52 protein-coding genes (2 of these 52 cut by a window edge) are annotated in these 57,671 nt (G+C 42.8%); 9 read left to right on the top strand and 43 right to left on the bottom strand.

The genetic code is table 11. The features are described 5' to 3' along the window. The 15 genes from dnaX to ACJV7B_RS03370 all read right to left on the bottom strand — a co-directional run. On the bottom strand, positions 1–529 hold the beginning of the coding sequence (gene dnaX, locus ACJV7B_RS03440) for a DNA polymerase III subunit gamma/tau (RefSeq protein ID WP_375169162.1). 1,859 nt of this gene lie to the left of the window's left edge; only the first 529 of its 2,388 coding nucleotides appear in the window; the start codon lies at positions 527–529; its stop codon lies off the left edge, out of view. Between the two features lie 100 nt (positions 530–629). Next, on the bottom strand, positions 630–1,031 hold the full coding sequence (locus ACJV7B_RS03435) for an Rv3654c family TadE-like protein (protein ID WP_375169163.1): 402 nt from the start codon (positions 1,029–1,031) through the stop codon (positions 630–632). Next, a complete protein-coding gene (locus ACJV7B_RS03430) occupies positions 1,028–1,423 on the bottom strand; it encodes a TadE family type IV pilus minor pilin (RefSeq protein ID WP_308582723.1) in 396 nt (131 codons plus the stop codon). The genes ACJV7B_RS03435 and ACJV7B_RS03430 overlap by 4 nt, the downstream gene beginning before the upstream one ends. Before the next feature lie 51 nt (positions 1,424–1,474). Further along, positions 1,475–1,750, bottom strand: coding sequence for a DUF4244 domain-containing protein (locus tag ACJV7B_RS03425; RefSeq protein ID WP_004126283.1), 276 nt, complete (start codon positions 1,748–1,750; stop codon positions 1,475–1,477). Between the two features lie 178 nt (positions 1,751–1,928). Then, on the bottom strand, positions 1,929–2,579 hold the full coding sequence (locus tag ACJV7B_RS03420; protein WP_308582709.1) for a type II secretion system F family protein: 651 nt from the start codon (positions 2,577–2,579) through the stop codon (positions 1,929–1,931). A gap of 2 nt (positions 2,580–2,581) precedes the next feature. After that, complete coding sequence (locus tag ACJV7B_RS03415) at positions 2,582–3,157, bottom strand: type II secretion system F family protein (RefSeq protein WP_375169164.1); 576 nt, start codon at positions 3,155–3,157, stop codon at positions 2,582–2,584. A gap of 24 nt (positions 3,158–3,181) precedes the next feature. Beyond that, the gene (locus ACJV7B_RS03410; protein WP_375169165.1) at positions 3,182–4,300 is read right to left on the bottom strand and encodes a CpaF family protein; all 1,119 of its coding nucleotides are present in this window, start codon (positions 4,298–4,300) and stop codon (positions 3,182–3,184) included. Further along, positions 4,287–5,435: a CpaE/TadZ family protein gene (locus ACJV7B_RS03405; protein WP_375169166.1), complete on the bottom strand. Its 1,149-nt coding sequence runs from the start codon at positions 5,433–5,435 to the stop codon at positions 4,287–4,289. The genes ACJV7B_RS03410 and ACJV7B_RS03405 overlap by 14 nt, the downstream gene beginning before the upstream one ends. A gap of 67 nt (positions 5,436–5,502) precedes the next feature. Continuing rightward, positions 5,503–6,870: a ClC family H(+)/Cl(-) exchange transporter gene (locus tag ACJV7B_RS03400; RefSeq protein ID WP_375169167.1), complete on the bottom strand. Its 1,368-nt coding sequence runs from the start codon at positions 6,868–6,870 to the stop codon at positions 5,503–5,505. Positions 6,871–6,902: 32 nt separating this feature from the next. Beyond that, positions 6,903–7,319, bottom strand: a complete 417-nt coding sequence (locus ACJV7B_RS03395; protein WP_375169580.1) for a fluoride efflux transporter FluC — start codon at positions 7,317–7,319, stop codon at positions 6,903–6,905. After that, positions 7,319–7,822: a fluoride efflux transporter FluC gene (locus ACJV7B_RS03390; RefSeq protein WP_004136481.1), complete on the bottom strand. Its 504-nt coding sequence runs from the start codon at positions 7,820–7,822 to the stop codon at positions 7,319–7,321. Before ACJV7B_RS03390 ends, ACJV7B_RS03395 begins: the two co-directional genes overlap by 1 nt. Before the next feature lie 96 nt (positions 7,823–7,918). Continuing rightward, complete coding sequence (locus ACJV7B_RS03385) at positions 7,919–9,220, bottom strand: adenylosuccinate synthase (RefSeq protein WP_004136482.1); 1,302 nt, start codon at positions 9,218–9,220, stop codon at positions 7,919–7,921. A gap of 119 nt (positions 9,221–9,339) precedes the next feature. Further along, on the bottom strand, positions 9,340–10,395 hold the full coding sequence (gene fbaA / locus ACJV7B_RS03380; protein WP_004136484.1) for a class II fructose-bisphosphate aldolase: 1,056 nt from the start codon (positions 10,393–10,395) through the stop codon (positions 9,340–9,342). 97 nt (positions 10,396–10,492) lie between these two features. Continuing rightward, positions 10,493–10,834 (bottom strand): chorismate mutase, encoded by a 342-nt coding sequence (locus ACJV7B_RS03375; protein ID WP_419388974.1) that lies wholly within the window; start codon positions 10,832–10,834, stop codon positions 10,493–10,495. 20 nt (positions 10,835–10,854) lie between these two features. Beyond that, the gene (locus ACJV7B_RS03370; RefSeq protein WP_004126304.1) at positions 10,855–11,316 is read right to left on the bottom strand and encodes an Lrp/AsnC family transcriptional regulator; all 462 of its coding nucleotides are present in this window, start codon (positions 11,314–11,316) and stop codon (positions 10,855–10,857) included. 223 nt (positions 11,317–11,539) lie between these two features. Here ACJV7B_RS03370 and ACJV7B_RS03365 point away from each other — a divergent pair, with 223 nt between their 5' ends. Then, positions 11,540–12,745: a pyridoxal phosphate-dependent aminotransferase gene (locus tag ACJV7B_RS03365; protein WP_004136489.1), complete on the top strand. Its 1,206-nt coding sequence runs from the start codon at positions 11,540–11,542 to the stop codon at positions 12,743–12,745. A gap of 133 nt (positions 12,746–12,878) precedes the next feature. On the opposite strand, the gene rho is transcribed toward ACJV7B_RS03365, so the two are convergent. The 7 genes from rho to gatC form a co-directional block, all read right to left on the bottom strand. Further along, on the bottom strand, positions 12,879–14,804 hold the full coding sequence (rho, locus tag ACJV7B_RS03360) for a transcription termination factor Rho (RefSeq protein WP_119521067.1): 1,926 nt from the start codon (positions 14,802–14,804) through the stop codon (positions 12,879–12,881). Positions 14,805–15,100: 296 nt separating this feature from the next. Beyond that, entirely contained in the window at positions 15,101–16,720 is a 1,620-nt protein-coding gene (locus tag ACJV7B_RS03355; RefSeq protein WP_004136495.1) for an NAD(P)/FAD-dependent oxidoreductase, read from the bottom strand. 90 nt (positions 16,721–16,810) lie between these two features. Beyond that, complete coding sequence (locus ACJV7B_RS03350) at positions 16,811–17,125, bottom strand: DUF2469 domain-containing protein (RefSeq protein WP_004105898.1); 315 nt, start codon at positions 17,123–17,125, stop codon at positions 16,811–16,813. Continuing rightward, positions 17,122–18,039: a GNAT family N-acetyltransferase gene (locus ACJV7B_RS03345; RefSeq protein ID WP_047923620.1), complete on the bottom strand. Its 918-nt coding sequence runs from the start codon at positions 18,037–18,039 to the stop codon at positions 17,122–17,124. The genes ACJV7B_RS03350 and ACJV7B_RS03345 overlap by 4 nt, the downstream gene beginning before the upstream one ends. Before the next feature lie 252 nt (positions 18,040–18,291). After that, the gene (gene gatB, locus ACJV7B_RS03340; RefSeq protein ID WP_419388973.1) at positions 18,292–19,791 is read right to left on the bottom strand and encodes an Asp-tRNA(Asn)/Glu-tRNA(Gln) amidotransferase subunit GatB; all 1,500 of its coding nucleotides are present in this window, start codon (positions 19,789–19,791) and stop codon (positions 18,292–18,294) included. Between the two features lie 33 nt (positions 19,792–19,824). Next, the gene (gatA, locus tag ACJV7B_RS03335; protein ID WP_419388972.1) at positions 19,825–21,366 is read right to left on the bottom strand and encodes an Asp-tRNA(Asn)/Glu-tRNA(Gln) amidotransferase subunit GatA; all 1,542 of its coding nucleotides are present in this window, start codon (positions 21,364–21,366) and stop codon (positions 19,825–19,827) included. A gap of 1 nt (position 21,367) precedes the next feature. Then, entirely contained in the window at positions 21,368–21,664 is a 297-nt protein-coding gene (gene gatC / locus ACJV7B_RS03330; RefSeq protein WP_004126322.1) for an Asp-tRNA(Asn)/Glu-tRNA(Gln) amidotransferase subunit GatC, read from the bottom strand. Positions 21,665–22,046: 382 nt separating this feature from the next. Here gatC and vly point away from each other — a divergent pair, with 382 nt between their 5' ends. Beyond that, on the top strand, positions 22,047–23,597 hold the full coding sequence (gene vly, locus ACJV7B_RS03325) for a cholesterol-dependent cytolysin vaginolysin (RefSeq protein ID WP_419388971.1): 1,551 nt from the start codon (positions 22,047–22,049) through the stop codon (positions 23,595–23,597). Between the two features lie 142 nt (positions 23,598–23,739). Here vly and ACJV7B_RS03320 read toward each other — a convergent pair whose 3' ends face one another. From ACJV7B_RS03320 to clpB, 10 genes are all read right to left on the bottom strand, one after another. Next, complete coding sequence (locus tag ACJV7B_RS03320) at positions 23,740–24,729, bottom strand: ABC transporter permease subunit (RefSeq protein ID WP_419388970.1); 990 nt, start codon at positions 24,727–24,729, stop codon at positions 23,740–23,742. Next, positions 24,726–25,730, bottom strand: a complete 1,005-nt coding sequence (locus ACJV7B_RS03315; protein ID WP_419388969.1) for an ATP-binding cassette domain-containing protein — start codon at positions 25,728–25,730, stop codon at positions 24,726–24,728. Before ACJV7B_RS03315 ends, ACJV7B_RS03320 begins: the two co-directional genes overlap by 4 nt. Before the next feature lie 133 nt (positions 25,731–25,863). Next, positions 25,864–26,670, bottom strand: a complete 807-nt coding sequence (locus ACJV7B_RS03310) for a TrmH family RNA methyltransferase (protein ID WP_415707242.1) — start codon at positions 26,668–26,670, stop codon at positions 25,864–25,866. Between the two features lie 56 nt (positions 26,671–26,726). Then, the gene (locus ACJV7B_RS03305) at positions 26,727–27,494 is read right to left on the bottom strand and encodes a type I phosphoribosyltransferase (protein WP_419388968.1); all 768 of its coding nucleotides are present in this window, start codon (positions 27,492–27,494) and stop codon (positions 26,727–26,729) included. 57 nt (positions 27,495–27,551) lie between these two features. Further along, the gene (locus tag ACJV7B_RS03300) at positions 27,552–28,892 is read right to left on the bottom strand and encodes a DNA recombination protein RmuC (protein WP_419388967.1); all 1,341 of its coding nucleotides are present in this window, start codon (positions 28,890–28,892) and stop codon (positions 27,552–27,554) included. A 54-nt stretch (positions 28,893–28,946) separates the two neighbouring features. Further along, a complete protein-coding gene (locus ACJV7B_RS03295) occupies positions 28,947–29,678 on the bottom strand; it encodes a hypothetical protein (protein WP_419388966.1) in 732 nt (243 codons plus the stop codon). Continuing rightward, positions 29,668–31,224: a hypothetical protein gene (locus ACJV7B_RS03290; RefSeq protein WP_419388965.1), complete on the bottom strand. Its 1,557-nt coding sequence runs from the start codon at positions 31,222–31,224 to the stop codon at positions 29,668–29,670. Before ACJV7B_RS03290 ends, ACJV7B_RS03295 begins: the two co-directional genes overlap by 11 nt. A gap of 71 nt (positions 31,225–31,295) precedes the next feature. Continuing rightward, positions 31,296–32,063, bottom strand: a complete 768-nt coding sequence (locus tag ACJV7B_RS03285) for an ABC transporter ATP-binding protein (RefSeq protein ID WP_419388964.1) — start codon at positions 32,061–32,063, stop codon at positions 31,296–31,298. Positions 32,064–32,089: 26 nt separating this feature from the next. Continuing rightward, complete coding sequence (locus ACJV7B_RS03280) at positions 32,090–32,278, bottom strand: hypothetical protein (protein WP_419389026.1); 189 nt, start codon at positions 32,276–32,278, stop codon at positions 32,090–32,092. Positions 32,279–32,546: 268 nt separating this feature from the next. Then, positions 32,547–35,141: an ATP-dependent chaperone ClpB gene (gene clpB / locus ACJV7B_RS03275; RefSeq protein WP_419388963.1), complete on the bottom strand. Its 2,595-nt coding sequence runs from the start codon at positions 35,139–35,141 to the stop codon at positions 32,547–32,549. A 315-nt stretch (positions 35,142–35,456) separates the two neighbouring features. On the opposite strand from clpB, the gene ACJV7B_RS03270 reads away from it, so the two are divergent. Beyond that, a complete protein-coding gene (locus ACJV7B_RS03270) occupies positions 35,457–36,272 on the top strand; it encodes a fumarylacetoacetate hydrolase family protein (protein WP_004136519.1) in 816 nt (271 codons plus the stop codon). Positions 36,273–36,310: 38 nt separating this feature from the next. Here the strand turns inward: ACJV7B_RS03270 and ACJV7B_RS03265 are convergent, their stop codons facing one another. The 3 genes from ACJV7B_RS03265 to ACJV7B_RS03255 all read right to left on the bottom strand — a co-directional run bounded on the left by ACJV7B_RS03265 (position 36,311) and on the right by ACJV7B_RS03255 (position 39,101). Continuing rightward, a complete protein-coding gene (locus ACJV7B_RS03265; RefSeq protein WP_415682563.1) occupies positions 36,311–37,111 on the bottom strand; it encodes a YggS family pyridoxal phosphate-dependent enzyme in 801 nt (266 codons plus the stop codon). Between the two features lie 35 nt (positions 37,112–37,146). After that, complete coding sequence (locus ACJV7B_RS03260) at positions 37,147–38,196, bottom strand: glutamyl-Q tRNA(Asp) synthetase (protein WP_419389022.1); 1,050 nt, start codon at positions 38,194–38,196, stop codon at positions 37,147–37,149. Positions 38,197–38,369: 173 nt separating this feature from the next. Beyond that, positions 38,370–39,101 carry an MIP/aquaporin family protein gene (locus ACJV7B_RS03255; RefSeq protein WP_047923629.1) on the bottom strand — a complete coding sequence of 244 codons (732 nt, stop codon included), beginning with the start codon at positions 39,099–39,101 and terminating at the stop codon, positions 38,370–38,372. Positions 39,102–39,711: 610 nt separating this feature from the next. On the opposite strand from ACJV7B_RS03255, the gene ACJV7B_RS03250 reads away from it, so the two are divergent. From ACJV7B_RS03250 to upp, 4 genes are all read left to right on the top strand, one after another. Then, positions 39,712–41,949, top strand: a complete 2,238-nt coding sequence (locus ACJV7B_RS03250) for an RNA degradosome polyphosphate kinase (RefSeq protein ID WP_004105851.1) — start codon at positions 39,712–39,714, stop codon at positions 41,947–41,949. A 375-nt stretch (positions 41,950–42,324) separates the two neighbouring features. Next, the gene (locus tag ACJV7B_RS03245) at positions 42,325–43,494 is read left to right on the top strand and encodes an NUDIX hydrolase (protein ID WP_419388962.1); all 1,170 of its coding nucleotides are present in this window, start codon (positions 42,325–42,327) and stop codon (positions 43,492–43,494) included. Positions 43,495–43,540: 46 nt separating this feature from the next. Then, on the top strand, positions 43,541–44,194 hold the full coding sequence (locus tag ACJV7B_RS03240) for a thymidine phosphorylase (RefSeq protein WP_308582416.1): 654 nt from the start codon (positions 43,541–43,543) through the stop codon (positions 44,192–44,194). Positions 44,195–44,496: 302 nt separating this feature from the next. After that, complete coding sequence (gene upp, locus ACJV7B_RS03235; protein WP_004136544.1) at positions 44,497–45,135, top strand: uracil phosphoribosyltransferase; 639 nt, start codon at positions 44,497–44,499, stop codon at positions 45,133–45,135. Between the two features lie 155 nt (positions 45,136–45,290). Here the strand turns inward: upp and ACJV7B_RS03230 are convergent, their stop codons facing one another. Beyond that, positions 45,291–45,710 carry a type II toxin-antitoxin system HicB family antitoxin gene (locus ACJV7B_RS03230; protein WP_004136546.1) on the bottom strand — a complete coding sequence of 140 codons (420 nt, stop codon included), beginning with the start codon at positions 45,708–45,710 and terminating at the stop codon, positions 45,291–45,293. A 463-nt stretch (positions 45,711–46,173) separates the two neighbouring features. Between ACJV7B_RS03230 and ACJV7B_RS03225 the strand changes: the two genes are divergently transcribed. Both ACJV7B_RS03225 and ACJV7B_RS03220 read left to right on the top strand, forming a co-directional pair. Next, the gene (locus ACJV7B_RS03225; RefSeq protein ID WP_419388961.1) at positions 46,174–47,019 is read left to right on the top strand and encodes a zinc ribbon domain-containing protein; all 846 of its coding nucleotides are present in this window, start codon (positions 46,174–46,176) and stop codon (positions 47,017–47,019) included. 48 nt (positions 47,020–47,067) lie between these two features. Then, positions 47,068–48,402, top strand: a complete 1,335-nt coding sequence (locus ACJV7B_RS03220) for an SPFH domain-containing protein (RefSeq protein WP_419388960.1) — start codon at positions 47,068–47,070, stop codon at positions 48,400–48,402. 143 nt (positions 48,403–48,545) lie between these two features. On the opposite strand, the gene ACJV7B_RS03215 is transcribed toward ACJV7B_RS03220, so the two are convergent. The 7 genes from ACJV7B_RS03215 to ftsY all read right to left on the bottom strand — a co-directional run. Next, positions 48,546–49,886, bottom strand: coding sequence for an ATP-binding protein (locus tag ACJV7B_RS03215; RefSeq protein WP_419388959.1), 1,341 nt, complete (start codon positions 49,884–49,886; stop codon positions 48,546–48,548). A gap of 284 nt (positions 49,887–50,170) precedes the next feature. After that, positions 50,171–50,965 (bottom strand): type 1 glutamine amidotransferase, encoded by a 795-nt coding sequence (locus ACJV7B_RS03210; protein ID WP_419388958.1) that lies wholly within the window; start codon positions 50,963–50,965, stop codon positions 50,171–50,173. Between the two features lie 5 nt (positions 50,966–50,970). Beyond that, positions 50,971–52,389: a MurT ligase domain-containing protein gene (locus ACJV7B_RS03205; RefSeq protein WP_419388957.1), complete on the bottom strand. Its 1,419-nt coding sequence runs from the start codon at positions 52,387–52,389 to the stop codon at positions 50,971–50,973. A 6-nt stretch (positions 52,390–52,395) separates the two neighbouring features. Beyond that, positions 52,396–53,868 carry a replicative DNA helicase gene (gene dnaB / locus ACJV7B_RS03200; protein WP_308582801.1) on the bottom strand — a complete coding sequence of 491 codons (1,473 nt, stop codon included), beginning with the start codon at positions 53,866–53,868 and terminating at the stop codon, positions 52,396–52,398. Positions 53,869–53,945: 77 nt separating this feature from the next. Beyond that, the gene (locus ACJV7B_RS03195) at positions 53,946–55,307 is read right to left on the bottom strand and encodes an MATE family efflux transporter (protein ID WP_419388956.1); all 1,362 of its coding nucleotides are present in this window, start codon (positions 55,305–55,307) and stop codon (positions 53,946–53,948) included. A 277-nt stretch (positions 55,308–55,584) separates the two neighbouring features. Further along, positions 55,585–57,366: an ammonium transporter gene (locus tag ACJV7B_RS03190; protein ID WP_419388955.1), complete on the bottom strand. Its 1,782-nt coding sequence runs from the start codon at positions 57,364–57,366 to the stop codon at positions 55,585–55,587. A gap of 93 nt (positions 57,367–57,459) precedes the next feature. After that, positions 57,460–57,671, bottom strand: the end of a protein-coding gene (gene ftsY / locus ACJV7B_RS03185; protein ID WP_004136562.1) for a signal recognition particle-docking protein FtsY. Its footprint extends 895 nt past the window's final position; 212 of the gene's 1,107 nt are visible here — the last part of the coding sequence; its start codon lies off the right edge, out of view — the gene reads right to left on this strand; its stop codon occupies positions 57,460–57,462.

The following is a 57,671-nucleotide window of genomic DNA, read 5'->3' as shown; positions in this document are numbered from 1 at the left end:
GGAATGGGTAGTGATGGGTGCGGGAACGAATAGTGCCAATTACTTTATCTGGTTCAGTGGTAGCAAAAATGAACATAACGTGCTCAGGAGGCTCTTCCACAATTTTCAACAATGCGTTGAAACCTTGTGGAGTTACCATATGAGCTTCATCGAGAATAAAGATTTTATAGCGGTCTCGAGCTGGAGCAAAACCCGCACGCTCTCGAAGCTCTCGAGCATCGTCAACACCGTTATGGCTTGCAGCATCTATTTCTACAACATCAATAGACCCAGGGCCACCAGTTGCCAAATCTTTACAGCTCTGACATTTACCACATGGGTGAGAAGTAGGACCTTCTTCGCAATTAATGCAACGTGCCAAAATGCGCGCAGAACTGGTCTTACCGCATCCGCGAGGACCAGAGAATAAATAAGCATGAGTGATTTTGCCTTGGTCTAATGCTCTAGACAAAGGTACGGTAACTTGATCCTGCCCAATAACACCATCAAATGTGTCCGGACGATATCTACGATACAGTGCAAGTGCCATGTTTTCTAACCTACCGCGACCTAAATGTTTCCCCGATATATCTTATTTCAGATTAGCAGCAGCCGCCACCCTCTTATAAACAAAAGAATATTAATTACTTTTATTTATCACAATTTTCCAATGCTGCTCGAGCCGAAGCTTCTACGCTTGGAGCTAAAGGAATATTCAAAGGAACTGTAACGCTTACAGTGACTTCATCTTTAGCCGACTTACAAGATTTCAATATTGCGTGACTTGACGTAACAGTTCTAGTAGAAAATTCACAAGGATTATTTTCCATGCGCTGTAAAGCGGAAGCCCCTGACAACGCAGCTGCAGTAGCAACTGCGTAAGCTTGATGCCTAGCACTAAGAACATGCCCCAAAATTGCAGCAACAGCAAGCATTGAGCAGACTGCGATTACCAGCATAATGCCTAGCGCTGTGCCAGAACCGCAATCTGCCTTACTGCTCTTCTTACGAGCGAAAGATACTAAACAATTAAAACAACAATGCGAACTCATTCCAAAACCTGACTTACGCGACTTTCCACCAAAGGAGGCAATATGTGAAGCGGATCTGGAATAAGAGGACATTTCACAACAATATTAGCCATATTCCCATTACGATTTATTTGCACAGATGCTCCTGAACCTGCAACTTTCTGCACGATACTTGCAGCAGCTTTATCGTCGTGATGAGTAACCATGTAGTAAGCAACCTGGGAAGCTGCATCATGACAATTCATATTGCATACTACTGCTCTACCAACTCCAAGAAGTACAACTACAAGCACTATTGCACACGGCAAAACAACTGCAAATTCAGCAGTTACAGCACCAAAATCACGCGTATTAATATTACGCAATAATTTTTTGCATAACACAAAACATTCATGCAAAATATTCTTCCGCATCATAAGCTCATTTCACTAAACATAAAGCATCAATAAATTAGCCAAAATCAATCAACCAATTTTCAACGCTTTTTTCACTAATTCTGTCAATGTTTTGCGTATTGCATCTGATTTCAAAATGGCAACTAATAATGCAGCAAAACCAGTCGCAGCAATAAGCACTACAGCATACTCGGCGGTTACAGCACCAGAATCTTGCTTTTGAAGATTGTTAATATACTGCTTACCTTTTTGATTAAGGCGCATTTCTACAACTGATAATTGGTCATTTACTTGAAGCATCGATACAGTGTATCTTGCAACAAGCTTTTGAATTATCCCAACCATTATTTGTACCTTTCCCTTCAATTTATCCGAAATTTTCGGATAAAAATATTTTTGCAGGTTGATTTGCAAAGTCCAAGAAAAAATCTTCATTGTGGATAAAAGCTAAAAAGCATTGAAATCTTTTGGAAACCGCTTAAGAAAATTCAAAAATAAGATTTTCTTAACAAAATTTAATCTACTATCGCATAAGAGAAGCAACCGTAGGAAGAATACCAATACATATAAAAGCTGGCAGAAAGCACAATCCAACTGGTAGCAATAATCGCACAGACAGCCTGGAAGTTTCCTGCCTAGCAACATTTTCCATAGTGATTTCGTAATGCTTAGAAAGCGCAAGTAGTACCGGAACAGGCGAAGAACCATTACACCAGGATTCGCGCAAAGAAGTCATTAACCAAGTTGCTAAAACTGACGATGAATCTATTTTTTCAAGTTTTTTGTGACGGTTTTTGCTTTTTGAAACAGATTGAATATTTTTAAGAACATGCGGAGGAGACCACGCTTCATGCCAGCTATCCCCAGAAATCAAAGCTCTGGATACATCACACATCCACAATCCGTGGCCGCCAGGCAAAACAGCACCGACTACGTTCAAAGCTCTAGGAATAGCAACGCCACTGCGCAAAGCAACAATAATCATATGCAATCCAAGCAGAGGATCAATATCTTTAGAATAAGCATTACGCCACTCATATTTAGTATCAAAATAGCCAATATTTAATCTTTTATAACCAATCAATGTTTTAGATCCAAAAGAAATATTGCAAAATTGCCAAGCCATAATAACGAATACAGGCACAATCAGCAAAAGACGACTGTTATACTCCATTTTTACTTCCTAATAACCGAACTTGCCATATTATGATTAGATATTCGCAACATTGACTTAACCCATGCCAAGCCAAGACTGTAAGAAATCGCGCCAACAATCAACAAAACCCACCCATATACGGTAGTTAGCAAAATAAGAATCGGATGACCGCCAAGCAATTCGCCTGCTAATAGAGACAAAAAAGGCAATGCGGTAAGTAATTTTATTGTGGCAGCTGGCATTGCAGATACGTCTGCTTGCAGATCTTCAGCTCTGCGGCGAGCATGATACGATGCCGAAGCAGCTTCTACACAAGTAGCCATTTCACAGCCTAACGTATTGCTTAATTCATAAGCCGCCATAAGATTTTCGCAAACAGATTGCATATGGTTTTCAATGCGCCTACGCTGGGCTGCAGATAGATTACGATTTTTAATAGAACATCTATTATTAAGCCACCTGTAAATCATCTTTGTGCTGACCTCATTAGAACAAATATTATTCTTAAAATCAGCATCATTTTGCAATATCATTTCAAACGTTGAGCCGGATCTCAATGCAGCAATTAAACCGGCAAGAGCTTCTTCAATATCCATATTCCCCCAATCAAAGAATGAAAGTTACGAAGCTATTTGATTAAAATTACGCTGATTAAAATTATTTTTACTAAAATTACGCGCGAAAATGTTACTAATATCTTCTGGAAGCCGCCAACACTTAGCAAACTTTTTCCACTCAGGTAAAACAAGAACACGGATACTACCATCACTAAAACATCGCTCCAAACGCAAAACTGCTTTGCCTTGTAAAGCTGAAGCGGCAGGCAAATATTGCAGAACACCAATTTCGCGAACCATACGTCTGCCATCCGAAGCACGCTCCACATGAATTACTACATCAAAAGCTCCTGCAGCCAAAGCGCATAATGCTGCAGGCTCTAATTTTGCAAGCAAGCCAAGAGCCATAAGCCGAGCAGGAACTTTTTCTACTTCATCCGCATGAATCGTAGTCATGCCGCCTTTATGGCCGGAAGTAAAAACGCGTAGCAAATCAGCAATTTCTTCCCCTCTGCACTCGCCTAAAACAATTCTGTCTGGGCGCATCCTCAAAGTTGCTTTTACTAATTGAGATAACCCAATTTCTCCAACCCCTTCCACATTAGCTTCGCGAACGCTTAGCGAAACATGATTTGCAGTCAGCTCACCTAATTCACGAGTTTCTTCCACAGAAATAATTCGATCACGCGCATCCGCCATAGCAAGAAGAGCTTTCATAAGCGTAGTTTTACCAGAACCAGTGCTGCCTGTAATCAATATGTTTGCCTTTAATTTCACAAGGAATCCAAGAATATACGCAATTTCTTTAGGAAACATTCCTTGGCCACTTAATGCTAATAAATCATACTTTTTTAAAGTTGGGAATCGCACCGACAAAGCTGCACCTTGTGCTACAACTGGTGCCAAAACCGCGTGAATACGAATACCAGAGTTAGTTGAAGCATCTGCAATAGGGCAAGCATCATCAAGCCTCTTGCCAAGCTGAGCACATAACCACACTGCATACTCTCTTAATAATTTAGGGCTATGCATTGGCACTCTAGGCTTACCCTCTCTTAAACCCTGACCACAATCTACCCACACGCGTCCATCTTCGCTCACAACCATATCTGTAACTCGTGAATCATTTGCAAATTCCTGCAAAATTCCGAAATCAATATCGCGAGAATTATTTACGACCATACTTTCCCCTTGAATATGAAAAATGACTAAATTTAGAGTGACGACGTTTGCTTGAACTTTCTTTTTTGCTAAAGATTGCCTCTGTAAAAAGCCAGTTTCCTAGTTTTTTCATAGCAGATTTCATACAAGAAGGGACTTCGCGAATACCGTATCCTCCTATAATGTCTGCATGAAGGTTTGAATCATACGGCAAAAACCCTAATATCTGCATTGAAAGATATTCAGAAGCTTCGTCAACACTTAAAACATATGATTTTTGTTTTAGACCTCTAGGGCACATCCCTATTGCGGCAAAGTCATCGCTGCTAATATCAACATTGCAAGTTGACTTAAGCACATGCGAATATGCGCGAAAACGAGCTAAATCAAGAACAGATAATTCAACAGAAGCAAGCGTTGCAGAAGCAGAAAGTTGGGGAATACTTTTGTAAATTTCAACTGAGGATTTCCCAGATCCAATATCTACAATAACCACATCGCACGCTTCAGCCAAAGCGCGAATTACAGCCTCAACAACCCACGGCTCTGGACGCTCGCTGCGCCAAGGAGAAAATGCTAAAACATCAACATCATCCCAATGAATAAGCTCATTTTTTAGCACATATCCATCGCAACGACCAAGAGGTGCTTCTACTTCTTGCAGGCGCCTACCTTCATCGGATTCTAACCCCAACAAAACATCCAAACCGCCATGCGTTAAATCAGCATCTACAATCGCAACACTGTAGCCTTGCTTGCTTACATAACGAGCCATAATAGACAATAACGTGCTCAAACCAATTCCATCAGTTGCCGCAGTTCCAACCAATATATTCGAAGGCAGCGCCTCAAGAAATTCGCTTTCAAGCGGCGCTTCTTCTGAATATTCACACAAAGACTGATTCAGATTTTGTAATGAAATATTGCGATTTTTGGGCGCAATAGTAGTTATTACAGTATGATCGTCTACAAGAGTAGATGAATTAACACAATCGCTACGAATTGCGCTTGGATTAGAATAGCTCGACGCTTGAGGCGGGTAAACGTAACGATTAACGTCTTTCGACGCACTAAATCTAGCTAAATTACTAGTACCGCTTGAATCAGTTTGCCTAGCGCTAACCAACTTGTTATTTAAATCAATATTTGTACTCATGCGCCTATTGAAACGCATACGCAAGTTGGTTTGCAATAAAATTAAATCAATGTGGTTAAAACATTAATCATTCGGCAATTAGCGCATTATTAAGAACAAGATCTCCATGAGATTGCATATACCGTTCAAGAAGTTCACCATAGACCGGCTTAGTTTTTAGAATATCCGAAACAAGCAACGCAATAAATGCGCAAGCTGCCACTGGAAGTGTATGGATCATAGTTCCAGACATTTCAACTGTTAGCAAAATCGAAGTAAGTGGAGCTTTTACAGAAGCAGATAGCGTTCCAGCCATCACACAAACTGCAAACACAGATACGAATTTTGCGTCAATACCAAATGCTGAAACGCTAGTGATACTGCGAGCTGCGACTCCGCCTGCGAGCGCACCAACAGCAAGTATTGGCATAAAAATGCCTCCAGGAGCACCGCAACCAAAACTTGTTGACGTAAAAAGCATTTTTGCAACAAAAAGCAAACAGAGCATCGCAATACTTATTTTTCCATATTCCGAAAGACGCACTAAGTTAGATCCGCCTCCAAGGACTTCTGGAAGGAATAAACCAACTGGTATTGCAATTAAGCAGGCTACTACAACCGGCATCCACTGAGGCAAATATCCATACAATGTTTGCAACCCAAGAAGAGAACGATTCATTAAAGAGCCCACAAATCCGGCAAAAATACCAAGTGGAATAAGCCAAATATGCAATCCCATTGGCAAATCTGGAATTTGGCCGAAATCAAGTACTGGGCGCAAACCGAAGCAGCTTTGTGAAACAAAATCAGCAAAAAGAGAAGCAACAGCAGCGCCCATTAAAACTGTAGACGACATTCCATGCTGTACTTCTTCTAAAGCAAACATAACTCCAGAAAGAGGAGCAGAAAATGCTGCAGAAAGACCAGCAGCAGCACCAGCAGTTACAATATAATGCTCCTCAATGTCGTCTCTCTTTCCTTTACGGAAGATTCGAGACAACATTTGAGCGCCGCACGCGCCGATTTGAATTGACGGACCTTCACGCCCAAGCGACAATCCAAATAAAGAACCTAGCAAACCGCCAACAAAACGCACCGGCAAAATAGTGTGCCATCGCATATTCAAACCGCGGCGAACGTAGCCAACAACTTGTGGAATACCACTTCCGGAAGCCATGCTTTCCTTAACGCTCATCCAACCAATAATCAGGCCTGCAATTATGGCAAAAATTAAGCATGGCACAATCCACCATGTGTTATGCAAAATTTGCAAGTACATCCAACGCGCAAAATCAGTACCATACTCAATGCCAAATCTGTAGAAAGCTACGAGAGAACCGGAAACTACGCCAACTAAAACGCCCGCTAATATTACTTTCCAGCGAAGCTGACAAAAAGTTTCTAATATTTGCTTTGACTGCTTACTTAAAAAGCTCACCACATTCTTAAAGCTCACAACTACTCGATTCTGCGCGCAAAACTTAACTTTTAAATACTAAAAATTTGGAATAACAAAATTTGCAAAGCAACATAACCAATAGAAGCAGACAAAAATGGCGCAATAAGCTCCGCACAAAGTAGAAAAATGCCATCTTTTATGCGCTTTCTTTGAATAAGATCCACACCTTCAAAAATCGCGGTAGAAAACGTGGAAAATCCACCCAAGAATCCCAAAATCATCAAATAAACAAAATTAGCGCCAAAAATTGTTACTGCAGCCATAAAAACATTAGAAACAACTCCTAAAGCAAACGAAGCTACACAATTGATAAACAGAGTTGCAACAGGAATTCTACTATCATGGCTTGCAGAAATTTTTTTAGTCATTGCGCATCTTAAAACAGCACCCAAACCGCCAAAGAAGCAAGGCAAAACAAATATAGTAAAAACGTACAATGGATTCATCACTTCACCGCCTTAGTATTATCTTCTTGAACAGTTTGCTCTTGCTTGCTATTAATGCGCTTTGCAATTCCAGTTCCAATCCAACTGCCAAAAAACGCCATAAAAACGCCAAATATTAAGGAAAGAACCATACCCAAAATAGCAAACGTCATGCGCGGAGTAACAAAAGACACTGCACTTTCAAATGCGAAAGTAGACATAGTTGACAATCCGCCGCAAAAGCCCGTTCCTAAAGCATATTTATAAAAAGTTTGCTTTTCTTTAGATAACGCTTTAACAGATATTGCAGTAACAAGAGCGAAAATAAAGCAAGCAATCATATTAGACAAAAAAGTGCCTAAAGTAAGCTGACCAAATATAGAAGATTGTAGATTTACCGGGTAAATTAGAGGCGCGTAGGAAGAAATTACCCCACGCACAAATGCTCCTAAAGTGCCACCAATAAAAACTAAAAGGTATAAGCGGCGGCTATTTTTACAATTTTTCTCGCTTGTTTTACTCATTTGCACTCTTTTACAAAACTCTTTGCATAAACCAAAACGACACTCTCAATTGAGAAGTGCCGTTTTGTTAAGTTAATCATCAGCCAATAAACAATTTCAGTCAGTCAGAGAGTGAACACTAATAATGTGATCTCGCTGCGGGCCAGTGCCAATGGCAGAAATACGGCAATTAGAAAGCTCTTCCAAACGCTTCACGTAATTCTGAGTATTCTGAGGCAAGTCTTCAAACTTGTGAATTTGAGAAATATCCTCGCTCCAACCAGGAACCATCTCATAAACTGGCTTTGCACAAGCGAATAGAGACTGGTCCACAGGCATTTCTTCCACGCGCTTGCAAGTTCCGTCTGCCAAAGTCACGTCGTAAGCTACACAAACTGGAATTTCCTTCAAGCCTGTTAAAACATCAAGCTTGGTAAGAACAATATCTGTTAAACCATTTACGCGAGTTGCGTAACGGCTTACTACAGAATCAAACCAACCGCAGCGACGAGGACGGCCTGTTGTAACACCATACTCATGACCCTGCTCACGCAGCCAATCGCCCTGCTCATCCAAAAGCTCAGTTGGGAATGGACCTTCGCCAACACGAGTGATATAAGCCTTAGCAACACCAATTACGCGAGTAATGCGAGTTGGACCAACGCCCGTACCTGTGCAAGCGCCGCCAGCAGTAGGATTCGAAGAAGTAACGAATGGGTAGGTGCCGTGGTCAACGTCAAGCATCGTTGCTTGTCCGCCTTCGAACAGAACGGTTTTGCCTTCATCCATTGCCTTATTCAAAACTAGCGAAGTGTCAGCAACATAAGGCTTCAAACGCTTACCCAGCTCAACAAGCTGGGCAGTTACAGCGTCAATATCAATAGGATGCTGATTATAAAGCTTCACAAGCATCTGATTCTTTTGATGCAAGCTCGCCTCAACTTTGTCACGCAAATGCTCAGCATTAAATAAATCGTGTACGCGAATTCCGACGCGATTAATTTTATCCGCATAAGTAGGTCCAATACCGCGACCGGTTGTACCAATTTTGTGCTTTCCAAGGAAACGCTCTGTAACCTTATCTATTACGCGATGGTACGGCGTAATAATGTGCGCAGCTTCGCTTACCAGCAAACGTGAGCAATCAACTCCACGAGATTCCAAAGCATCAATCTCTTCAAACAAAACTTCCGGATCAACAACAACGCCGTTGCCAATTACAGGGGTTACATTAGGGCTAATAATGCCGCTTGGAAGCAAATGCAGCGCGTAAGACTTATCTCCAACTACAACGGTATGGCCAGCATTGTTGCCACCATTAAAACGTGCGACAATATCAACTTTAGATCCAATTAAATCTGTTGCTTTACCTTTACCTTCGTCACCCCATTGAGCGCCAATAAGCACAATACCAGGCATGCCGCACCTCCATTTTTTGGGCTAACGTTGCCCAAATTTGCACAATCCTACCTGACAAGATTATCGCTACGCCCCTACCGATTAAGAGGTAAGAAAAATCTTTTAAGTATTAAAGCTAACTATTTCAATGCTTTACCAGCAGAACCAAGCTGCACACAAGCTTCTACCACGCGTTGAGCCATGGCTTTTTCAGCTTCACGACCCCAAGAACGAGGATCGTAAAGTTTCTTTTCTCCAACTTCGCCATCTATCTTAAGAACAGAATCGTAATTGCTAAACATGTGTCCTGCAATAGCGCGAGTAAAAGCATATTGCGTATCCGTATCAATATTCATTTTAACTACGCCGTAGCGCACAGCTTCTGCAATTTCTTGAGCAGTAGAGCCAGATCCTCCGTGGAATACCAGCAGGAAAGGCTTTTTAGATGCGCCAAATGTACGAGTATCGCAAGTATCTTTATATTCTTCGTACACAGTTTGTTGGATTTCTTGCAACAATTGCGGACGTAACTTTACAACGCCAGGCTTATATGCTCCGTGAACATTGCCAAAAGTAAACGCTGCCATATATCTGCCGCGCTCTCCCAAACCAAGCTTTTTTACAACGCGTAAAGCATCTTCAGGCGTAGAATATAGGCGCTCGTCAATATCGGCACGATGCCCATCTTCTTCTCCACCAACCGCACCAATTTCAATTTCAAGAATTGTACGAGCCTTTTGCGAAGCGTCAAGTAACTCTTCTGCAACATCTAAATTATGTTGCAAATTAACTGTTGAGCCATCCCACATATGCGATTGGAAAAGAGGCTCTGCCCCCTTTTTTACTTGCTCTGCTTCTTTAGCTAAAAGCGGTCGAATCCAGTCGTCAAGATAAGCCTCTGCACAGTGATCGGTATGAAGAGCAATAGTAATATTTGGATACTGAGATGCAACTTCATGCGCAAAAGCAGCAAACGCAAGAGAGCCAACAACGCGATTATTTACGCACTGCCCAGAAAAATAAGCCGAACCGCCAACAGAAACCTGAATAATGCCATCAGACTCAGCTTGCGCAAAACCTTGAAGAGCCGCATTAAGCGTTTGAGTACTTGTAACATTAATAGCAGGATACGCGTAGCCACCTCGACTTGCAGCATCAAGCATATGCGCGTAACGTTCAACGGTTGCAATAGTCATACTTGTATTATCCGCCTTTATAATTCACAAAGCTACACAAATACACAAAAGTGTTACAAAAGCTGTTCTAATAACTTACTAACTGAAACGCTTTAAGTTACGACTGCATCTTTTGATGACGCTTTTTAGCTTCTGTAACTACAAATTTGTGATATTGCAATGCGATTGATTCATCTAAGCCAGCAGCAGCAGAAAGATCTAGCAGACGCTGAACCTGCTCCTGCTCACGCTTAGAATCCAAAGGAGCAAATTTAGCTTTAGCTTTAAGCTCACCAATGCGATTAGTAGTCTTAAAACGTTCCGATAGAAGCGCAATAACCGCACCGTCAATATTATCAATCGATTTGCGCAGCGTTAAAATCTTATCCGCAGCATCTTCACAACTTTTATTTAATGAAGTATTGCTCGGATTAATTGTCGTTTCAGAAAAATCACACATAATATGATTTATACAAAACTTTAATCAAAATAAGTCTGCAAAACCATTGTGGTTTCCGTACTTACTGGCACAATGCGATGAATAGTATTGATTAGCTCTTCCAACTTACTTGGCGTTGCAACACGAACTACCAGCATAAAACTTGGGCTTCCTGTGACGGAATAGCACGCTTCAATACCAGGAATATCGCGCAACTTTGTAGGAATTGTTGCTTCCTTACCAAAATCAAGCGGAGTAACTGACACAAATGCACTAACTGGCAAGCCACGACGCTCGTAATCAATAAGCGCACGATAACCAGTAATAACACCCTTGCGCTCAAGCTTTTGAACACGCGACTGCACGGCAGAAACAGATAATCCTGAAGCCTTTGCTAAACGCGTTAACGTGGCACGACCATCATGCTCGAGAATATCTACAATAACTCCATCGGTTGAATCCATTGGCAAAGCGCCTTCAACTTTACGGGAACTTCCTGTCATATTTTCTCCATTCTCTAATCGACGCTGAACGAGAATTATAGTCGGATTTATGCTAGCGCCGGCAGGCAGCAATACCTATGTTACCTTATTTTTTACAGAAAAAGAACAAAATAATATAAAAAATTTTTTTATACCTTGCTTTATTCAGTTTTTTTGTGGAAAAATAATAAAAAATATAAACTAAATAATAATATTTATTGTCGAAAGAGTATAGGGAGATAATATGGCTGTTGTAGCAGAACACGCAATCTCAATACCTAGATCTGGTATTCGTGACGTATTTGACCGCGTAGAACAAATCCCTGATGCTATTTCACTATGCCTAGGAGAGCCTGGCGAAACCGCTTCCAATCATATTGTTAAAGCAGCTTGCGAATCTATTGAAGCCGGAAAAACAAAATATACCGACGTTTTAGGAATTCCAGAATTCCGCAAAGCTGCAGTTGATTACACAAAGAGAGTGAAAGGCTTAGTTTATGACGCCGATACTGAAATTCAAGCAGTTGACGGCGCTACAATTGGTTTATATTTAGCTATTAAAGCAGTAATTGATCCGGGCGACGAAGTAATTATTCCTTCCCCATACTTCACTTCTTATGATGCAGAAGTGTTAATGTGCGACGCAACTCCTGTAACAGTTGCCCTTAAACCTGAACATGGAATGCATGTTAATGCTGAAGAAATACGCAAAGCAATTACTCCACGAACTAAAGCTATTATTATCAACTCACCTTGCAACCCAACTGGCGCAGTAACTACAGCCGAAGAACTTGCAGAAGTAGCAGAATTATGTAAAGAATTTGATTTGTGGGTAATTTCTGACGAAGTGTATCATCCATTTGTATTCGCGAGTGACCCTGACACAGAACCTGCAGGAGATGCTGTAGCGCCATCTATTGCAGCAGTTGAAGGAATGAAAGATAGAACCATTATTGTAGAAAGTTTGTCTAAAACTTACGCAATGACCGGCTGGAGAATCGGCTATATTCTTGCACCAGCTAACGTTATTGAGCAAAGCAGTAAAATTGCGGAAATGATACACTCTTCCGTCAATTCGACTGCACAATACGGCGGAGTTGCTGCTCTTACCGGACCTCAAGATCATGTTCGTCAAATGCGTGAAGAATACCGTGAAAAACGAAATCTGGTACTTAACGCATTACAAGATTGCGACGCACTAAAACTTATTGAGCCACAAGGAGCTTTCTACGTTTTCGTCGACGTTCGCCCAACTGGATTAACTTCCAAAGAATTCAGCAGAAGACTTTTGGAAGAAGAAAAAGTTGCTGTTGTACCTGGAGAAGCTTTCGGAAAAGAAGGAAGCGGATTTGTGCGACTTTCTTATGCTGGAAAATCGGAAGAACTTAAGGAAGCTGTGGCTCGCATGCGAAAGTTTGCGCTTGAGCAGCAGGCTGCTAATAATGCGTAAAAACAATTAAAAGCAACAATTAAAAGCAATAAATAAAAGCGCACAATCCTAGGATAGATTCTTAAGATTGTGCGCAAAATCATTTATTCTGTTATTTTTCAGCTTACAAACTTAAAAATAACACTCAAATCACTTAAGCAGCAGTTGGCGCAGAAGTATTTGAAGAACCGTTTGCTTGCTGAACAATAGCAGCCAAAAAATCACGGTTTGAAGCAGTCTTCTTTAAGCGAGGAATCAAAGTCTGATACGCTTGCTCAGGCTCAAGACCGCCAAATAGGCGACGCAAACGGTAGATAATAGGAAGTTCGTTAGCCGGAGTAATCAATTCCTCACGACGAGTTCCAGAAGCATTAATATCTACAGCAGGGAACAGACGCTTATCTGCCAAGTCGCGGCTCAAACGCAATTCCATGTTGCCAGTGCCCTTGAACTCTTCGAAAATAACCTCATCCATCTTAGATCCAGTTTCAACCAGAGCGGAAGAAATAATCGTCAAAGAGCCGCCGTCTTCAATATTTCGAGCAGCACCAAAGAACTTCTTTGGTGGGTACAACGCCTGAGCATCAACACCACCAGAAAGAATACGTCCAGAAGCAGGAGCAGCGATGTTGTATGCACGAGCCAAACGAGTCATAGAATCAAGCAAAACAACAACATCCTGGCCGAGCTCAACTAAACGCTTAGCGCGCTCAATTGCAAGCTCTGCAACTGTAGTATGGTCGGAAGCAGGACGGTCAAACGTTGAAGAAATCACTTCACCCTGAACCGTACGCTCCATATCCGTAACTTCTTCTGGACGCTCATCTACAAGAACAACCATCAAATGCACTTCAGGATTGTTCGTAGTAATAGCGTTAGCAATATTTTGCAGCGTAATAGTCTTGCCAGCTTTTGGAGGAGACACAATCAAACCGCGCTGACCCTTACCGATTGGTGCAACCAAATCAATAACACGACCAAGCATGCGATTAGCAGTAGTTTCTTGGCGTAAGCGCTCATTAGGGTACAGCGGCGTAAGCTTAGCAAATTGCGGACGATTCTGAGCTTCTTCAACACTCATTCCATTAATGCTATTAACAGTTTGCAACGGAACAAACTTCTGACGCTGATTCCTGCGATCACCCTCGCGAGGTGCACGAATAGAGCCTTGCACAGCATCGCCCTTGCGCAAACCATACTTTTTAATTTGGCTCATTGAAACATACACGTCATTTGGTCCTGGAAGGTAGCCAGAAGTGCGTACAAATGCATAAGATTCGAGCACATCAACAATACCTGCGACTGGAACAAGATCTTCCTGAGGCTCTTCGCGGCGAGATTCTCGAGAATCGCGCTCTTCGCGGCTCTCACGATTATCACGGTCTAAACGAGAATTGCGCTCAGAGCGATCTTTACGATCTTGACGTTCCTGGCGATCCTGTCGATCTTGGCGATCATCATGATCAGAATAATCCTCTCGATCATCCTCATAATCTCTACCTCGACCACGCATGCGACGCTGGAAACGCTCCGACTTATTATCTTGCTCTTCTCGATCAAAATCACGAGAAGCTCCACGCTGTCGACGAGATTCGCCTTCAGAGCGAGATTCATCTCCTGGCAAAGTTGCCAAAATCTGATCTAAATCGCGCGAATCTACTCCTTCTGCACGACGATCACGATTGTTGTCTCGCTCATCATTTACACGACGACGCTGGAAAGAAGAATTACGATTGTTATCTCGTCGATAATTCTTAGATCCAAAATCTTCGTCGCGCCTGCGACGATCATTAGTTGCATTTGGCACTAAGTTTTCCAACGCTTCCAAGTCTTTATCGTCGCCCAACGAACGAACTTCTTCATTATCTGCACGAGTATCTGCAGACTTACTTGCACTCGTAGAATTGTAAGGCGTGCGAACACTTACACCGGCAGGCGCTTCTCCCCCATTGCGTGCCGCATTCAATGTAGCTAACAATTCAGGCTTACGCATGGTCGAAGTGCCACGCAAACCCATTTGCTTCGCAAGATCTTTCAATTCTGAGAGCTTCATTTTCTCAAGATTTTGGCTTGTTGCCACAATTTTACCTTTCCCTAACTCACACGGAGTATACTACCGGTAAGCCTTTGTATGGAAGATTACGGAAAATCCGTCACGAACTCATGATTACTACATAACAATGTACACAACCACGAACATTATGTATGCTACTACAGCTCTACGACGCTGCAAACCGCGACGCGCCAGCAAGTCTAATTATTTTTAAATTATAAACTGAATATTCTAATAAAAAAGCGCCAATAATAATGGATTATGCCACTACTATTGACGCTACTTTTAGCTTAATTTTTACTTAAGTTATTTATAAATACTTACTACTTCTTTTCGTGATAAGACTTTTCAGTATTTACAGACCACACATTTGCTTTAGATTCTGCGCCAGTGTGAATATTTTCTACAGCTTCGATTGCGGTAGCCATGGAATGATCCTGGTTATTATAACGATGCTGTCCGTTTCGACCAACGCAATACAAGTTGCCGAAGCTATCCAAGTACTTAATCAACTCAGGCATTTGTGCATAAGTGTCAAAGTAAGCTGGGTAAGCCTTTGGAACACGCTCACGATGGGAATCAAGAACATCTTCTTCGCCATTAATAACCTGCATGCGAGTTAATTCGTCGATAGCCATCTTACGAGCGTCTTCATCACTCATATTCCAGAAGTCGTCGCCTTCTTCGCAGAAGTACTCAAGACCAATCCAAACAGTGTTGTCAACATCTTTAACAAGATAAGGACTCCAGTTGTTGAAGATTTGCAGACGACCAACCTTGTAACCAGGATCCTGCACATAAATCCAGCAATCAGGAACAATAGGAGGATTACCAAGCGTTGGAATAGTAGTAGTATTACGCAGACGAACACGCTTAACAAGCAAACCTACAGTCACAAAATCGCGATAAGGCAAACCTTTGGCAACACGTTGCATTTCTGCTGGAACTTCAGCTTTTTCGTCACCATTTGTACCTTGCTCAAGAGCTGCAACCAAATCTTTAATAGGCATAGAGGAAACAAACTCGTCAGCATGCAATTCAGAACGTTCACCGTTGGCATCTTCAATAACAACGCTTGAAATCTTGCCATCAGACTGCTTAATAGCAACCACCTTTGCATCTGTGCGCACAGTAGCACCATTTTCACGGCAGCGGCGTTCAACAGTTTCCCACAATTGACCAGGGCCAAGCTTTGGATACCAGAATTCCTCAATTAATGAGGTTTCTACTTCCTTCTTCTTACCATTTTTCTTAGGGAAAAGCTTAGAAAAAGCATTCTTCAAAACTTCAACAATGCTCAAACCCTTAACGCGCTGAGCACCCCAATCTGCAGAAATCTGGCTTGGATGCCTACCCCAAAGCTTCTCGGTATAACCCTCAAAGAACATTGAATAAAGCTTCTTACCAAAGCGATTAATGTAGAAGTTTTCAAGATTAGTTTCTGGCAACTTGTGAATCATCGACCACAAGTAGCTAAAACCAACCTTCATCGTCAAAATAAAGCCCATAGAGCGCAAGGTGGCTGCGGAAAGAGAAATCGGATAATCGAAGAAATGATGATTCCAGAAAATGCGCGAAACGCGATGGCGCTTCAACATAACTTCGTCTTCAACTTCAGGATCAGGTCCACCTGGTTCCAAGTCATGGTGACGACCAAGCTTCTTATCATCGTATGAAGGCGCACCCTGCAACGGCAACATTTCACGCCACCACTGCATAATGCGATCATCCTTCGAGAAGAAACGGTGACCGCCAATATCCATACGATTACCGTTGTACTTTACAGTACGCGAAATACCACCAAATTCACGCGTTGCTTCGAGCAGCGTTACGTCATAGCGACTAGAACCGCCATCTTTAACGAGCTCCCAGGCTGCCGTCAACCCTGCCGGACCGCCGCCAATAATCACAACAGATTTCTTTGGGGATTGTGTATCCGTCACTTGTCCTCCATACCTTAATACATCAATTTTTACAAAAACACATTTTGTGCTAGGTAAAATTTCTATATATCTTTATTGAGCATACGCTTATCACGCGATAGATTCCGGAATATCAATGTCTGTTTTCTGCACTTCTTCAACATTAACATCCTTAAAAGTCACTATTCGCACATTTTTAACAAAACGCGAAGGCCTATAAACATCCCAAACCCACGCATCTGTAAGTTGAACGTCGAAATAAACGTCTTGGCCGGCCGAACGCACGTTGAAATCAACCTTATTTGCCAAATAGAATCGGCGTTCTGTTTCTACAACGTACGTAAAAAGCTTAATAACATCACGATATTCTTTATACAACGCAAGTTCAGCATCGGTTTCATAATTGTCGAGATCTTCGGCGCTCATTGCTTCCCTTCCGTATTGGTGTTACGTTTACGACCGCGACCTATAATGCGCCACCAAGCTCTTTTTGAAGAACTACCTTCGGTGTTATTTGCATTATAAGGCCATTCTTCATCAAGATTATCACGACGCACCGGTATAGCCATTGAGTGCTCGTGTGCACTCAATGCTTCCACTACTCCCGGATTTTCCTCTATAACATGCAGACCAAACGCATCAAGAGAACGAATTGCATCGTACTCATCTGCAATCGTATCCATAACAACAAAATCTTGATACTTTTGATTTTGCGCATCCCACAAAGCATCGCGCGCAGTACCGGTTTGTGCAAAACCAAGAGATTGATATACAGAAAGCGAGCGAGTATTTGTAGCAGGAACACCAACCCAAATACGATGTAATCCTAAACCTACTGGCTCTGAAGCAAAACCGTAAGTCATCACTCGAGGCATAGCATCGCGCGAATAGCCACGTCCGCGATAATCCTTGCCAAGTACAACTTGAATACGCGCAGAACGAGACCACCCATCTATGTCAATAAGAAAAATCATGCCAATAATCGCACCAGAAGTATTCTTAACATCATCTAAAACATCTGGAACTATAGCCCAAGCAATTGTAGGACGAGATTGTATATCCCCAGCAAAACGACATGATTCAGCAGCTTTTTCAACAGCAAAACCGTCATTAGACCACTGAACAGAACGCTCAACCCACGCATGAACCATAGATCGCTCAGATTGAGAATCTTTTCCGGTAATAACCGAAGCGTTATCATATGCGCAAAGCTCATCCATACGCTGTAAATCATCGCATGTTGCTGGGCGAAGATGCGCCATTTCTCCACGAATTGGAGGGATTACTATAGATTTTGGTAACTCGCGAGAGTTGTTCACACCATCATTGGTTTGTTGCATAGTCACCTACTTGTATTGTGCCTTTGAGTATTAAGCCCTTCGCATAATTCTCACGTCGCATAATATATGATAATCCAGAAGACGAAAAATGCGTCACGATATTTCTAAATAGCAAATTCTGCGCACCTGCTACACAAACAAATCTGATTTGATTATGCAGCAAGTACGCAGCACTTACTTTTTGATATTGATTACGCTTTTGCGCTTATACATTAGCGTTATCAAATATTAAATTTTTTAGCTTTTGGTTTTTCAGCCCTTGATTTTTGCCATAACGATCTTAGTAACAGCCTTAGCGTCTGCCTGACCTTTAGTTGCACGCATAACAGCACCAATAATCGCGCCCATCGGCTTCATATTGCCCGCCTTAAGCTTTTCAGCAACTTCAGGGTCGGCTGCAAGAGCAGCGTCAACAGCAGCTTCCAAAGCACCGTCGTCGTTCATAACCTTGAATCCGTGCTTCTTAACAACTTCATCAGGCTTACCCTCACCAGACAAAACGCAAGCAACAGTTTGCTTAGCGAGCTTATCGTTAAGATTGCCGTCTGCAATTAGCTTTTCAACTTCAGCAACATCTTGCGGAGTAATAGGCAATTCTTCCAACGTTACGCCACGAGCGTTTGCTTCGCGAGCAAGCTCACCAAGCCACCACTTCTTAGCGCCCGCTGCAGTTGCGCCAGCCTTAACGGTTTCTTCAACCAAATCAAGAGCATCTGCGTTCAAAATATCGCGCATTTCAAGATCACTAATACCCCATTCGCTTTGCAAACGGTTACGACGCTCACGAGGCATTTCCGGCATTTGCGCCTTCATTTGCTCAATATGCTCTTTAGTGATGTGAAGCATAACCAAATCAGGATCTGGGAAGTAGCGATAATCGTCAGCATCCGACTTTACGCGACCGCCAGCAGTGGTCTGAGTTGCCTCATCCCAGTGGCGTGTCTCCTGCAAAATCTCGCCGCCTTCGCTCAAAATAGCAGCCTGACGACGAATCTCATATTGCAACGTCTTTTCAATTCCGCGGAATGTGTTCACGTTCTTAGTTTCTGAACGCGTACCAAATGGATCGGTTGGCTTTGCACGAAGCGAAACGTTCACGTCAGCGCGCATATTTCCCTGCTCCATGCGAGCGTGGGAAATGTTAAGAGCGCGAACAATATCGCGAATAGCACGCATATAAGCACCAGCAATTTCTGGAGCGCGGCTGCCCGCACCTTCGATTGGCTTAGTTACAATCTCAATTAAAGGCACGCCTGCACGATTGTAATCAACCAACGAATGATTTGCGCCTTCAATACGACCGTCAGCACCACCAACGTGAGTATTCTTACCAGCGTCATCCTCAATGTGAGCACGTTCGATTGGCACGCGGAACACAGTGCCGTCTTCCAGCTCAACGTCCAAGTAACCGTTGCCATTAGTAGGCTTATCGTACTGGGAAATCTGATAATCACGAGGCATATCTGGGTAGAAGTAGTTCTTACGAGCGAACTGACTCCACTCAGCGATTTCGCAATGCAACGCCAAACCGAGCTTAATCGCGTAATCAACCGCAGTCTTGTTTACAACTGGCAAAGAGCCTGGCAAACCAAGGCTTACAGGAGTTAGCTGAGTGTTTGGCTCGCCACCAAAAGATACTTCTGCTGGGCAGAACAGCTTCGTACGAGTGCAAAGCTCAACGTGCGTTTCCAAACCGAATACTGGATCAAACTGCTCAACAGCATCGGCGTATTTCATAAGTTTTTCAGCCATGAGAATCCTTCTTACTTAAGCTTTACTTCACTTTTACTTAGCCAATGAATCGAGCCAGCCAGCTTTAAGCGACTTCCAGATTGGGCCGCCCCACTGCTCTTCGAGAGCAGCTTCCAAGGCTGCTGCAGGCTTGTACATCTTTTCATCATGGCATTGCGGAGCAATAATCTGAATACCAACAGGCAAGCCGTCGTCACTCAAGCCAGCTGGAAGGCTCAAAGCTGGAACGCCAGCCATGTTTGCAGGAATAGTAGCAATATCATTCATGTACATGGAAAGCGGATCGTTCATCTTCTCGCCGAACTTAAATGCCGTTGTAGGGCTTGTTGGGGAAACGAGAACATCTACCTTATTAAATGCTTCTTCAAAGTCACGAATAATAAGCGTACGAACCTTTTGAGCAGAACCGTACCACGCGTCATAGTAGCCGGCGGAAAGAGCATAAGTACCGAGAATAATACGGCGCTTTACTTCGTCGCCGAAACCAGCCTCACGAGTTGCAGCCATCATATTTGCAGCAGTCTGAGGCTTATCGGCAGGTGGCATTACGCGCAAACCGTAGCGCATTCCATCATAGCGAGCCAAGTTGGAGCTAACTTCTGAAGGCATAATAATGTAGTAAGCAGCTAGTGAGTAAGGGAAGTGAGGGCAGGAAACTTCCGTAACCTCTGCGCCCATATCCTTAAGCAATTGCACAGCTTCGTTAAAGCGAGCTTCAACGCCTGGCTGGAAACCATCACCGCTAAGCTCCTTAACAAGACCAACTTTTACGCCCTTCAAATCACGGCGAGCGCCTTCACGCGCAGCCTGAGCCATTGGAGGAACAGGAGCTGGAATCGAAGTTGAATCGCGCCTATCGTTGCCGCCAATAATCTCCTGCAAAAGCGCAGAGTCAAGAACGGTACGAGAAACAGGTCCAATCTGATCCAAGGAGCTTGCCATAGCGATTGCGCCAAAACGGCTGACTCCGCCGTAAGTTGGCTTTGCGCCGACTGTACCAGTTAAAGCGCCTGGCTGGCGAATAGAGCCACCAGTATCTGTACCCAAAGCAATAGGAGCTTCGAATGCAGCCACGGCCGCAGCAGAGCCACCGCCAGAGCCGCCAGGAACGCGCTCAGTATCCCAAGGGTTGCAAGTAGTTTGATAAGCAGAATGCTCGGTAGAAGAACCCTGAGCAAATTCATCTAGGTTAGTCTTGCCTAGAATTGGCATGCCAGCTGCTCTGAGCTTTTCAATAACAGTAGCATCGTAAGGTGGAACCCAGCCTTCAAGAATCTTAGAAGCCGCGGTAGTAGGAATGCCCTTAGTAACAATCATGTCCTTAATGGCAATTGGCACACCAGCCAACTCAGGCAATCCCTCAGTCTCACCATTAGCGTTCTTTTTATCAAAAGCATCTGCTTGCTCAAGCGCAATATCTGCAGAAACGTGCAAGAATGCCTTGATTTCTGGCTCAGCAGATTCGATTACTGCCAAGTGAGCTTCAACAAGCTCACGGCTAGAAACTTCTTTAGCTTTTACAGCCTTTGCCATATCGGCAGCAGAAAGCTTTACTAAATCTTGAGTATTCGACATATCACTCCTCCCCTAAAATGCGAGGTGCTACAAACATGCCAGACTCACTCTTAGGCGCACCAGAAAGCGCTTCTTCTTGAGTCAATGGTGTAGCAGGCACATCAGGGCGCAAATAAGCTTCCAGAGGCACTGGATTTGCAGTAGGTGGCACATCTTCGCCAGCAACTTCCTGCACCTTATTAATAGATTCTGCAATGACGTTTAATTCGCCTTGCAAGCGACTAATTTCCTCGTCGCTTAAAGCAATCTGGGACAAAACGCCCAAATGCTCAATTTCTTCTCGTGTGAATGTAGGCATAACCCCAACTATATGTGTGATGCGTGACCTTTCAAAGCTGAAAAAATCTATTATATCCACATACCGCACGTGCGCGTTTTCACAAAATTATTACGCATATAAAATTTCAAAATTTGCAGCAATTGCTATATCAACACGCCGCATAAGCAAAAACGACGTAACCAAAAATTGTTGATATTTCAACGATATTTAAACTCTTGTTTTCAAAATAAAAAAATTTTTTAAGCGATTATCACATAAATAAAAAGTGTGTAATAATCGTGTTTTGTGAGACGCTAAAAACTAATGCACTGAGGCACATTATGCATTGAAGCATATAAATTTCAGCATCTCATCAAAATAATCTAATAAAAAATAATCTAATAAAAATCGAAGGACACATATGAAGAACTCAAAGTTCTACCGTAATGCAGCAATGTTGTTGCTCGCGGGCGCAACTATTATTCCACAATGCTTAGCATCACCAGCAATGGCCACTCCTTCCGCTAAGGATTCTGAACCAGCCGCATCTTGCGCAGCCAAGAAGGACTCGTTGAATAATTATTTGTGGGATTTGCAATACGATAAAACAAACATTCTCGCCCGTCATGGCGAAACCATTGACAACAAATTCTCTAGCGATAGCTTCAACAAGAACGGTGAATTCGTTGTTGTTGAGCATCAGAAGAAGAACATCACCAATACAACTTCAAACTTGTCGGTTACTTCCGCCAACGATGATCGCGTATACCCAGGTGCTCTTTTCCGCGCTGATAAGAATTTGATGGACAATATGCCAAGTCTGATTTCCGCAAACCGCGCTCCAATCACGTTGAGCGTTGATTTACCAGGATTCCACGGCGGGGAAAGTGCTGTAACTGTTCAGCGCCCAACCAAGAGCTCTGTAACTTCCGCTGTGAACGGCTTAGTTTCCAAGTGGAATGCACAGTATGCTGCAAGCCATCATGTTGCAGCTCGCATGCAGTACGATTCTGCAAGCGCACAAAGCATGAACCAACTCAAAGCAAAGTTTGGTGCTGATTTCGCCAAGATTGGCGTTCCGCTGAAGATTGATTTCGACGCTGTGCACAAGGGCGAAAAGCAGACTCAAATTGTGAACTTCAAGCAGACCTACTACACCGTAAGTGTTGATGCTCCAGATAGCCCAGCTGACTTCTTCGCACCATGCACTACGCCAGAAAGCTTGAAGAATCGAGGAGTAGACAGCCAGCGTCCGCCAGTATATGTGTCCAACGTAGCCTACGGTCGTTCAATGTACGTAAAGTTCGACACCCGCAGCAAGAGCACCGATTTCCAGGCTGCTGTTGAAGCTGCAATCAAGGGTGTTGAAATCAAGCCAAATACCGAGTTCCACCGCATTTTGCAGAACACTTCTGTAACTGCTGTAATTCTCGGCGGCAGCGCAAACGGTGCAGCCAAGGTTATTACCGGCAACGTCGACACGTTGAAGGCTTTGATTCAAGAAGGCGCAAATTTGAGCACCTCCAGCCCAGCAGTTCCAATTGCTTACACCACTTCCTTCGTCAAGGATAACGAAGTAGCAACTTTGCAAACCAATAGCGATTACGTTGAAACCAAGGTTTCTTCCTACCGCGACGGCTACTTGACTTTGGATCACCGTGGAGCTTACGTAGCTCGCTACTACATCTACTGGGATGAGTACGGCACCGAAATTGACGGCACTCCTTACGTGCGTTCTCGCGCTTGGGAAGGCAATGGCAAGTATCGTACAGCTCACTTCAACACCACTATTCAGTTCAAGGGCAATGTGCGTAACCTCCGCATCAAGCTTGTTGAGAAGACCGGCTTGGCTTGGGAACCATGGCGTACAGTATATGACCGTTCCGATTTGCCACTGGTTCGCCAGCGCACAATCAAGAACTGGGGCACCACCTTGTGGCCACGAGTTGCTGAAACTGTGAAGAACGACTGATACTTATCACAATTTCAAAAAATAACTTAATAAAGATAATTTAATAAATAATAAATTAAATATAAGTGAATACAATTAAGGGCTTTATCTTGTAGTCGGTTACGAGATAAAGCCCTTGTTGTTTGCTAAATATTATTTGTAGTTAAATATCGCGATGTTTTTCAACAACGTGGCCAATTGCATACATGACTACGCCCCAAGCGAGAACCACCAAGCCTGATTGCCACCATGTAAAAACATATGCGTTTGGTGGAAGTTGCCGCCCAGAACTAGCGGAGACTCCTAAGAATTGGCTTGCAGCATTGCCTGGCAAAATCTGAATAAGTATTGAAGTCCACTTCGCAAAATTGCTTGCAAGCATAATAATGCTAACAATGGCCTGCAGAATCATCACGGCTCCAATAACGCACATAATTCCGCCAGCAGTTGACTTGCAAATCATGCCAAAACCGTAGGCCATTGCTGACACAACAACCATAATTGCAGGAGAGCCAAGGAACAGAGTAAGCGGCAATTTCCACACGTTGCTTCCCGATAATCCGGAAATGTTATCTCCCATAAAAGCTAATTCTGCAGCAGCTAAAGAAACTGCCATTGCAATAAGTTGGGCTACAAAAACATAGATTGCAACCGCAATAAACTTAGCCGTAAAGAACATACCCCTTTTAGGTACAGCCGTAAGAGAAGCCTGAATTGAAGTCGTAGAATGTTCCGCAGTTACAGCAAGCACTGCAAAAATCGCCAAAACAATCAAAGATATAGAAGCAAAGCTAACGACCAAGCGGAAAATGCTTTCTTGAGATGCAATAAGGTCACTTTTATCGCTCGGTCCAACAGTAATTGCAGCGCTTGATTTACTTTGATTTGCTCCATTCTTAATGTCAACTTTAGACATTGCTTTCTGCACAAGCGCGATTATAAAGCTGAAAATTACTGGCAAAACAATTGTTAATGCCATGCACCACCACGTAGACGCAAGTCCGCGCAGCTTAACAATTTCAGATTTAAGCGTGTGCATAAATGTTAAACGCAAGTGTTGCCCGTTCATACTGCGGCCAGTCTTGTATGCGTTGGATTGACGTGCGTTAGATTCAGCCAATTGCACTTGTTGGTTTGCTACTTGCTCACTCATTTTGCACTCCCCTGATTATTAAATTGAGCTACGCTTTGCTCAGCAGGATTTAAGTTTTCGGAAGGAATAGTCCTAGTCACGTACTGCTCTTGGCCGTGCGTAAGGGCCAAATATGCTTCCTCAAGCGAAGCGTGCTCCTGATTTAGCTGATATACCAGAATTTGATTATCTGCAATTTCGCGCGCAATCTGGTTGAGCTCGCATCCTGTTATTCTGAGGAGCTCGCCTTCTTGAACGTCTTGTGGAGTGCGATTACACGACAAAATCTTGCATTCAGGATGATTTTGAGCAAGCACAGACTTTAGTTTTTCGCCTTCTGGCGTTACAAGTCGCACAGCGTGCTGCGAATGAGCGTCAACAAAGTCTTTAACTGTTGTGCGCTCCAAAATTTCGCCATGCGCAATAATCACAAGGTTATCTGCAGTAAGCGCAACTTCGCTCATTAAGTGCGAACTAAGCAGAATTGCTCTGCCTTGACTTGCGTAATACTTGCATAATTCACGAACCCACTTAACGCCTTCTGGGTCTAATCCGTTAATTGGCTCATCCAAAATGAGATTGTGCGGATCTGCTAAAAGTGCTGCAGCAATCGAAAGACGCTGGCTCATGCCAAGCGAGAATGAACCTGCCTTGCGGGTTTTTACACTAGTTAAACCAGTAATATCAATCACTTCGTCAACGCGCTTTTTTGATATTCCGTGAGTTAAAGCCAATGAATACAAGTGATTGTAAGCGGAACGACCTCTGTGGGCAGACTTTGCGTCAAGAACTGCGCCAACTTCTGTCATTGGGGATGCGATTTTTGCGTAAGGTTTTCCGTCAATAAGAGAAGTACCACTATTGGCATGAATAAGATTTAACGCACAACGCATGGTAGTAGATTTACCAGCGCCATTAGGACCTAAAAAGCCCGTGACTTTACCGTCTTCGGCGACGAAAGAAACGTCGTTAAGCGCTGTTTTTGCGCCGAAACGCTTTGTAATATGTTGGAATTCTAACATAACTTAACAATATCACAAATAAAAAAAAATATAGATTAAATGTAAGCGTTTATAAGTACAGGCTATTGCGTTTTGATTAATATTTTTGTTGAAATTTTGCTGCTGAAATTTTAATTAAGATTTTAATTAAGATTCAGCAATTTGGTGCTGCATGTTGCGCAATCCACGCGTGCATGGAAACAGCTGCGGCTGCTCCTGCGTTTAGTGAGCGAACAGAGCCGAATTGCGAAATATAAACAACGTCATCCGCCATTTGTAACGCTTTTTTAGAAAGACCTGGACCTTCTGCACCGAAAAGCATAAGGCAACGTTTAGGGAACTTGTAGTTTTCCATAGCAACTGCGCCTGGAATAATATCGAGCGCTATAACGCGAGCGTTTTTAGCGTCTTGTTCCTTGATATTTGCGATTTTTTCGGCTTCTTTATTGCCTTCTGCCTGCGCTTTAAGCAAAAGTTGATGCGCTTCTTCTGCTTCTCGTGCTATATTTTCGCGCCAATTATTTACTAGAGTTTCAATAGTTGGGCAGCACTCAACGTATTGGTAAAGCTCAGTCATTAACGAGCCTTTACGATTCCATTTATGAGGCCCTACAATATACACTTTTTTCGCTGTAAACGCGTTTGCAGTGCGAACCATAGAGCCTATGTTGAAATCGTGAGTCCAATTTTCTACAGCTACTTCAAACTCGTGGCGTCCTTTAGAATCGAGATCCGCTTTTATAGCTTCTACTTTCCAGTATCGGTAGCGGTCTAGAACGTTACGCTGGTCACCTTCGTCTAGTAATTCAGTGCTAAACCGCGCATCATAATTTGGCGATTCTGGATTATCTGGACGAGGCTCACCTGGATGCTCTTCTTCCCACGGGCCAACTCCTATAGGTCGGAATTCTGGCTCATCGGAAGCTTTTGCAGCCAAAGTAATTGGATTCGGTTCGTGCATGTATAAGTTTTGCTCCGTTAATACTTTTGCTTAGTATTGGCATCTAGTCTTTGCAACTAGTCTTGGCAGCCGTCAGTTGCGCAATCACCTGTGCAACTTGACTTGCAATGGCCACCACAGCAGTTATCCTCGCAGCAAGACTCAGTGCAACCATCATGAGCACAATCACCAGTGCATTTAACCTCGCAATGACCGCCACAGCAATTGTCGTTGCAGCAATCGTCGTGATCTGCATCTGCACGTAATTCTTCTTCATCGAAAGCTTGAACAAATGCCATTTTAGTACTCTCCTCACTTATTGGATTTACTAATTGAAGATGCCTTGTGCCTTGTTCGTCGGCGTCAACACCACCAATTAATGCAACTATAGCAAGAATTTGCGCGCCTTGCTGATTAACAATGCCAAAATCAAGACTTAATTCATTTCCGTGTCGTAAAGTCACAAGCGAAGAAGTTTGAACATACGATTTTTCAGAAAGCCAAGAGTCAAGCAACAGCACTCGCTTGCCTTTAACTGACGGGCCTTTTGTTGCAGGAAAAACAAAATCCATAACAAAGCCGTCGAGTGCAATTCCTTTACGTTCTGCAGCATGAATAAGCGCAAAAACCATAGGCACTGCAGCAGCAGTTAACGCGCCAACAGCGTCAACATCGCGTTCTAACGAATACCCAGCTTTCTCAATTGCGTCAAAAAGAACATCTCCAACCAGCTCAGAGCCACGCTGAGCAAATGTAACAGAAAACAGTTCACTAAATGGTTTCGCAATCATATCTGCACAAAGCATGCGTTTAAGCTCAGCGCGTTCCTCTTGTAATTCTGCCATTTTTGCACTCCTTAGCGTTAGAGTTCTTCAATTTTTGATGCTTTAATGTTTTTATGCTTAACGATCTTCTACTGATACTTCCGGAGCGCTCAGCTCTTTAACATCAGCTTTATCGGAATCTATAAGATCTATTGAAGCAATAACTTTACTTTGATCTAACTTCTGAAGTTTACGCGCTGTTACCAACACTCTAGACTCAAGTGAGGAAGCAAACTTATTGTAAGCTGCAACTGTTCTTGCCAAAGATACGCCAAGTTTTGAAGCATTTTCCCCAAGAACCGCAAAGCGATCATATAATTCTCGAGATAAATCGAAAAGTTCTTTTGCATCATCTGTAAGACTTTGCTGCTGCCATGCGTACGCAACAGACTTAAGCACGGCCCACAAAGTAACTGGTGAAGTGAGTGCTACTTTTTGCGCAAAAGCATCATCCATAAGCGTTGGATCCGCTTCAAGAGCCGCCTGAAGCAATGCTTCGTTTGGAATAAATGCAACTACAAAATCTGGTGCTGTTTCAAAAGCCTGCCAATACGCTTTAGCCCCTAATACTCTAACATGCTCTCGCAAAGCCTTAGCATGCGCTTTTAGAAGCTCGCTCCTTCTAGCTAATTCTTCGTCACTTGCGTTATCTAGGATTTCGCAAGCGCGCTGATAATCCGCATACGGAACTTTTGCATCAACTGGAATTGTTTTGCCTCCTGGCAGATGCACAACCATATCCGGCCTCTGCTGTTCGCCATTTACTCCAGTTACAACAACCTGCGTATCAAAATCAACATGCTCAAGCAAGCCTGCAGATTCAACAATATTCTTTAGTTGAGCCTCGCCCCAAGCTCCGCGAACCTTGTTGTTTCGCAATGCTGCAGAAAGCGAACTTGTTTCGCGGTCAAGTCTTGTTTGCTGCTCGCTTAAGCCTTTAAGCTGAGTGCTCAGCACACCCATTTCTTGTTTGCGTCCTTCTTCAATCTGCGAAACTTTATTCTTCAATGCTTCGAGATTGTCTTTTACTGGAGCAAGCGCTTCTAAGACTTTACCTTGCTCTTTCAAAGTTTTTTCACGATTTAACCGTTCGCGTTCTTCTCGCTCTGCGCGCAATTGTTCTTCGCGATTCACTCGCAATTGTTCTGCTTGCTGCGCTTTAGCAAGTTCCGCTTCAACAAACTTTAATCGTTCAGCAAGCTGCTCTGCTTGCGTGCGATACCGTATAGCTTGATTGCCATTTTCTTGAGCTTGAGCGCGCGCTTGTTCATACTGCGAGCGCAATTCGTTAAATTCGCGCTGGTTTACGCCATTAGCGCCTTGCGTTCCAGAGTTGCGCTTAACAATAGCCAGCACAACAATGGCGGTTATTACGACAGCAACCACCATTAAAACAAGCATCACAATATTATCGAACATACGTTCTATTAAACACTATTGAGTTGACTTTTGAAATATAATTAGACGCGTCTTTTAAGCGCGTTCAAAATAAAGCAATCCACGTCCACACGTGCCGCTCCATAGGCAAACTGCAATTACAGTAAGAACAACAATGACGTATAACAATATGGGTTGTCCAGGAATTACAGGCAAAGTTCCAGAAGGATACCATCGTAAAATCAATCCAATTTTACTTTGCAAACCTTGTGTGGCAATGTTCATCACCGCTAAAAAGACACCAAATGCAAGGCCGTAAAACCTTCCAAAACATGCTAATCCAATCATTATGAGCACAATATCAATCCAAGCATTACCTAAAATCATCTGCAATGTACTCAATAACTGCAAGTCAATTATACGAACAATTAACACTGAAGCGCCGAATGAAACAAACAAACACAATAAAGCAGCACTCAATGCATATATTCGCAGCCTTTTCATCACGAAACGTTCCCACGATACCATAATCGGAGCAAGGCAAACGAATGCCGTGGTAATAAACCCAACTACAATAACTTCATACAGAGGAACAACAAAATTAACAACACTACTACCAGATTGACATTGGAACGTTATACCTTCTACCGCATTATGCACATTAGCAGAATCTGGCAAACAAATATAACCAACATAAACTGGCAACTGCGTTACAAATGATCTGAATATAACAAGCATTAAAGAAGGAAGTACTACGGACAATAAAATTGCAACGATTGCAACAATATAATGCCTACCTTCAAGCCAAGCGCGAAAATTATTTTTCATGCTTATCACCAAGTTCCGATAAGACTTGTTGTGGAGTTATGCGGCATTGATTAAGTTCTTTAACATGATTTTTTACAAATTGTTTCAGCTTAGCATCATCAGCATTATTAATACTCATGGCCACTTTATCGTTTGCTTCACCTGGAATAAATCCATATGACCCATACACATCATTACTTATACGAGAAGGAAGTTGTGCAAGCAAAAATGCTGTAACAGAAGCGTTTGAATCAAGATTCTTTTTTACATATACTTCTTTCATAGCACTTGATGCACATTTTGCAGGCACAAATCTTTGTAACACTTCTTGAGCGATACCAGTCATATCACCATATTTCTCAGAACGCCTAACAAATGTATCTGTTTGTTGTTGAATAACAGTAGCTTTAAGATTACGTAACTTTATTAAACCACTATTAGTAAGATTCCAAGATTTTTCAGTATTTGTTGGAGTAAACGCATTTCCAAGCACAAGCACAATTCCTTTGCCTTGCGAATCTCTCTGATTCTTAGGAAACCAAGAAGCAACAGTTTTCAAATGTTTAACAGCACGAAGTTTACGAATATAAGCTTCTTCAGGATGTACACAAACAGAAAAAGCAGTATCTTTAAACGTCGTACACTGAGGCACAAAAGGTCCAGAGCGAATCCAAGGTTTTGGACCCCACATAGCTATACAACAAGCACATACTATTGGCATAATTAAAGAAAGACTTATTGCTTTTATGCGCCAATAAGATCCCTTTTGCCAAAAATATCTAATATGCGCGCAACAAAGAATGCATGAAACAATAACAACACACACAAAGAATATGCGCAAAGTCACCAACCATGGGTTCATTCGCAAACCAGGCTCAGCACCAATACCAGCGTCCGACACTGGAAGTATTGCGTATAAACTACTACCCCAATATCTAGGAAAAATATCTCCCTGAGGAATAACGCCATTACGCATTATAATGACGCCATAAATACAGCACCAAATTATTGCAAAAGATAATAAAGCTGAGAATACAATTGCCCAACGATTGCCAATAATTACTCCTAAAGTAAAACCAATTGCAAAAAATGCACTTGGCGTCACGCCTCCACATAATAGTGGAAAATACGGGAAATTTGTAATATTTACATCACTCTGAATTACTGTTGGCAATATACTTACACAATATAACAAACTGCACAGTATAGCGCCTTTTAGTATAGGAATAGCGTAACGACTGGCTGATTTTCCTGCACACCACGCAGGATTAACCAAACATCTGGGCGAGCAAGCTTTACATGAACACCATGCGCCAAAAATGCAAGCAACAATATCAGACAAACAATGCATCCATGTGACATCAATTCTTAACCAAAGCGCATAATTATTATTATGCGCTAAAAAATTTGCCACACCCAAAAAAATAGGATATGCAATCAAAAATAAGCTAAAAACACAACTGCTTATTAGAGATAATGGGGACATAATATGTGAAACAATTGTGCACTTCTTATGATTTTTTGTAAAAAATCTGAATTCAGTTAAAAAGTTAGAATATTGACGCATATTTAATCACATCCCTACTTGCTACCACATTAACAAAATAAGAAACTATACATATCTAGTTACTGCTATTACTAATTTTTATGAAATTTAGATAGCAAATGTCTATACCCTGATTCCCATGGAGTTACCATAAGATCTTCACGATTAGCATATTGAAGAAGATTATCCATTTTCCCATCAAGCAATATAATTCCTTCATTAAGAACTATAACCCGATCCGCAATTACTGCTAAATCTTCTACTAAATGTGTACTGACGATAACAGTATGTTTTTGCGAATAAGACTTAAGAAAATTACGAATATCAATACGCTGCTCAGGATCTAAACCAACAGTAGGCTCATCAAGTATTAGTACTGCAGGCTGACTAGCAATCACACAAGCAATACCAGCACGCTGACGCTGACCTCCTGATATTTTAGCAACGATGCGATGTGCTTGTTTTTCCAAGCCAACCTGTTTGAGAGCATTCCAAGCAGCTTGATACGCAGCGCTCCACGATAAACCTCGCGCCCATGCGGCATATTGAACATTTTTTAACACACTCGATGCATTCATAAGTTCAAATGATTGCGGCAAATAACCAATATTTGACCGAGCTTTAGCCCTTTCCGCACGACAAGTTACATCAAAGCCATGAACAAAAAGTTTTCCACTAGAGGGAGCATAAATCGTCGCCATAACGTTAAGCAAAGTAGTTTTCCCAGCACCATTTGGCCCCAAAAGACCACATATGCCAAAAGATAAATCTATAGAAAGATTATGCAAAATTTGTTTTTTCCCATACGAAAAATTCACATTAACAAGTTGCACATCTGAGCCCGTATATGATTCTTGCATATCTCACCACTTAATAACTAGACTACTTACCTACAACTTCGTATATTTTCTCTGTCTATTCCAACTACAGAACCACTCATCTGAGCATAAGCTGAAATTGGCATATCATAAGCAATAGTAGCAAGCGCAACTATTGCAAATCCTTTCTTTGCGAACATATTCGTATCTCCATTTTCAATCTGCTTCATAACGTATTCAGCCCTGAATACGTACACTTATTCTATAAGAATTCAATATAAAAAAAAATAGATTTTTATAAAAAACAATTAAAATTTTAAAAGATACGCATATCCTATAATGCCAATTATCAGCAATAACTCGAAAAATTAAGGGGGAAATCCACCTTTTTATTACAAGTTAATTCTACAAATATTTTTTATTCAGATACAAAAATAGCGTGCCGTCTACTGGAAAATAATCCAATAAACAGCACGCTTTGTTTTATTTGACTACATTATTTGACTACATTAAATAATGCATAGATTACGCAATCTTGAGAGTTACATGGTCGCTAGTATTCTCACAATCCGCAACTACGTGAGCGCCATCATGCACCTTGCCAGAAAGCAGCAATCGCGCAAGCTGATCGCCAATTTCCGTTTGAACCAATCTACGCAACGGACGAGCACCGTAAACTGGATCATAGCCATGCTCCGCAAGCCAAGCGCGAGCAGAATCACTCACATCCAAGCTAATGCGGCGGTCGCTCAAGCGTGCAGCCACTTGACGAACTTGAATATCCACAATTCCACCAAGCTCTTCGCGGCTCAACGGATGGAACATAACAAGCTCATCCAAACGGTTAATGAACTCTGGCTTAAACTCAGCGTGAACAGCGTTCATAACAGCCTTGCGTTTAGCAGCATCATCCAAGCCCTCTTGCACAAGGAATTGCGAACCCAAGTTTGATGTCATAATCAAAATCGTATTCGTAAAATCAACCGTTCTACCCTGACCGTCAGTCAAACGACCATCATCCAAAACCTGCAACAAAACGTCGAATACTTCTGGATGCGCCTTCTCAACTTCGTCAAAAAGCACTACAGAATACGGACGTCTACGCACAGCTTCAGTAAGCTGGCCGCCTTCCTCGTAGCCAATGTAACCAGGAGCAGCACCGATTAGACGCGAAACGGAAGCCTTTTCCATGTACTCGCTCATATCAATGCGAACCATTGCACGCTCGTCGTCAAACAAAAAGTCGGCAAGAGCCTTAGCAAGCTCCGTCTTACCAACGCCAGTAGGACCCAAGAATAGGAACGAACCGGTCGGGCGATTCGGGTCTGCAATTCCAGCACGACTTCTGCGCACAGCATCCGCTATAGCCTGGATTGCTTCGCTTTGGCCAACAACGCGCTTAGAAAGCTCCTTTTCCATGTTGAGCAGCTTCTCATTTTCGCCTTGCATCAAGCGACCAACAGGAATGCCCGTCCATTCGCTAACAACTCCTGCAATAGAATCAGCATCAACCTGATCCGGAACCATCGGCTCTTTCGCTTCACTCTTAGCGTTAGAGGCCTCAGACTCCGCTTCTTCCAAAGCTTTTTGAATGCTTGGAATTTCGCCATACAAAATACGGCTTGCTTGTTCCAAGTTGCCTTCACGCGTGAATTTGTCGGCTTCTACGCGCTTAGCGTCGAGTTGCGCTCGCAAATCACCAACCTTGTTATGGCCAGCCTTTTCCGCATCCCAACGCGCTTTCAATCCAGTAAGCTTTTCGCGCGAGTTTGCTAATTCTTCCTGCAACTTTTCTAAGCGTTCGCGTGCAGCAGCATCTTCCGCCTTCTTTAATTGCATTTCTTCCATTTCAAGACGCGTAACTTTGCGCTGCAATTCGTCGATCTCTTCTGGCTGTGAATCAAGCTCCATGCGCAAGTGAGCTGCCGCTTCATCAACCAAATCAATCGCCTTATCTGGAAGCTGTCTGCCAGTAATATAGCGGTTTGAAAGCGTTGCTGCGGCTACGATTGCATCGTCACTAATAGTCACCTTGTGGTGTGCTTCGTAACGTTGCTTAAGTCCGCGCAAAATCGTCACAGTATCTTCAACAGACGGCTCGCCAACAAACACTTGCTGGAATCTGCGTTCAAGCGCAGAATCCTTTTCAATATGCTCACGATACTCGTTAAGCGTAGTTGCGCCAACCAAGCGCAGCTCACCGCGCGCAAGCATTGGCTTAAGCATATTGCCAGCATCCATTGAACCTTCTGCAGATCCTGCTCCAACAACAGTGTGAATCTCATCAATAAACGTAATAATTTGACCGTCCGATTGCTGAATTTCCTTCAACACTGCCTTTAAGCGTTCCTCAAACTCGCCGCGATACTTCGAACCTGCAACCATCGAAGCCAAATCGAGACTGATAAGACGCTTGTTTTGCAAAGTCGTAGGCACATCTCCTGCAACGATTCGCTGAGCCAATCCTTCTACAACTGCCGTTTTACCAACGCCCGGCTCTCCAATTAGCACAGGATTGTTCTTCGTGCGGCGAGAAAGAATCTGAATCACTCGGCGAATTTCCTGGTCTCGTCCAATTACTGGGTCGAGCTTTCCTTCGCGAGCGCGCGCAGTCATATCAACAGAATACTTTTCGAGCGCTTTGTAGTTGCCTTCAGCATCCGGACTCGTCACTTTCGCACCTCCGCGCACAGTTGGCACAGCTTTTCGCAACGCATCTGCAGAAACGTTGTGCTTTTTGAAAATATCCGCAACAGCATTCGGCGCGCTTGCAACTATGCCAATAAGCATGTGCTCTGTAGAAACGTATTCGTCTCCCATTGCGCGCATTTCTTTTTCTGCCTGGCTTAGCGCAGCCAAAAGCTGACGACTTGCATCTGGCTTAGTCGTAGTTGAGCCAGTAGATGAAGGCAATGCCACTAATGCATTACGAATTTCAGCACCGATTTGTTGCGCATCCGCCCCCGCCTGAGCAATAAGCGCGCGAACGACGCCTTGCTCTTGGCGAAGTAAAGCATCCGCCAAATGCAGAGTGTCAACTTGCGCGTTGCCAGCAGCCGCTGCACTTTGCACAGCGTCGCTTAATGCGTCTTGCGCTAGGGTTGTAAACTTTTGTTCCATATCTACCTCACTTCCACGAAAGCTGTAGAAACCATTCCAGTTAAGTCAAATCACTGCAACTTTTATTGCAATTTCAAGCTTTTTGACGATACTTTCGAGTTCTAACGAGCTTTCAGTTTCATGTATCTGATACGTATAACAGATTTTCCTATAACTTTATTCCTAAAACTTGAGTGTACTAGACTCAAGTTTTGTTTTCAAGAACTTTCAATCGCAAATAATTTACGCAAATAATTTAATTAAGCAGCAAGCAAAGTTTAGTTAAGTATCGAGCAATGCTTAATTAAGTAGCAAATATGTCGTAATCTTAAAAGCATGAGAATTGCACGTTTTTCGTATAATGAAGTTCCGCAATACGCTTTCGTTCAAAAAGACGAAACCGACGGTAAAGATTATTTAGTAGCGCTTGAAGGGCATCCTTTAAGCCCGCAAGGAGTTAAGCCAACTGGTAAACGTTACGCGTTGGATGCGGATGGCGTGCGCTTGCTTGTGCCTGTAATTCCTTCAAAAGTTTACGGATTGGCAAAAAATTACGATACGCGTTCTGATGACGAGCGCGCTACTTCTCCTGCGGCTTCTTCGCATACTGCTGCAGATATGGTTATTTTTACAAAGCCGAGCACTTCTGTAATTGGTCCGGACGATCCGATTGTGATTCCTGCTTGCTCAAACGACATGAATTTTGAGCCAGAAGTGGCAGTTGTTATGGGCAAAATCGCCAAAAATGTGACTGCAGCTACCGCAATGAACTACGTTTTTGGCTTTACTTGCGTAAATGACGTAACTTTACGAGATTGCGCAGGAAGCGACCCAATGTGGACGCGCGCAAAAGGTTTCGACACTTCTTGCCCACTTGGACCTTGGATTACAACCGAGCTAAATTGGCGCGATGCACATATTTCATTTACACTTAATGGTGAAAATGTGCCAGAAGCCGACGGCACTACAGCTCGACTTATTCACAGTATTCCTGAGCAAATTGCTGCGATTTCAAGCTTCTCAACGCTTCTTCCAGGAGATGTGATTTTGACAGGAACTCCATACCCAGCTGGAACTTTACGCGCTGGTGACGAAGCGATTGTGCACGTAGATGGTATTGGCTCGCTGCGCAATGTGATTGTGCATGCGTAACTAAAATCATCAATTTGACTTAAAACTTTGACTTAAAACTACACAAATGCTCGTGGACCAAAGATTGCCGAACCGATCCTAACCATTGTTGAGCCTTCGGCAATCGCCCACGAAAAATCGCCGGACATTCCCATCGAAAGCTCTAATTTTGCAGAGTTTCCATCATAATCTTGCGCGAGTTGTTCACTCACACAATCTCTAATTTCTCGCAATTTTGCGAAACCACTTCTCACTATTTTTTCATCATCCACGCGCGCTCCAAGCGTCATAAATCCGCGCAAATTAAGCGCCGGAAGACTAGATATAGCGAGCGCTTCGTCAATCGCACGTTCCGGCACACATCCGGATTTTGTAGCTTCTCCAGAAACGTTCACTTCCAACATAACGTCTGTGCAAAGTCCCAAATTTTGCGCGCGAGCAGATATTTTTTGCGCAAGTTCAATGCCGTCAACCGACTGAATACCATTTGCAAGCGGCAAAACTTTGTTTATTTTATTGCTTTGCAACTGGCCTATTAAGTAGAGCGGAATTTCGCCGTTTACACCAACGCTTAAACCTTCTCGAGCAGCTTGCGCGCGTAAAATTTCTGCTTTTGCAACAATTTCTTGCGGGCGATTTTCCCCAATTACGCGCACTCCAGCTTTAAGAGCTGCCATAATTTCGCCAACATCTCGCGTTTTAGTTGCGGCAAGTAGCGTAACCGACTCAGCTTTGCGACCATAATGCGATTCGGCTTGAGCAATGGCGTCTTGCACGCTGTGCACGCCGTCGGCAATTTGACGCGCACGAACACAATCGACCTCAGTATTCGCTAAATCTTTTTGCGTCATATATGCCATTTATTGCCCCAATCTATCAAACCTAACTACATAGTTTAGTCAAGGAAGGGCACGGATTTGTCAGCTAAGTTTGCGCGAACAGAATCCCACGGCGTGTCAAGGCTTTTAAATAACGCGAGAGCATCTGCAGAACTCATATCTACAGGCTGATTTTGACCAGGATTTTTGTATCCCAAAAGATACATGCAGTAGCCGATTATACGCTCTGCGCTCCAGCCAGCTTCTCGAAGCGCACCAACGTCTAGCGAGTGCTTACTTTTTGCGAGCCGCTCGCCTTGAGCGTTATCAATTAGCGGCAAGTGCGCAAATTGCGGACGCACGTAATGCGTACCGTGAGCCGCAAAAAATCCCGATTTTTCAAGCAGCTCACCAATCCAAATCTGCAACGCTGCCGAACGAAGCAAATCACGTCCGCGCACAATATCATTCACTCCCGAAAGCACGTCGTCAACAACAACCGCAAGCTGGTACGAAAAAACGCCATCCGCGCGGCGAATCACCATATCCCCCAAATCGCGATTAATGTTAAACGATTGCGCACCAAAAATCACGTCTTCAAAATCAATATTTGCTTGCCTCGAATCAGCAGGCGGCACCGCAAGTCTTAAAGAATGTTGCTGATTATTTTGCAAACGCTTTTCGATTTGTGCCAGGCCTTCTGCAGTTTTGCGAAGATTTCTGCACGTACCCGGGTAGCGTATAAAACCATCGCCTTCTTGCGGAGCTGCAATCGCGCGAATATCGGAACGCGAGCAAAAACAAGGGTAGATTAGCGAATTTCCGTCGTCGTCTTGCAAAGATTCTAGCGCCTCGAGAGCTTCTTGGTAGATTGCAGTTCGCTCATGCTGATAAGTTGGCTCTCCTACCCAATCAAGGCCGGCCCACTTCAAATCTTCGATAACTCGCGCGCTAGCATCTTTCGGCATTCGCGCAATATCAAGATCTTCCAAGCGCAACAGCATTTGGCCGCCCTGCGATTTTGCAGAAAGCCAAGCCGCAAGCATAGCAACCATGTTTCCAATATGCATGCGTCCGGATGGAGTCGGCGCAAAACGACCAATTGCAATAGTTGACTTCGAAAACATGATTTCGTCTTTCCTGATATCTTTCCTAATACCCTTCTTAATAAGCACAAGTTTGCAAAGCATAAACTTGCAAAATAAAAAGCGCGTAACACATTCATACTAGCATTACGCGCTTCTTACAATCGCAATAAACCGCAATCAATCGCAATTAATTACAGCTAAATGCAACTACTTTACGCAAATAACGACTTATACATAACCACACCCAAGATTGCGCCGGCAATAGGGGCTACGACTGGAATCCACGCTTCACCCCAGCGAGAAGATCCCTTGTGCGGAATTGGCAAAATTGCGTGAAGCAAACGTGGCATAAGATCACGCGCAGGATTCAAAGCGGGACCAGTTGGGCCGCCCATAGAAGTCACCAAGCCCCAAACAACGAAGCCGACAACGATTGAAGCGCCAGCCAAATTCTTCTCACCCCATGGAGAAGTAAGGCAGCAAAGAGCTGCCAAAACAAGCACAAGCGTGCCGAAGAATTCGTTAAGGAAGTAGTTAATTTTGTTGTTATACGCATCCGTAGTGCAGAAAGTGCCAAGAATAGCTTCTGACTCCTCAGTTTCGTTGTAGTGCGGCAAATACGTTACGTACACAATAAGCTGACCAACCAATGCACCCAAAAGCTGTGCAACAATATAAGGAGCTACATCCTTCCATGGGAACATGCCGTTTACAGCTTGCGCAATTGTCATAGCAGGATTGATATGAGCGCCGGAAATTCCACCAAACATGAGAACTGGGAACATCACACCAAAACCGTAACCCATGGCAATATTTAACCAACCGGCATGGTGTCCTTTAGTATTTTTTAATTCAACGTTTGCTACAGCACCGTTTCCGAAAATCATAAGAATAGCAGTGCCAATAAATTCTGCAGCCAACGTTGCCATAAACGAATGTTGCATGGTCCTTCGATCCTTCTTACCTGTTTCAAACTCCACACACGTAATCACGCGTAAATAAATTCACAACTCGCAATTGCGATTAGCACAGCATGGAACACAATACATTCTCATTTTCAAAGAAGCTAAGAAAATGAATTCCAACAATTATTCTTTGATAGTTTCCCTTATGCGTGCGACAGTCTGCACGAGCAGTAAAATCGCCCTCACATCAAAAGAGGCCCGCCACTTTGGCGAGCCTCTCATTTACAAAAACAATATTTGCGGTTTCATCTTCACAACATCCTCGTTGCAACGGTTAAAGTCTTAAATATCCCGTCCAACGTCCACGGATTCTATATCCATACACTTTTGTGGGTTACCGCTATCTCTTTTTTGTTTTTGTAATTATTATTATCATCGTTTTTTGCCTGATAGTAAAGCTCAAAATAGCATTTGTTCACATATTGTCAATACTGTTCAATTGCACTGAAAAAATCGTAACTATTGCACACTTTTGTGAACTTGCAAAGGTTATCATGTGCGTTTACGTTCGAATTAAGCAAATGCCGGCGTGTCGAATCACCCGACACTCATTCGCACACTTCCCTTACAGCGCATACAATTACAGAGTATGGTACAGATTTTTGACGCTCCCTCAAAGGCGATACTGCGCGGTCAAATTGCCGAACACATCGCCGAAGATGAAAAGGCAGAAAAGCGTGAAGCTCGTGAGGGTGAGCTACCGTTGCCAAAAGATCGTTTCTTCGACCGCGAATTAAGCTGGTTGAAGTTCAATCGTCGCGTGCTTGAGTTGGCACAAAATACCGATTTGCCGCTACTTGAACGCGCTAATTTTGCTGCTATTTTTGCGTCAAATCTCGACGAATTCTTTATGGTTCGAGTTGCAGGCTTAAAGCGCCGCATCGATTCTGGAATAGCAGTAACTGCAGCATCCGGCTTAAGCCCTCGCCAGCAGTTGCGCGCTATTAGTGAGGTCACTCACCGCCGCCAAGATGAGCACGCTCACTATGTTATTGAGCATATTCTTCCTGAGCTTGCAAAACAGCGCATTGTTTTGCTCAGCTGGGATAAACTTACAGAATCAGAAAAAGCTCGTTTGTCTGATTACTACAAAAAGCAAGTTTTCCCTGTTCTTACGCCTCTTGCAGTGGATCCTGCTCACCCATTCCCGTACATTTCCGGCAAGTCTATTAACTTGGCTGTTATCGTCGAAAATCCAAATTCTGGAAAATCGCATTTTGCGCGCGTAAAAATTCCAGATAATTTGAATCGCCTTGTACCAGTTGACGATTTAACAGACGAAGAAGGTCGCGAAGAGCGTTACGGCTTCATTACTATGGAAAAGCTGATTGCAGCACACTTGGAATCGCTTTTCCCAGGCATGATTATTAAGGAAGCTCGTTCCTTCCGCGTTACGCGTAACGAGGACATTGACGTTGAGGAAGATGACGCAGAAAACTTGCTCAACGCTATGGAGAAGGAACTCCTTCGTCGTCGTTTTGGACCGCCTATTCGTTTGGAAATTTCTAACGAGGCCAGCCCATTCCTTTCTCAGCTTCTTGCAAATCAGCTTCGCGTAAGTCCTGAGGAAGTTTATCGTTTACCTTCGCCGCTTGACATGACGGTATTGTTTGAATTGCAGGCGCTTGATCGCCCAGATTTGAAGTACCGTCCATTCATTCCTACTACGAACCGTCAGATTGCGGAAGTTGAAACTAGCCACGCGCAAGATATTTTCGCCTCGATTCGCGAGCATGACATTTTGTTGCATCATCCTTACGATTCGTTCTCTACTTCTGTGCAAGCGTTCCTCGCGCAAGCTGCTGCGGATCCAAAAGTGCTTGCAATTAAGCAAACTTTGTATCGCACGTCTAGCAATTCGCCAATTATTGACGCTCTTGTTGATGCGGCTCACGCTGGCAAGCAGGTGCTTGCGCTGGTTGAGATTAAGGCACGATTTGACGAGGATGCAAATATTGCTTGGGCTCGTAAGCTTGAGCGAGCAGGTGTTCACGTTGTGTACGGCATTGTTGGTTTGAAAACTCACTGCAAGCTTTCGCTCGTGGTTCGCCAAGAAGCAGAAGGGTTGCGCCGCTACTGCCACGTTGGTACAGGTAATTACAATCCTAAGACTGCTCGCCTTTACACAGATTTGGGATTGCTTACTTGCGATCCTGTAGTCGGCCAGGATTTGACTCGCTTGTTTAACCAGCTTTCTGGTTACGCACCAAAGTCTAGTTTCCACCGCCTTCTTGTTGCCCCTCGAACAGTTCGCACTGGTATTATTGCGCGAATTCAGCGTGAGGAAGCCGCAGCTCTTGCTGGAAAGGAAGCTTGGATTAAGATTAAGGTCAATTCTGTGGTTGACGAGAAGACTATTGACGCTTTGTATCGTGCTTCGCAAGCTGGAGTAAAGATTGATATTGTTGAGCGTGGAATTTGCTCGCTTAAGCCTGGAATTGAAGGTTTGAGCGAGAATATTCGCGTTCGCTCTATTCTTGGCCGATTCCTTGAACACAGCCGTATTTACGCGTTCGCTAATTCTTGCGGCCCGCAGATTGGTGACGGCCCTGCAAGCGGCCCAGAAGTTTGGATTGGCTCGGCTGATTTAATGCACCGCAATCTTGACCGCCGCGTTGAGACGCTGGTTCGTATCAGCGCGCCTGATCAGGTTGAAGCTTTGATTCAGTATATTGATTTGCAAATGGCTGATTCTACTGTTTCGTGGTGGATGGATGGAGACGGCACGTATACCTTGCATTCTCGCGATAAGGAAGGTCGTCCACTCGTAGACAGCCAGGCTTACTTAATTCACACCCACACGCGTAAGCCTCGCGGTGCGAACTAATCGCAAGCAACTAAAAAACGATAAGCAAGAGCCAGATTCAGTAACATGTTTCTGGCTCTTGTTGTTTCTGGCTCTTGTTGTGTTTGTTACTCCTTCTAAACCGCCTAAATCTCAAGCGTTCCAGTAGCCAAAAATCTTCTACAGCACCATTTGCCAGTTTTAGGATGTTTTTTGAGTAATTATTTGCCAGTTTTGGCATGTTTTTTGAGCAATTATTTGCCAGTTTTAGGAGGTTTAAGGATCATAAAACAATAACAGCGCTTTTGCTACGCACTTTTACATCAGTCATGACTGTGTACAAAATATAAAACATTAAATATATAAAACATAAAGCACAACTAAAATTCGCGAAAGAAAAACGCTAAAATAGTGAATATGAGTGCAGTAACGACGCAATACGTTGAAGCAGCTGGCGGAATAATCTATCGCAAGCGCAATAGTACAAACAGCTCAAACGAAGGCGAAGAGGCAAAAATAGGCGGCAATGCAATAAAACCTAGCGACGCAATTAAGCCAAGCGACGACGACTTCGAGCTTTGCCTTGTTTACCGTCCTAAATATGACGATTGGAGCTGGCCAAAAGGAAAGAATGAGCCGAAGGAATCACATCGCCACACAGCCGTGCGCGAAGTTGGAGAAGAAACAGGATATTCAGTCACATTAGGCCCACATATTGCCAAAATAGAGTATCCTCTTGAGCGCGAAGGTAAAAAGCAAACTTCTAAAAGCGGTAACACATCACGTAATTCTCAGCCGGAAGTAATAAAGAGAATCCACTACTGGATGATGCGCTTAATCGACAAGCCAACTGCAGCGAAGCGTCTTCCTGCTTTCGGACCAATTAAGCCAGCTAAGCCTACTGAAATTGGCAATGTTTTATGGCTTACTCCTTCTCAAGCGCGCAAAAAGCTTACTCACGATAGCGACCGCGAAGTGCTGGATGCTTTCTTAGAGAAGCTCCACGCAGGTCAAGGAGAATATAGCACGTTGCTTCTGGTGCGTCATGGTAAAGCTGAGTCTCGAAAAACTTGGCAAGGAAGTGAAGCGACTCGACCAATCACACCTCTTGGTGCTGCCGCTTCATACGCTTTAGGCCGCGAACTTGCCTGTTACGCGCCGAATAAAATCATATCGTCACCTTGGAAACGTTGCGTAGAAACGGTTGCGGCTTTTTCGCACGATTCTTCACTTCCTATAGAACAGGTTGCGGAACTTACTGAAGATCATCACGAAAATCAGCCAAAATCTACGTTATCTGTGCTGATAAACGAAATACAAAATCTTGAGAGTAACGCGCGAAACTCAAGCGCAGCTAGCAACGCAATCGCTACCAACAACGCAACAGTCATGTGCCTGCACCGCCCAGTTATTGGCACTTTCTTCGATTATTTGCGCGAAATAACAAAGCCTCGAGCACACAAGCGCATACTCAGCCAAAAATCTCCATACATGCCTACGGGAAGCGCAATAGTTTTGCACATAATTAGTACCCCTAAGGGCGCTCGCATTATTGATATTGAAAAGGTTCTTCCAAGTGTCTACTAGTTTAAATTCGCAATCGAGTTCTATTCATTCAAGCAGATCTGCTTTTATGCCAAGCCCTACAGGAGCCGCCCGCCCAAGCCGACCTGCACAAATGGATCCTGCAATGCTAGCGCAGATTGAAGGAGGCACGGATCCGCAGGTTGTGAACGAAATTAGCCACACTTCAGCCGCCGTCCTACTTAACCGCGTTCATAAAACGCAGTCGCCGGAAATCGTTGAGCGCGTGCTGAATTTGGTTGAAAATGAAGGCATTGAGGTTATTGCAGATTTGTGGAGTCACGCGGAGGCTGAGTCTCTTCCTGGGATGTTGTGGCGACTGTATTTATTGCGTATGTCGCTACGAAAGCAGCGTGAAGCTTACGCTGAGTACTGGAGTCTTGGAGAGCCTGAGGCAACGAGCGCATCAGCTATTACAGGAATTGACGAAGCTCCTACCGGAGAAGATATTGCGCGACTTGCAGATTCTATTCTTTCCGGCGCTTTTACAGGCGATTTTGCCGTAGCGCTTTACCGCGCTTCAGCTTTTACTTCGATTATTGCGCACGGAATGCGAGTTTACGCAAAAAAGTTAGAAGAGCAAGCAAATACAGTACACACGCAGAAAATTGCAAAGGTTTTGCACATATCCGCAAATATGCACGTGCTTTCATTATCTTTTGCTCACGGAGCGAAATTGTGGCGAGCAGGAAAGTTGGAATAAATTATTTTCGATTAGATTATGCGGCGCGTGAAAACAGAAAACAAGGTATACTCAAAATGATGCTGGCTTGTGCTTAAGCCCCGGGCTCCATTTTTTGCCGCTGCGAGCGGCGTTTGCGCCGACAGGCGCTTTCGCAAGTCAGTATCGTTTCTGTTTTGAATTTTGAATTTTAGATTTTAGATTTTAATTTTGTTAGATAAGTTTAAATAAAATATATTTTTACTCACATTTGTTTATATTTCGCGCAAAAATAACGGCACGCCGATAGCTTAACATGCCGCGCTTGCACTAATCTAGAAGGTATGGATCTTCATGTTTTACATCATCCGCTGGTGGACCATAAGCTCACCGTTTTGCGAGATAAGAATACACCTTCTAACATTTTCCGCGAGTTAGTTTCCGAATTGGTAACTCTCGAAGCATACGAAGCAACACGCAATTTGGAAGTTAGCGATCGCGAGATTGAAACTCCTATTTGCAAGATGACTGGCAAGCATTTGAACCGTCCACGCCCAATGGTTGTGCCGGTTTTGCGCGCTGGCCTTGGCATGCTCGATGGCATGACTCGCCTTCTTCCAACCGCTGAGGTTGGATTCCTTGGCATGAAGCGCGACGAGCAGACGCTCGATATTGTGACTTATGCTAACCGTTTGCCAGAGGATTTAACTGGCCGTCAGTGCTTCCTTCTTGACCCAATGCTTGCCACTGGTGGCACTCTTATTGCCGCTACGCACTATTTGGCTGAGCGCGGCGCTAAGGATGTTACTGCTATTAACATTTTGGCAGCTCCAGAAGGCTTAGAGCGCTTGGAGAAGGAGCTTGATCCTTCTATTGACTTTAAGGTTGTTGTTTGCGCTGTTGACGAGCATTTGAACGACAAAGCTTATATTGTTCCAGGCCTTGGAGACGCTGGCGATCGCTTGTACGGCTTGATTGACTAATAGTCACCAGCTAAATCAAACGAAAACTAGAATCAAAAACTACAAAAAGCCTGCTGATTTGCAACACTTTGCGATTTTCAGCAGGCTTTTGCTTTTGTATTAATTGATTGCTGCAATATTGCATCACAAATCAGATAATATAACTACTAATACAACTAAGCTTTATTCACAGCTCCTTTAGCATATAAAGCTTCTAAAGCATCTCGCAAAGTACCACTGTAGCTGATGCCAGCTTTTTGTGCCCAAGTGTCAAGCCAAGCTGGAACAGTAACATTTTTACGAACTGACTGAGAACCATATTTTGCAGCATAAGAATCCATATCAAGCGCAACCATAGATAACTTTGAATTAGGATTTTCTACAACAATATCACTAATATCGCTAGCTTTTGGCGCAGTCTTACCACTTTCGAGTTCTGTAAGAACCCATCCACTTGCTGCATCTTCTGCCATAATCAAGGCATCTGCAAGATTACTACCGCCAGTTACACACCCTGGCAAATCAGGAACTTCTGCAACAAAACCTCCGCTATTATCTTCGTATGGAGTAAGAATAACAGGATACGCTAGTTTCATCATTTCACCTTTGTTTCACTAATTCCCGCCTGGCGCCAGATTGACTTAACAACAGATGGGTTAATGCGTAGATTATACACACTATGCGCATAAAATAAAATAAAATAAAATAATCAATCAAACTTCTACTAAATCGCGTATACGCCTATGTTAATTTACCGCGGACGAGTTATGGCCGCTTCACGAACATTATCAAAACACTCGCGCAATTAGAATGTTTCATAATACGTTTTTAAAAAAACTAACATTATTTGTTATACTCTTCTTAACCTATTTATAAATTTAACGAAGGGGAATAAATTATGGCAAAAAAATTAAGTCTTGCTGTACTAAACTGCACCACTAAATCTTAACTAAGAAGATAAGCGCAAATTTAGAAGATGCGGTTTATTTAGTCAAATTAAAGCAAAAATAAAAAATCTATTAATTTTGAGATGATGATAGAAGCTAGAAGGTGAAAAATATGAAAAAAGATTTTTGTTTTCACTGTGGAATGAAATTAGATGACGATTCCAAGTTTTGTAAAAATTGTGGTCAGAAGGTCAATGATGATACTCAGGTTTCTGAACAGCTAGCCAACCAATCCTTTATAGAGAATTCTACAGAACGCAAAACTATTTATGATGGCAGCGTTCATAAATGCTCAAACTGTGGAGAGATAATAGGTTCATTTGTTACCGTATGCCCGACTTGTGGAAAAGAAATTAGGGGAATTCACTCCGTATCTTCCACTCAGGAGTTGGTAACAAAATTAGAAAATATATCTGCCAAGAAAATGCCAATTACAGAAGAAAAAAGATCTGTTATGAAAATGGTATTTGGCAAAGATTTTAAAAATGAAGACGCGCTCAAAGAAGCTCTTGACGATTTTGAAGACCAAAAAGATGAAGAAAAAGCATCTCTTATAATTAATTTTACTGTTCCAAATTCCAAAGAAGATATTATGGAATTTATGATATTAGCAGCATCTAACATCAACGCTAAAAAGGGAACTGATGATGTAATTACGAAGGCGTGGATTGCAAAATTAGATCAAGTCTATCAGAAAGCAAAAATTATCATGTATGATAATCCTAGCTTTGTTGAACTAAAAAATATGTACGAAAATAAAAAGAAGGAAATAAAACGCGCAAAGCTAAAACTTTATTCGATTCTTACAGGGCTTTTTATAGGACCTTTTTCATTGCTATTATTCATGGCTGGAATCGAATGGAATTATATTGCAACTATTACAATCACAGTCATTATCGTAATAATTGCTCTTCTGGTTATATTTCTGTTAAACAAACGCTATAACTTGTTTAGATAGGTTGTAAAAATGTTTTTATTTGATAAAACAAAAAGAGGCGTAGGAATTATGGACGAAATACGCTGCGATGAGCCTTCTTACCTAATATGGAAATGGCGTCCTTCTGGCTCAGAGCTTGGGGAAAATAATAGAGAGAATGCTATTCGTTTTGGATCATCTTTAAGAGTCAAAGATGGCGAAGTGGCAGTTTTTGTATATAACCAAAAAAATGGCATAATGCAGGATTTTATTGTTGGTCCTTTTGATCAAACAATTAAAACCGATAACCTCCCTGTTCTTGCAAGCATCGTCGGACTTGCATACAAAGGCGGAACTCCTTTCCAAGCAGAGGTTTATTTTATTAATCTTGCTCAAATTATTCAAGTAAAATTCGCTGTGCCGTTCTTTGATGTATACGATCCAAGGTTTGTAGATTTCGGTGTACCTGTTGCAGTTCGAGGAACAATTAGCTTTAGCATCAAAAATTACCGAGAATTTATTAAATTGCACAGGCTTAATAACTTTAACCTTGAAGATTTTAGTCACCAAATTTGCGATGCAGTTAATCGCTATATAAAAAATATTGTGACTAACGCGCCTACAAATTATAGGATTCCCGTAATTCAGCTTGAAACAAGAACGCAACAAATAAACGACGCAGTAGAGCATGACATAAAAGAACGACTAGAAACAACATTTGGCGTTATGTTATCTGCTGTTGATGTTGGCGCTATTGAAATAGATAAAACAAGCGACGGATACAAGCAGCTTATGCGAGTAACCAAGAATATAGTAAGCGCAACCGCTGAAGCAGAAGCTGCGGCTCATATTAAAAATATTTCAGATAAACAACAAATTGAAATAAAAAACTATGAAGAAACTTTGCGAGTCCAACGCGAAGAAGGCCAGTATGCTCAGCATAAGGCAACACAATCTACAAATATCGGCGCGTTCCAGATTGAGAAGCAAGCAGAAGTAGGTGTTGCTGGAGCAAACGCTTTAGGACAAATGGGCGAAAATGGTGCTGGAAATATAAATCTTGGAGATGGCGGTTTAAGCGGTTTTAATCCTGCAGCAATGATGGCAAGCATGGCTGTTGGAGGCGTAGTTGGAAATAATATTGCTGGAGCTGTGAATAACATAATAGGCGGCATAAACCAGCCAATACAATCTAACGTAGCTCCACCACCAATTCCTACTTCATCTTATTACATTGCTGTCAACGGTAAGCCAACTGGACCTTTTAATATTCCAACATTGATGCAAATGGCAACTTATGGACAATTCACTGCTAATGATTTGGTGTGGAAGAATGGCATGGAAGAATGGCAAAAAGCTGCAATTGTTGATGAATTAAAATCATTATTTAACCATATCCCACCAATACCAAATCAAGGTGAATAGATAAGGAAAATCCAGTTAAAAATTCTAAAACTACAAAAAGCCTGCTGATTTGCAACACTTTGCAATCTTCAGCAGGCTTTTGTGTTTATCAATCAATTAAAAAAACTTGTTTGTTGTCAGGTTAAAAGGTAACTCACACGTTATTACAGGTTGTTTTCTTTCAGCGCAAGTTCTATAAGCTTATCCGTATAATCAGCCATAAATAACGGAATATTCAACATATCATCATCTAGTTTTAGATTATTCAGCGAGAATCGTATACGTAATTTCGTTTGATTAGGGAATAATTCTTTAAACTTTTTCAAACTTCTACTATTAATATTTGCTTCAGATTTAACCTCAACAGGGAAAATATCATTTTCTCGTTGAATAAGAAAGTCCACTTCATACGGCGGATTTGTTTGAGACCAGTATCTAGGCGTCACTTCAAATTGAGTAAGTAGCGCTTGCAAAACATAATTTTCTGTTAAAGCACCTTTAAACTCAGTAAACAGCCTATTGCCTTCCGAAAACGCGGTCGGAGCAAGTTTTGCTAATCGCCTTAACAAACCAACATCTGCCAAATAAATCTTAAAAGCAGATACATCATCATAAGCAGCAATAGGTAAACTCGGTGCAGTACTTCTATAAATTTTATACACCAATTGTGCCGATACTAGCCATTGCAAAGCATCTTCATATTCTCTTGCTCGCGCACCATTTTTAACAACTTTATACAAGAATTTTTTGTTTTCACGCGCAAGTTGAGACGGAATAGAATTCCAAATCATTGATATTTTAGGAAACTCACTAACATTAGGATGCTTTGCAAAATCTCGTTCATAAGCTGTTATAATCTCAAACAATGTATCTTGCATTGCGTTCACATCTCGCGCTTTAGCCCACATTAAAACTGACTCAGGCATGCCTCCTGTAACATAATACATTTTTAATTTCTCGTATAGAGGATTAAAAAATGCGTCTGGAATCGGCTCTATTTTATCGATTTGTTCAATAAACTTCGCTAGATTTTCATCTCCATTAGCAAGTAAAAACTCTGTGAAAGTCATTGGGTTTATTTGCATAAAATTAACTTTTCCAACTGGGAATGAAGATGGTTTGGCAAGCGTTATTCCAAGCAATGATCCAGCGCAGGCAACATGATATTGCGGAGCGTTTTCACAAAAATATTTCATCGAGTTTATTACTTCTGGACAGTCCTGAACCTCGTCAAATATAATAAGCGTGTTTTCTGGTTCGATTTTTTGACCACTTGCAAGCATTAGGTTTTGTAAAATTCGCTCCACATTTTTAGTGGTTTCAAAGAATTGCTTATATTCTTTGTTTTCGTCGAAGTTAAAATAAGCAATATTTTTGTAGTAAAGCTTACCAAATTCTTTTAGTATCCAAGTTTTACCAACTTGACGCACGCCTTTTAATATCAACGGTTTACGGTACGGCGAGTTCTTCCATGCTAAAAGTTTGCTCATAATCAGCCTTTTCATGATTACTCACCTTTCATCTTGCGTTACGCTATTAGATATTGCAGCCGTATTAACGCTTGGCTGTTTCTACGCTTAGTTTCATTGCTGTTCTGTTATATTTTGCGTTATCTTTTATCGTATATCACATTATTATATATGTTTTGGTGCATTTAATCACATAATTATACATATTTTAGTGTTTTTTATCACATAATTCTACGCATTGAGTAACACTCAGCATAAAATAAAATAAAATAAAATAATCAATCAAACTTCTACTAAATCCTGTATACACCTATGCTCATTTACCGCGGACGAGTTATTGCTACCTCGCGAGCGCGGTCTGCCAATTCGTCTAGTTTCGCAAGCTCCGCGCGTTGAGAATCAGTCTGCTTTGGCGCAAATTCACCGTAACGATTTTGTGCAGCCGTAAGAATTAAAAAGTCAGCCAGACGCGGATTTTTCGGCAAAACTGAGCCGTGCATATACGTTCCAATAACATTGTATTTGCGCGCTCCTTCCGTGTGATCTTTGCCATTATTACCGCAATTTTCACTATCAACCGAGCCAAGTGGCAGCGTTCCATCTTGCAAGCTTGTGCGCCCGGAATGGTTCTCGTAGCCCACAATATCGCCAAAATCGGCGCTATGCTCTACTAGATTTCCAATCATGCGCACATCTTGACCAACGGTATGCTCGCCAAGTATTCCAATTCCTTTAAGCTTTTGACCCTCAACGGTTTCAAAATACTCTCCAAAAAGCTGGTAAAGTCCGCAAATCATAAGCATTGGAACGCCATTTTCTGCAAGCTCACGAATCGCGTCTGCGCGCGCAAATAAATCTTCAGTAACTCTACTTTGCCCATGATCTTGACCGCCGCCGCCAAGAATCATATCCACACGCTCTGGCCAATCTTCGCCAACGTTGTACTCGTGAAGCACGGGCTTGTAACCGTACAATTCCGCTCGGCGCATAATCGTAAGCACATTGCCATAGTCGCCGTAAATATTCATGTCTTTTGGATATAGCGACACAATATCTAGCACGCGATTTTCCTCACAAGTAGCATTTGCTTTACTAATATCACTGGAACCATTCATGACTATTACTTTCCGACTCCAACGTCTTTAACTTCCGCAAGTTGCGCTAAAGCCGCGCGCACGCGAAGCATGGCAGTATACGTGCAGTATATGCGTTTAGCGGTTTTAGCATTGCCACTAAAATCGCCGTTCACGAAAGATTTAACGTCTTCTTCCAAATCCGTATTCACATTGCGAGATGAGACCTTATCATATTGCAGGCGCAAAGCCATATCCCACGCTCGAGTTCCAGAAACGCATGCAACTCCCGCGCTTCTAAAGCTTGCAAAATCAACGTCCCACAGCCAGCTCATGTCTCTACCGTCAGCGTATTCGTCGCAAATTGCAATCATGGTATCGTGATTTTGCGGATGATCCGAAGCAATCGCAAGCCTAAAACCAATAGGATTCTTCACTAAAACAAGTTCAACAGGAGCGCCATTAACTTCAATTACTTCGCCTCTACCAAAAGCAGGAGTTACGTGCGAAATCGCTTCCATAAGCGCATCGTCGTCGAATTTTTGCAGCGCAGAATTTTGTTTTGCAGCATCCGCTAAGATAGCGCGAACTACTGTTGCTGCAGCAGCAGCGTTGAAAATATTGTAAGCGCCGTCAAGTTTTACAGATGTGGTTTTGCGCTTGCCATCAAGTATAAACTCAGCCTCGTGGTCTCCAACTTTTGAAAGCACAACGTCTGCTTTAGGAAGATTGCTATTTTTCCCCACTGCAACATCTTCGCAATTTTCGCTTTTTTCAGTGCTATTGTGCAAATCATCATCAGTTGGAAACATGCTTTTTACAGCATCATCTAAACCAAAATATTGCACGCAAGCGCCGGAAGGAACAAAGCTTGCGAGCGCACAAATACGTGGATCCTCACGGTTTAGCACTACTGTTCCTTCGGTTGTGGCAGCTACGTTGCTTAATAGTTTTGCGGTTGTGTCAATTTCGCCGAATCGGTCGAGCTGATCTCGCATAACGTTTAGCAATAAAGAGTAACGAGGCTTGATTTGATTTACGAAATGCACTGCATACGCTTCGTCAAGCTCTAAAACTGCAATATCTGCGTCAAGCTTTGTGCCAAAAGCCGGCATTGTTTTTGCAAGAGCTGCAACTACTCCTCTAGTAAAGTTTGAACCGGTTGGATTAGTAAATACGTTAAGCCCCGCCTCGCGCAGCATAGAAGTTACCATACGCGTTGTGGTAGTTTTGCCATTGGTCCCAGAAACGAGCACTATTCCGTATGGCAATGTGGAAAGAGTACGCGCTAAAAAGCCTGAATCGAGGCTCTCAATAACTTTACCAGGCAATGCGCTTCCACCATGATGAAGCAGCCTAGAAAGTGCGCAAACAAGTTTCCCAACAGCAGGCATGGCAAAGCTGTACCAATGCTTATGCAAATCTTTGTGAAACTTTTTACGCGATTCATGGTCGCCGCTTGACATACTAAATCACACTCCCGCCTGCTGGTAATCTTGCGGCATATCCATGAACTTGGAAGTTGCACCCAAGAAGGCAAGATTAAACGTATCAGTAGGACCATTACGATGCTTTGCCATAATAATATCGGCTTCGCCCGGGCGATCTTCCTTATTGTAAAAATCAGGTCTATGTACAAGGAACACAACGTCAGCATCCTGCTCAATAGAACCAGATTCACGCAAATCTGAAAGCTGCGGCTTTTTGTCGTTTCGCATTTCCGGTCCACGATTAAGCTGGCTCAAAGCCACAACTGGCACTTCAAGCTCTTTAGCGAGAAGTTTCAGCGCACGCGAGAATTCCGAAACTTCCTGCTGACGACTTTCTACACGCTTGCCGGAACTCATAAGCTGAAGGTAATCAATAACTACAAGTTTCAAATCATTCGTCTGCTTGAGCCTTCGGCATTTTGCACGAATTTCCATCAAACTCATATTTGGACTGTCGTCAATAAAAAGCGGAGCATCCTGCATTTTTGTCCAGAAATTATTGAGAGTATTCCAACGATCTGGAGTAATATCTTCTGCTCTTCGCATGGCGGCGAGTGGAATATTAGTTTCTGCAGCAATAATGCGCTGAGCCAATTCCACTTTGCTCATTTCTAGAGAGAATACAATAGATGTCATATTGTGGTGCAGTGCCGCCGAACGAGCAAAATCAATGCCAAGCGTTGACTTACCCATGGCTGGACGACCAGCAACAACAATCATTTGACCAGGCTGCAAACCCTGCGTAACTTCGTCAATATCTCTAAATCCAGTCGGCACACCTTGTTCAAGTTCGTGATTTTGCATTTTATCTAACTGATCAAGAGTATTTTGCAAAACTGGACCAATGGCAACGTAATCTTGACGCACTTTGCCTGCACTCATCTCATACACTTCTGATTGCGCAAGATTTACAATATCTTCTGCCTGAGCCCCGGATGCAGAATAGCCCATTTGCGCAATTTTTGTTCCAGCAGTAATAACGTTACGAAGAACAGCATTTTGATGCACAATATCTGCGTAGTACATTGCGTTTGCGGCCGTTGGCACAGAAGCTACTAGGCTGTGCAAATAGTCAGCTCCGCCAACTTTATCGAGATTTCCATCCTTCATTAATTCGTTAGCTACAAGCACAACATCAACAGGCTGAGAGCCTGCAAAAAGCGTAAGAATAGCATCGTAAATAGTTTGATGCTGAGGCTGATAAAAATCTGCTGTTTCTAGCACTTGCGATACTTCACCGATAGCATCTTTGCTCATAAGCATTCCGCCAAGCACTGCCATTTCGGCGTCAACATCGTGCGGAGGCACACGATCAAACAGTGTAGTACCGCTTGTTCCTTCAGCGTTACGAGTAGCTCCAGAACCATATATCGGTGCGCCAACATTGCCGCCACGATTGCTTCCTGCGCGGCCAGTATTGCCATTAGTAGACTGCCACATATCATTATCTGCCATAAAAACGAGTATAAACGCGCGCACGTATTTAAGAACAAAAACTTCAAAATATTTGCGCAAGTAATATTACAAAATATTTATAGTTTTAGTGCAGCATTCATCCACAAATCGTTTCTAATGCGCAAACTATTTCCCAGCGCACGACCGCCAATATACACTGAATTTAGCACAATCCACAATGTGATTGTTCTTATTACATCGTTCGCGTTAAAAGCAACGTCAAAACAGCTTGTACAAATAAGTACGCCTAAATACACAACTGCCGTAGCTGAGCATGATTTTGCTAAGTAAGAATGATCACCAGCTCCGATCAATACTCCATCTAGCGCCCACATCCATCCAGCAAGAGGCAAGAACAAGCCAAGAATTGTCATGCCTACAGAAATTAAAATCTGAATATCTGCGCGCGGACTAAACAGTGGCGAACAGCTCCACCCCACTAAAATCATGAATAAACCGACTCCTAAGCTGCTTACAGCACCAACTTGAGCACAAATGCGTGTAATAATTCCAGCACGCTTACGTAGGCCCGCTCCCAGCACTGAGGCAACAATAGTTTGTGCCGCAATACCAATAGCATCGAGAATATTCATAACAAAATTCCAGCAAGAATTAGCAACTTGATACGCAGCAAGCGTATTTGTACCAAGACGAGTTGCAGCAACAACCGTAGCAACCATGCACACGCGCAATGCAAGTGTTCGCACGAATAGTGGCATGCCAGTTCCTGCAGAATGTAAAATATGTTGAAAATTAGGTTTAAGACGAGCACCACTTTGCATAGCCCAAATAACAGCTGGAATACTGAGCACAAGCCCCATATACCATTGAGCAATCATTGTTGCAATTCCAGAGCCGGCAATTCCCATGTTTAATCCAAAAACTGCAATCACATCGAGAACAGTATTGAGCACAGCGCCACTAGCAGCAGCAAATAAGGTTATACGGACTTTTCTAAGCCCTCGAAATATTCCGTTTGCAGCATACACAAGAAGCATTGCTGGAAGGCCTGGCATAACCATTTGAGTGTACACAATAGCATCTTGCAACGTAGATCCGCGCGCGCCTATTGCATAACATAGCGGCTCAGCGGCGAAAATAAGAAATGCTGTAAGAATTACACCAAGAAATAATGCAAGCCACAAGCCGTCCATTCCAACACTAAAACCTTCTCGACGTTTCCCCGCGCCTAAAAGACGAGCAACTTGAGAAGTTGTGTTGTATGCCAAAAATAAGCAAAGACCTGAAATGGTAAGAAGTACTGTTGAGCCAATAGAAAGTCCAGCCAACGCGTTTTTGCCAATATGACCAATAATAGCAGTGTCAATAAGTACGAACGCAGGTTCAGATATAAGCTGTCCAAAAGTTGGTACAGCAAGTATCCAAATATTGCGAAGTACCTCTTTTTTATTCTGATTATCCAACTCTTGATTCGTCATAATGCTTCATTTCACTGCTATCTAGCAAATCGCAGCAAATGCAATATTGTGCAAATACTACATAAAAATATTCGCGATTGAGCTAACACAAATATGAGTAAAATACAAGTAAAAATATGATTCCGCAAAGTTATTCGCAATATATCCACATTGTTATCCCCAACATGTGGATAATTTTGCAAGATGTCCACTTAGACACGCCTTAAATGTGGATAACTTATCTTTTTATCCACATTTAATAATTCGTGCGTGTCTTACGGAATCTATTTTTCCAGCTCTACTTACCGTTATCTTCGCGAGATTTACTAGATTTTTTATTGTTTTTATTAGATTCTTGCTCTTCTTCTAATGTTTTTTCGTCTAAATTAACTTCAGACTGACTCTTTTCAGATTCGCCATTAGTTTCAGAATCTGATTCCTTACCAGCTTCCAAAACTGTTTGCTTATCGGCACTAGTCGATTCAGACTCCAGAGAATTGTCATCAACTGCAATATCAACCGAAGTAAGAACGGCCATCTGAGTTTTACTTGATGCATCGTCAGACACTGCAACAACAGCACCTTCATGACTTTGAGCAATTGCAGAGAAATCATAAGCGCGTTCGCCTTGATCGGCTAAATCAACGCCCTTACGTTCCTTAGCTTCAGAAATACGCCATCCAAAAAGCTTTTCGAGAGCAAAAGCAACAATAGCTGTTACAGCACCAGAGTAAAGCACTACAATTCCGATTAAGCAAAGTTGCGCAACAAGCTGATGCCAATCTCCAACAGAAAGCAAACCAGAACCATCTGCAAAAAGTCCAACGGAAATTACACCAATAAGAGCTGCAACACCATTTACACTTACAACATGCAAAGCTCCATCATAACGTGCGAAAGTGCGAGAATGAGTCACAAGTGAAGTAATAACGCCAGAAAGCACACCCAAAACCAAAGCCCACAGCGGAGCAATAACGTCTGCTGCAGCTGCGCTAGCAGATAAACCTGCCATAACGCCGGACGCAGCACCCAATGCAGAGAAACATCCAGAACGCAAACGTTCGGTCACACCCCAAGCCAACATTGATGCAGATGCGGTTATTGTGGAGCTTACCCAAGCATAACCAGCAACACCTGGAACACCGGCGGAAGAGCCAATCATTAAGCCAAGCCATCCGAACCAAATCAAGAAAATTCCAAGCATAACAAATGGGACATTATGCGGATGACGAACAGAACCATTTTCAACAGATGACTGAGAAGAAGTTTCAGCAACTTCAGCCACAGTAGCTACTGAAGAAACAACAGATTCGGTAGAAGAATTATCCTGAGCCTTTGCAACATCAGCCCACAATGCTCGAGATAAACGACTCTTTGCATTACGAGAATTAGTTTTAGCAGATGCCGAGCCAGCTCCTGTTCCGGCATGAGCAACATTTTTAATATGCAATACCAAACGCTTCAATGGGAAATGAGCATGTCCGCCAATAATCATAACAATTGCAAAAGCTGAAACTGCAGCAGCAATATGTAGTAAAGATCCGCCTGCAAAATCATGCACTTGAATGCCCAAAGCTTGCGAGATAGCTCCATTAGGAGACAGCAATCCGCCGCCACAAACCATATGAGCGAGCGGAGCAAATACTAAAGTAACCCAAACAGCCACGAAAATAAGCCAAATAGCATAGCGCACACGCCCAGCCAATGCTCCTGTAATTAAAGCAACTGCAACAACTGCGCAAGCTAAACGGAATGCGGCAGGAATGCCGCCAGCTAATCCGGAATTAGCATCCATAGATGTAAATACACCATGGTCTGCAACCATAGAATCGCGGAATAGTAAACCGCTAAATGGGTCGCCAACAACTCCGCCAGCCATATCTTTACCAGCAAAAGCCAGTGACCATCCCCACAAAGTCCATACAAGCGTTGTAACAGCGATAGCGCCAGCGGATAACATCATCATATTTACCATAGAAGTAGCGCGTTCGCGGCCGCCATAAAATAGGGCAATACCCGGCGTGATAATAAACACCAATGCGCCGGCCAACAACGCCCACTGCGGATCCATTGTGGTCATTTTTCACCTCAATTATTTCAAACAGTGCAAGGAATAACCATTGCAGCTGATACATCACTTTCTACCTATTGTAGTCGGAAATTCAAATATATCTTATGCCAACAAACCTTCAACAAAACTTTGCGGATCAAATTGGATTAAATCATCCGGCCCTTCTCCTAATCCAACAAGTTTTACAGGAACACCAAGTTCTTTTTGAACTGCAACAACAATTCCACCTTTAGCAGAACCATCAAGCTTTGTAAGTACAACTCCAGTAATGCCAATCGCTTCAGCAAATATTTTTGCTTGAGCCATTCCATTTT

It is taken from the genome of Gardnerella bretellae, assembly GCF_048545135.1.
GTDB classification, from domain to species: domain Bacteria; phylum Actinomycetota; class Actinomycetes; order Actinomycetales; family Bifidobacteriaceae; genus Bifidobacterium; species Bifidobacterium greenwoodii.
The sequence above is the reverse complement of the archived record's forward strand: the minus strand, read 5'-3'. Positions and strand labels throughout refer to the sequence as shown.

Bases quoted from the DNA above. Each gene is read 5' to 3' on its own strand.
- ACJV7B_RS03345 (WP_047923620.1), bottom strand. From the start codon at position 18,039: ATGCAACAAACCAATGATGGTGTGAACAACTCTCGCGAGTTACCAAAA.
- ACJV7B_RS03405 (WP_375169166.1), bottom strand. From the start codon at position 5,435: ATGAGTACAAATATTGATTTAAATAACAAGTTGGTTAGCGCTAGGCAA.
- fbaA (WP_004136484.1), bottom strand. From the start codon at position 10,395: ATGACTATTGCAACCGTTGAACGTTACGCGCATATGCTTGATGCTGCA.
- ACJV7B_RS03300 (WP_419388967.1), bottom strand. From the start codon at position 28,892: ATGTTCGATAATATTGTGATGCTTGTTTTAATGGTGGTTGCTGTCGTA.
- ACJV7B_RS03250 (WP_004105851.1), top strand. From the start codon at position 39,712: ATGGTACAGATTTTTGACGCTCCCTCAAAGGCGATACTGCGCGGTCAA.
- ACJV7B_RS03350 (WP_004105898.1), bottom strand. From the start codon at position 17,125: ATGAGCGCCGAAGATCTCGACAATTATGAAACCGATGCTGAACTTGCG.
- gatB (WP_419388973.1), bottom strand. From the start codon at position 19,791: ATGGCTGAAAAACTTATGAAATACGCCGATGCTGTTGAGCAGTTTGAT.
- ACJV7B_RS03385 (WP_004136482.1), bottom strand. From the start codon at position 9,220: ATGCCTGGTATTGTGCTTATTGGCGCTCAATGGGGTGACGAAGGTAAA.
- ACJV7B_RS03270 (WP_004136519.1), top strand. From the start codon at position 35,457: ATGAGAATTGCACGTTTTTCGTATAATGAAGTTCCGCAATACGCTTTC.
- ACJV7B_RS03190 (WP_419388955.1), bottom strand. From the start codon at position 57,366: ATGACCACAATGGATCCGCAGTGGGCGTTGTTGGCCGGCGCATTGGTG.
- gatC (WP_004126322.1), bottom strand. From the start codon at position 21,664: ATGCCTACATTCACACGAGAAGAAATTGAGCATTTGGGCGTTTTGTCC.
- ACJV7B_RS03420 (WP_308582709.1), bottom strand. From the start codon at position 2,579: ATGGAGTATAACAGTCGTCTTTTGCTGATTGTGCCTGTATTCGTTATT.
- ACJV7B_RS03310 (WP_415707242.1), bottom strand. From the start codon at position 26,670: ATGCACGAACCGAATCCAATTACTTTGGCTGCAAAAGCTTCCGATGAG.
- ACJV7B_RS03260 (WP_419389022.1), bottom strand. From the start codon at position 38,196: ATGTTTTCGAAGTCAACTATTGCAATTGGTCGTTTTGCGCCGACTCCA.
- ACJV7B_RS03215 (WP_419388959.1), bottom strand. From the start codon at position 49,886: ATGAAAAGGCTGATTATGAGCAAACTTTTAGCATGGAAGAACTCGCCG.
- ACJV7B_RS03415 (WP_375169164.1), bottom strand. From the start codon at position 3,157: ATGGATATTGAAGAAGCTCTTGCCGGTTTAATTGCTGCATTGAGATCC.
- ACJV7B_RS03290 (WP_419388965.1), bottom strand. From the start codon at position 31,224: ATGCGTCAATATTCTAACTTTTTAACTGAATTCAGATTTTTTACAAAA.
- gatA (WP_419388972.1), bottom strand. From the start codon at position 21,366: ATGTCGAATACTCAAGATTTAGTAAAGCTTTCTGCTGCCGATATGGCA.
- ACJV7B_RS03255 (WP_047923629.1), bottom strand. From the start codon at position 39,101: ATGCAACATTCGTTTATGGCAACGTTGGCTGCAGAATTTATTGGCACT.
- upp (WP_004136544.1), top strand. From the start codon at position 44,497: ATGGATCTTCATGTTTTACATCATCCGCTGGTGGACCATAAGCTCACC.
- ACJV7B_RS03320 (WP_419388970.1), bottom strand. From the start codon at position 24,729: ATGAGTGAGCAAGTAGCAAACCAACAAGTGCAATTGGCTGAATCTAAC.
- ACJV7B_RS03425 (WP_004126283.1), bottom strand. From the start codon at position 1,750: ATGGTTGGGATAATTCAAAAGCTTGTTGCAAGATACACTGTATCGATG.
- ACJV7B_RS03410 (WP_375169165.1), bottom strand. From the start codon at position 4,300: ATGGTCGTAAATAATTCTCGCGATATTGATTTCGGAATTTTGCAGGAA.
- ACJV7B_RS03195 (WP_419388956.1), bottom strand. From the start codon at position 55,307: ATGACGAATCAAGAGTTGGATAATCAGAATAAAAAAGAGGTACTTCGC.
- ACJV7B_RS03390 (WP_004136481.1), bottom strand. From the start codon at position 7,822: ATGAGTAAAACAAGCGAGAAAAATTGTAAAAATAGCCGCCGCTTATAC.
- ACJV7B_RS03245 (WP_419388962.1), top strand. From the start codon at position 42,325: ATGAGTGCAGTAACGACGCAATACGTTGAAGCAGCTGGCGGAATAATC.
- ACJV7B_RS03285 (WP_419388964.1), bottom strand. From the start codon at position 32,063: ATGCAAGAATCATATACGGGCTCAGATGTGCAACTTGTTAATGTGAAT.
- ACJV7B_RS03230 (WP_004136546.1), bottom strand. From the start codon at position 45,710: ATGAAACTAGCGTATCCTGTTATTCTTACTCCATACGAAGATAATAGC.
- ACJV7B_RS03265 (WP_415682563.1), bottom strand. From the start codon at position 37,111: ATGGCATATATGACGCAAAAAGATTTAGCGAATACTGAGGTCGATTGT.
- ACJV7B_RS03210 (WP_419388958.1), bottom strand. From the start codon at position 50,965: ATGAATGGTTCCAGTGATATTAGTAAAGCAAATGCTACTTGTGAGGAA.
- clpB (WP_419388963.1), bottom strand. From the start codon at position 35,141: ATGGAACAAAAGTTTACAACCCTAGCGCAAGACGCATTAAGCGACGCT.
- ACJV7B_RS03315 (WP_419388969.1), bottom strand. From the start codon at position 25,730: ATGTTAGAATTCCAACATATTACAAAGCGTTTCGGCGCAAAAACAGCG.
- ACJV7B_RS03365 (WP_004136489.1), top strand. From the start codon at position 11,540: ATGGCTGTTGTAGCAGAACACGCAATCTCAATACCTAGATCTGGTATT.
- ACJV7B_RS03395 (WP_375169580.1), bottom strand. From the start codon at position 7,319: ATGAATCCATTGTACGTTTTTACTATATTTGTTTTGCCTTGCTTCTTT.
- ACJV7B_RS03375 (WP_419388974.1), bottom strand. From the start codon at position 10,834: ATGTGTGATTTTTCTGAAACGACAATTAATCCGAGCAATACTTCATTA.
- ACJV7B_RS03220 (WP_419388960.1), top strand. From the start codon at position 47,068: ATGGACGAAATACGCTGCGATGAGCCTTCTTACCTAATATGGAAATGG.
- ACJV7B_RS03430 (WP_308582723.1), bottom strand. From the start codon at position 1,423: ATGCGGAAGAATATTTTGCATGAATGTTTTGTGTTATGCAAAAAATTA.
- ACJV7B_RS03205 (WP_419388957.1), bottom strand. From the start codon at position 52,389: ATGTCAAGCGGCGACCATGAATCGCGTAAAAAGTTTCACAAAGATTTG.
- ACJV7B_RS03435 (WP_375169163.1), bottom strand. From the start codon at position 1,031: ATGAGTTCGCATTGTTGTTTTAATTGTTTAGTATCTTTCGCTCGTAAG.
- vly (WP_419388971.1), top strand. From the start codon at position 22,047: ATGAAGAACTCAAAGTTCTACCGTAATGCAGCAATGTTGTTGCTCGCG.
- ACJV7B_RS03370 (WP_004126304.1), bottom strand. From the start codon at position 11,316: ATGACAGGAAGTTCCCGTAAAGTTGAAGGCGCTTTGCCAATGGATTCA.
- ACJV7B_RS03240 (WP_308582416.1), top strand. From the start codon at position 43,541: ATGCCAAGCCCTACAGGAGCCGCCCGCCCAAGCCGACCTGCACAAATG.
- ACJV7B_RS03305 (WP_419388968.1), bottom strand. From the start codon at position 27,494: ATGGCAGAATTACAAGAGGAACGCGCTGAGCTTAAACGCATGCTTTGT.
- dnaB (WP_308582801.1), bottom strand. From the start codon at position 53,868: ATGGCAGATAATGATATGTGGCAGTCTACTAATGGCAATACTGGCCGC.
- ACJV7B_RS03225 (WP_419388961.1), top strand. From the start codon at position 46,174: ATGAAAAAAGATTTTTGTTTTCACTGTGGAATGAAATTAGATGACGAT.
- ACJV7B_RS03295 (WP_419388966.1), bottom strand. From the start codon at position 29,678: ATGAAAAATAATTTTCGCGCTTGGCTTGAAGGTAGGCATTATATTGTT.